55 protein-coding genes and 1 pseudogene (1 of these 56 cut by a window edge) are annotated in these 55,744 nt (G+C 70.2%); 29 read left to right on the top strand and 27 right to left on the bottom strand.

Annotated features, from left to right (window positions below):
* From ACGFYV_RS26015 to ACGFYV_RS25945, 15 genes and pseudogenes are all read right to left on the bottom strand, one after another.
* A protein-coding gene (locus ACGFYV_RS26015) for a hypothetical protein (RefSeq protein ID WP_393880871.1) crosses the window boundary here: on the bottom strand, window positions 1–186 show its 5' portion. It extends 18 nt beyond the left edge of the window; the window shows 186 of its 204 coding nt (coding positions 1–186); the start codon lies at window positions 184–186; its stop codon lies beyond the left edge, outside the window.
* A gap of 21 nt (window positions 187–207) precedes the next feature.
* Complete coding sequence (locus ACGFYV_RS26010; protein ID WP_393880870.1) at window positions 208–489, bottom strand: hypothetical protein; 282 nt, start codon at window positions 487–489, stop codon at window positions 208–210.
* A pseudogene (locus ACGFYV_RS26005) lies at window positions 486–926 on the bottom strand (hypothetical protein). The gene ACGFYV_RS26010 and the pseudogene ACGFYV_RS26005 overlap by 4 nt, the downstream one beginning before the upstream one ends.
* Window positions 923–1,600: a GGDEF domain-containing protein gene (locus ACGFYV_RS26000; RefSeq protein ID WP_393880869.1), complete on the bottom strand. Its 678-nt coding sequence runs from the start codon at window positions 1,598–1,600 to the stop codon at window positions 923–925. The pseudogene ACGFYV_RS26005 and the gene ACGFYV_RS26000 overlap by 4 nt, the downstream one beginning before the upstream one ends.
* 226 nt (window positions 1,601–1,826) lie before the next feature.
* Entirely contained in the window at window positions 1,827–2,291 is a 465-nt protein-coding gene (locus tag ACGFYV_RS25995; RefSeq protein WP_393880868.1) for an RRQRL motif-containing zinc-binding protein, read from the bottom strand.
* Between the two features lie 307 nt (window positions 2,292–2,598).
* Entirely contained in the window at window positions 2,599–4,923 is a 2,325-nt protein-coding gene (locus ACGFYV_RS25990) for a hypothetical protein (RefSeq protein WP_393880867.1), read from the bottom strand.
* Window positions 4,924–5,030: 107 nt separating this feature from the next.
* On the bottom strand, window positions 5,031–5,411 hold the full coding sequence (locus ACGFYV_RS25985) for a hypothetical protein (protein ID WP_393880866.1): 381 nt from the start codon (window positions 5,409–5,411) through the stop codon (window positions 5,031–5,033).
* A 21-nt stretch (window positions 5,412–5,432) separates the two neighbouring features.
* A complete protein-coding gene (locus tag ACGFYV_RS25980) occupies window positions 5,433–7,133 on the bottom strand; it encodes a hypothetical protein (RefSeq protein ID WP_393880865.1) in 1,701 nt (566 codons plus the stop codon).
* Window positions 7,134–7,386: 253 nt separating this feature from the next.
* Window positions 7,387–7,977 carry a hypothetical protein gene (locus ACGFYV_RS25975; protein ID WP_393880864.1) on the bottom strand — a complete coding sequence of 197 codons (591 nt, stop codon included), beginning with the start codon at window positions 7,975–7,977 and terminating at the stop codon, window positions 7,387–7,389.
* A gap of 46 nt (window positions 7,978–8,023) precedes the next feature.
* A complete protein-coding gene (locus tag ACGFYV_RS25970) occupies window positions 8,024–8,539 on the bottom strand; it encodes a hypothetical protein (RefSeq protein WP_393880863.1) in 516 nt (171 codons plus the stop codon).
* Window positions 8,540–8,857: 318 nt separating this feature from the next.
* Window positions 8,858–11,413 carry a hypothetical protein gene (locus ACGFYV_RS25965; RefSeq protein ID WP_393880862.1) on the bottom strand — a complete coding sequence of 852 codons (2,556 nt, stop codon included), beginning with the start codon at window positions 11,411–11,413 and terminating at the stop codon, window positions 8,858–8,860.
* Between the two features lie 150 nt (window positions 11,414–11,563).
* Window positions 11,564–12,133: a hypothetical protein gene (locus ACGFYV_RS25960; protein WP_393880861.1), complete on the bottom strand. Its 570-nt coding sequence runs from the start codon at window positions 12,131–12,133 to the stop codon at window positions 11,564–11,566.
* Window positions 12,134–12,245: 112 nt separating this feature from the next.
* Window positions 12,246–12,437 (bottom strand): DUF5999 family protein, encoded by a 192-nt coding sequence (locus ACGFYV_RS25955; protein WP_393880930.1) that lies wholly within the window; start codon window positions 12,435–12,437, stop codon window positions 12,246–12,248.
* Between the two features lie 192 nt (window positions 12,438–12,629).
* Entirely contained in the window at window positions 12,630–12,935 is a 306-nt protein-coding gene (locus ACGFYV_RS25950; protein ID WP_393880860.1) for a WhiB family transcriptional regulator, read from the bottom strand.
* Between the two features lie 494 nt (window positions 12,936–13,429).
* Window positions 13,430–14,038, bottom strand: coding sequence for a hypothetical protein (locus ACGFYV_RS25945; protein ID WP_393880859.1), 609 nt, complete (start codon window positions 14,036–14,038; stop codon window positions 13,430–13,432).
* A gap of 394 nt (window positions 14,039–14,432) precedes the next feature.
* Here ACGFYV_RS25945 and ACGFYV_RS25940 point away from each other — a divergent pair, with 394 nt between their 5' ends.
* The 3 genes from ACGFYV_RS25940 (at window position 14,433) to ACGFYV_RS25930 (ending at window position 17,007) form a co-directional block, all read left to right on the top strand.
* The gene (locus tag ACGFYV_RS25940; RefSeq protein WP_393880858.1) at window positions 14,433–15,224 is read left to right on the top strand and encodes a GntR family transcriptional regulator; all 792 of its coding nucleotides are present in this window, start codon (window positions 14,433–14,435) and stop codon (window positions 15,222–15,224) included.
* Window positions 15,225–15,403: 179 nt separating this feature from the next.
* Window positions 15,404–16,441, top strand: a complete 1,038-nt coding sequence (locus ACGFYV_RS25935) for an AAA family ATPase (protein ID WP_393880857.1) — start codon at window positions 15,404–15,406, stop codon at window positions 16,439–16,441.
* The gene (locus ACGFYV_RS25930) at window positions 16,438–17,007 is read left to right on the top strand and encodes an AAA family ATPase (RefSeq protein WP_393880856.1); all 570 of its coding nucleotides are present in this window, start codon (window positions 16,438–16,440) and stop codon (window positions 17,005–17,007) included. The genes ACGFYV_RS25935 and ACGFYV_RS25930 overlap by 4 nt, the downstream gene beginning before the upstream one ends.
* 7 nt (window positions 17,008–17,014) lie before the next feature.
* Here the strand turns inward: ACGFYV_RS25930 and ACGFYV_RS25925 are convergent, their stop codons facing one another.
* Both ACGFYV_RS25925 and ACGFYV_RS25920 read right to left on the bottom strand, forming a co-directional pair.
* On the bottom strand, window positions 17,015–17,851 hold the full coding sequence (locus ACGFYV_RS25925; protein WP_393880855.1) for a DUF1932 domain-containing protein: 837 nt from the start codon (window positions 17,849–17,851) through the stop codon (window positions 17,015–17,017).
* A 4-nt stretch (window positions 17,852–17,855) separates the two neighbouring features.
* Window positions 17,856–18,503, bottom strand: coding sequence for an HAD family hydrolase (locus ACGFYV_RS25920; protein ID WP_393880854.1), 648 nt, complete (start codon window positions 18,501–18,503; stop codon window positions 17,856–17,858).
* A 42-nt stretch (window positions 18,504–18,545) separates the two neighbouring features.
* On the opposite strand from ACGFYV_RS25920, the gene ACGFYV_RS25915 reads away from it, so the two are divergent.
* From ACGFYV_RS25915 to ACGFYV_RS25875, 9 genes are all read left to right on the top strand, one after another.
* On the top strand, window positions 18,546–18,917 hold the full coding sequence (locus tag ACGFYV_RS25915; protein WP_393880853.1) for a helix-turn-helix domain-containing protein: 372 nt from the start codon (window positions 18,546–18,548) through the stop codon (window positions 18,915–18,917).
* Window positions 18,918–19,781: 864 nt separating this feature from the next.
* Window positions 19,782–22,262, top strand: a complete 2,481-nt coding sequence (locus ACGFYV_RS25910; protein ID WP_393880852.1) for a hypothetical protein — start codon at window positions 19,782–19,784, stop codon at window positions 22,260–22,262.
* A gap of 211 nt (window positions 22,263–22,473) precedes the next feature.
* Window positions 22,474–22,809, top strand: coding sequence for a hypothetical protein (locus tag ACGFYV_RS25905; protein WP_393880851.1), 336 nt, complete (start codon window positions 22,474–22,476; stop codon window positions 22,807–22,809).
* Between the two features lie 54 nt (window positions 22,810–22,863).
* Window positions 22,864–23,436, top strand: a complete 573-nt coding sequence (locus ACGFYV_RS25900) for a hypothetical protein (protein WP_393880850.1) — start codon at window positions 22,864–22,866, stop codon at window positions 23,434–23,436.
* Complete coding sequence (locus ACGFYV_RS25895; protein WP_393880849.1) at window positions 23,433–24,014, top strand: DciA family protein; 582 nt, start codon at window positions 23,433–23,435, stop codon at window positions 24,012–24,014. The genes ACGFYV_RS25900 and ACGFYV_RS25895 overlap by 4 nt, the downstream gene beginning before the upstream one ends.
* A 174-nt stretch (window positions 24,015–24,188) precedes the next feature.
* Window positions 24,189–25,538: a replicative DNA helicase gene (gene dnaB, locus ACGFYV_RS25890; protein ID WP_393880848.1), complete on the top strand. Its 1,350-nt coding sequence runs from the start codon at window positions 24,189–24,191 to the stop codon at window positions 25,536–25,538.
* An 867-nt stretch (window positions 25,539–26,405) separates the two neighbouring features.
* Entirely contained in the window at window positions 26,406–26,711 is a 306-nt protein-coding gene (locus ACGFYV_RS25885) for a transposase (protein WP_393880847.1), read from the top strand.
* Window positions 26,708–27,601: an IS3 family transposase gene (locus ACGFYV_RS25880; protein ID WP_393880846.1), complete on the top strand. Its 894-nt coding sequence runs from the start codon at window positions 26,708–26,710 to the stop codon at window positions 27,599–27,601. Before ACGFYV_RS25885 ends, ACGFYV_RS25880 begins: the two co-directional genes overlap by 4 nt.
* A gap of 103 nt (window positions 27,602–27,704) precedes the next feature.
* Complete coding sequence (locus ACGFYV_RS25875) at window positions 27,705–27,923, top strand: hypothetical protein (protein ID WP_393880845.1); 219 nt, start codon at window positions 27,705–27,707, stop codon at window positions 27,921–27,923.
* A gap of 33 nt (window positions 27,924–27,956) precedes the next feature.
* Here the strand turns inward: ACGFYV_RS25875 and ACGFYV_RS25870 are convergent, their stop codons facing one another.
* Window positions 27,957–29,180, bottom strand: a complete 1,224-nt coding sequence (locus tag ACGFYV_RS25870) for a hypothetical protein (protein WP_393880844.1) — start codon at window positions 29,178–29,180, stop codon at window positions 27,957–27,959.
* Between the two features lie 98 nt (window positions 29,181–29,278).
* A complete protein-coding gene (locus tag ACGFYV_RS25865; RefSeq protein WP_393880843.1) occupies window positions 29,279–29,536 on the bottom strand; it encodes a hypothetical protein in 258 nt (85 codons plus the stop codon).
* 211 nt (window positions 29,537–29,747) lie between these two features.
* Between ACGFYV_RS25865 and ACGFYV_RS25860 the strand changes: the two genes are divergently transcribed.
* Window positions 29,748–30,077: a DciA family protein gene (locus ACGFYV_RS25860; RefSeq protein ID WP_393880842.1), complete on the top strand. Its 330-nt coding sequence runs from the start codon at window positions 29,748–29,750 to the stop codon at window positions 30,075–30,077.
* 11 nt (window positions 30,078–30,088) lie between these two features.
* Here ACGFYV_RS25860 and ACGFYV_RS25855 read toward each other — a convergent pair whose 3' ends face one another.
* Entirely contained in the window at window positions 30,089–31,141 is a 1,053-nt protein-coding gene (locus tag ACGFYV_RS25855; protein ID WP_393880841.1) for a hypothetical protein, read from the bottom strand.
* A gap of 247 nt (window positions 31,142–31,388) precedes the next feature.
* Here ACGFYV_RS25855 and ACGFYV_RS25850 point away from each other — a divergent pair, with 247 nt between their 5' ends.
* The gene (locus tag ACGFYV_RS25850) at window positions 31,389–31,526 is read left to right on the top strand and encodes a hypothetical protein (RefSeq protein ID WP_393880840.1); all 138 of its coding nucleotides are present in this window, start codon (window positions 31,389–31,391) and stop codon (window positions 31,524–31,526) included.
* An 83-nt stretch (window positions 31,527–31,609) separates the two neighbouring features.
* Here ACGFYV_RS25850 and ACGFYV_RS25845 read toward each other — a convergent pair whose 3' ends face one another.
* The 4 genes from ACGFYV_RS25845 to ACGFYV_RS25830 all read right to left on the bottom strand — a co-directional run bounded on the left by ACGFYV_RS25845 (window position 31,610) and on the right by ACGFYV_RS25830 (window position 36,617).
* Window positions 31,610–32,299, bottom strand: a complete 690-nt coding sequence (locus ACGFYV_RS25845) for a hypothetical protein (RefSeq protein WP_393880839.1) — start codon at window positions 32,297–32,299, stop codon at window positions 31,610–31,612.
* A gap of 796 nt (window positions 32,300–33,095) precedes the next feature.
* A complete protein-coding gene (locus ACGFYV_RS25840; RefSeq protein ID WP_393880838.1) occupies window positions 33,096–33,836 on the bottom strand; it encodes a hypothetical protein in 741 nt (246 codons plus the stop codon).
* Window positions 33,837–33,949: 113 nt separating this feature from the next.
* A complete protein-coding gene (locus ACGFYV_RS25835) occupies window positions 33,950–34,708 on the bottom strand; it encodes an Abi family protein (RefSeq protein WP_393880837.1) in 759 nt (252 codons plus the stop codon).
* A 163-nt stretch (window positions 34,709–34,871) separates the two neighbouring features.
* Window positions 34,872–36,617 carry a hypothetical protein gene (locus ACGFYV_RS25830; RefSeq protein ID WP_393880836.1) on the bottom strand — a complete coding sequence of 582 codons (1,746 nt, stop codon included), beginning with the start codon at window positions 36,615–36,617 and terminating at the stop codon, window positions 34,872–34,874.
* Window positions 36,618–36,884: 267 nt separating this feature from the next.
* Here ACGFYV_RS25830 and ACGFYV_RS25825 point away from each other — a divergent pair, with 267 nt between their 5' ends.
* The 3 genes from ACGFYV_RS25825 (at window position 36,885) to ACGFYV_RS25815 (ending at window position 40,241) form a co-directional block, all read left to right on the top strand.
* Window positions 36,885–38,018 (top strand): hypothetical protein, encoded by a 1,134-nt coding sequence (locus ACGFYV_RS25825; protein ID WP_393880835.1) that lies wholly within the window; start codon window positions 36,885–36,887, stop codon window positions 38,016–38,018.
* Between the two features lie 243 nt (window positions 38,019–38,261).
* The gene (locus tag ACGFYV_RS25820) at window positions 38,262–39,770 is read left to right on the top strand and encodes a hypothetical protein (RefSeq protein ID WP_393880834.1); all 1,509 of its coding nucleotides are present in this window, start codon (window positions 38,262–38,264) and stop codon (window positions 39,768–39,770) included.
* 9 nt (window positions 39,771–39,779) lie between these two features.
* Complete coding sequence (locus ACGFYV_RS25815) at window positions 39,780–40,241, top strand: DUF6166 domain-containing protein (RefSeq protein ID WP_393880833.1); 462 nt, start codon at window positions 39,780–39,782, stop codon at window positions 40,239–40,241.
* 232 nt (window positions 40,242–40,473) lie between these two features.
* Here the strand turns inward: ACGFYV_RS25815 and ACGFYV_RS25810 are convergent, their stop codons facing one another.
* Complete coding sequence (locus ACGFYV_RS25810) at window positions 40,474–42,003, bottom strand: hypothetical protein (protein WP_393880832.1); 1,530 nt, start codon at window positions 42,001–42,003, stop codon at window positions 40,474–40,476.
* A 459-nt stretch (window positions 42,004–42,462) separates the two neighbouring features.
* On the opposite strand from ACGFYV_RS25810, the gene ACGFYV_RS25805 reads away from it, so the two are divergent.
* Window positions 42,463–42,627, top strand: a complete 165-nt coding sequence (locus tag ACGFYV_RS25805) for a hypothetical protein (protein ID WP_393880831.1) — start codon at window positions 42,463–42,465, stop codon at window positions 42,625–42,627.
* Window positions 42,628–42,672: 45 nt separating this feature from the next.
* Here ACGFYV_RS25805 and ACGFYV_RS25800 read toward each other — a convergent pair whose 3' ends face one another.
* On the bottom strand, window positions 42,673–43,599 hold the full coding sequence (locus tag ACGFYV_RS25800) for a hypothetical protein (RefSeq protein ID WP_393880830.1): 927 nt from the start codon (window positions 43,597–43,599) through the stop codon (window positions 42,673–42,675).
* 494 nt (window positions 43,600–44,093) lie between these two features.
* Between ACGFYV_RS25800 and ACGFYV_RS25795 the strand changes: the two genes are divergently transcribed.
* The 11 genes from ACGFYV_RS25795 to ACGFYV_RS25745 all read left to right on the top strand — a co-directional run bounded on the left by ACGFYV_RS25795 (window position 44,094) and on the right by ACGFYV_RS25745 (window position 54,858).
* Window positions 44,094–44,351 carry a hypothetical protein gene (locus ACGFYV_RS25795; protein WP_393880829.1) on the top strand — a complete coding sequence of 86 codons (258 nt, stop codon included), beginning with the start codon at window positions 44,094–44,096 and terminating at the stop codon, window positions 44,349–44,351.
* An 8-nt stretch (window positions 44,352–44,359) separates the two neighbouring features.
* Window positions 44,360–44,728 carry a hypothetical protein gene (locus ACGFYV_RS25790; RefSeq protein ID WP_393880929.1) on the top strand — a complete coding sequence of 123 codons (369 nt, stop codon included), beginning with the start codon at window positions 44,360–44,362 and terminating at the stop codon, window positions 44,726–44,728.
* 78 nt (window positions 44,729–44,806) lie between these two features.
* Entirely contained in the window at window positions 44,807–45,052 is a 246-nt protein-coding gene (locus ACGFYV_RS25785; RefSeq protein ID WP_393880828.1) for a hypothetical protein, read from the top strand.
* A 1,341-nt stretch (window positions 45,053–46,393) separates the two neighbouring features.
* A complete protein-coding gene (locus ACGFYV_RS25780) occupies window positions 46,394–46,627 on the top strand; it encodes a chaplin (RefSeq protein ID WP_393880928.1) in 234 nt (77 codons plus the stop codon).
* Window positions 46,628–46,854: 227 nt separating this feature from the next.
* Window positions 46,855–48,480, top strand: a complete 1,626-nt coding sequence (locus ACGFYV_RS25775; RefSeq protein ID WP_393880827.1) for a sulfite oxidase — start codon at window positions 46,855–46,857, stop codon at window positions 48,478–48,480.
* Between the two features lie 103 nt (window positions 48,481–48,583).
* Window positions 48,584–49,246, top strand: coding sequence for a fasciclin domain-containing protein (locus tag ACGFYV_RS25770; protein ID WP_393880826.1), 663 nt, complete (start codon window positions 48,584–48,586; stop codon window positions 49,244–49,246).
* Between the two features lie 198 nt (window positions 49,247–49,444).
* Complete coding sequence (locus ACGFYV_RS25765; RefSeq protein WP_393880825.1) at window positions 49,445–50,701, top strand: NAD(P)/FAD-dependent oxidoreductase; 1,257 nt, start codon at window positions 49,445–49,447, stop codon at window positions 50,699–50,701.
* Window positions 50,695–51,459 (top strand): DUF1365 domain-containing protein, encoded by a 765-nt coding sequence (locus tag ACGFYV_RS25760; RefSeq protein WP_393880824.1) that lies wholly within the window; start codon window positions 50,695–50,697, stop codon window positions 51,457–51,459. The genes ACGFYV_RS25765 and ACGFYV_RS25760 overlap by 7 nt, the downstream gene beginning before the upstream one ends.
* Complete coding sequence (locus ACGFYV_RS25755) at window positions 51,456–52,739, top strand: class I SAM-dependent methyltransferase (protein ID WP_393880823.1); 1,284 nt, start codon at window positions 51,456–51,458, stop codon at window positions 52,737–52,739. Before ACGFYV_RS25760 ends, ACGFYV_RS25755 begins: the two co-directional genes overlap by 4 nt.
* Window positions 52,736–54,052 (top strand): class I SAM-dependent methyltransferase, encoded by a 1,317-nt coding sequence (locus ACGFYV_RS25750; protein ID WP_393880822.1) that lies wholly within the window; start codon window positions 52,736–52,738, stop codon window positions 54,050–54,052. The genes ACGFYV_RS25755 and ACGFYV_RS25750 overlap by 4 nt, the downstream gene beginning before the upstream one ends.
* Complete coding sequence (locus ACGFYV_RS25745; protein ID WP_393880821.1) at window positions 54,049–54,858, top strand: DUF1295 domain-containing protein; 810 nt, start codon at window positions 54,049–54,051, stop codon at window positions 54,856–54,858. Before ACGFYV_RS25750 ends, ACGFYV_RS25745 begins: the two co-directional genes overlap by 4 nt.
* A gap of 47 nt (window positions 54,859–54,905) precedes the next feature.
* Here the strand turns inward: ACGFYV_RS25745 and ACGFYV_RS25740 are convergent, their stop codons facing one another.
* Window positions 54,906–55,655: an anti-sigma factor domain-containing protein gene (locus ACGFYV_RS25740; protein WP_393880820.1), complete on the bottom strand. Its 750-nt coding sequence runs from the start codon at window positions 55,653–55,655 to the stop codon at window positions 54,906–54,908.
* Window positions 55,656–55,744 lie beyond the last annotated feature (89 nt).

The raw sequence follows: 55,744 nt of genomic DNA, 5'->3' as shown, positions 1-55,744 counted from the left end.
CAGGGTGTTGGGGGAGCGACGGGTACGGGTCGGGCGCTTCTGTGCGAGCACCAGGAGCTCGCGATTGCGCCGCTGTTGGGCGGGGGTGAGCGGCCGGGCCTTCGCGCCGTCGCGGTGCCACAGCGGCGAGGCCGGCGGCTCCGGGTAGGCGCGGGCGTGGCCGGCGTCGCGGTCGGTGCTGCTCATGGGGTCCTCCGGCGGGAGGGTTCAGGCGTGGGTGGCGCGTTTGGTGCTCTTGGGCTGGGTGTCGGAGGCGAACCTGCCGAGGCGGGCCTCAACGGGGTTCGCGGCGATCCAGTCCTCTGCGCACGCCTTGTGCACGGGCTCCCCGGCGTGGGAGCGCATCGGCGTGGGCTTGTCGCACAGCGCGCAGGGGCGGTCCTGCCAGCGGTCGAAGTGCTGGCTGTCGCGCCATTCGAGGAGCGCGCCGGGAGGCGGGACCAGGCTCGGCTCGAACGGCTGCTTCGTCTTGCCTCGGGTGCTGGTCACGGCCGGAAGCCGGGCAGTTGCTGGAACACGCGCTCCAGCAGGTCCGGCGTCGGCTTCCAGGGCACGACCTGCCCGCGCGCGGGGACGGGCAGGGGGAGCTCTTGGACGTCGGCGAGCACCAGGTGCCAGGCGCCCGGGTGCGCCCACGGCGAGCAGAGCGGCGCGCCCTCGGGGTCCTGGTGGCAGTCGGTGATCCGGGCGACACCGACCACGGCGCCGGTGACGAGCCAGCGGTCGCGGATCGTGCGGCCGATCAGCGGGATCCGCAGGGCGGGCTGGTCTGTGGTCTTGCTCGTGTGCAGCAGCACCCAGCCGGTCCGCCACCGGCCGGGCCTGTTCTCCACCGTCTTGGCCCCGGCGAGGATGCACGCCGCGTACGGCTACCGGATGCTGATGCCCCGGATCCAGTCGCCCTGGGGCAGGGTCGCGGTGCTCATGCGGCCCGCCCCCACACGCCGGTGCCCGGACGTCCGGCCCGGCGGCCGTTGATGGACGGCACGGTGGCGTGCTGCCGTGTCGCGAGGACGGCGCGGCCGGAGTGCTTGCCGTCGTAGAGAGCGGCGTCGGCGGCCCTCTGTAACACGCTCAGGTCGCGGGAGCCGACCGAGGCCGGGGCCGCGGCGCCGACCGAGGCGGCGACAGCAACGGTACGGCCGTCGTCCAGGACGACCGGGGTGTGCAGCATCCTCACCAGCTGCTCCAGGCGCTGCGCGCAGCGGCCGGCGGGCAGCGCCAGGACCACGGCGAACTCATCGCCTCCGAGGCGGCCGACGGCGGCGCGCGGGCCCGCCCACGCGGTGAGCCGGGCGCCGAACGCGGCGAGGACGGCGTCCCCGGCCGGGTGGCCCATCGTGTCGTTCACGGCCTTGAAGTGGTCGGCGTCGACCATGACCAGCACCGTGTCGTCGCCGTGGCGTGCGAGGACCCGGCGGGCGCGGGCGGTGTAGGCGTCGCGGCGCAGCAGCCCCGTCAGCGGGTCCTTCTTCGTGGCGGCGAGCTGCCTGTGCAGCGCGACGGCGTGCACCGCCCAGCCGGTCAGCGGCACAGCGGCGGTCGTCAGAAGGAGGGTGCGCGAGCCGATTCGGCCCCGGGTGTGCAGGACGGAGTCCATACTGAGGATCTCCCTCTCGTCTCGTACGGGATGGGTGGGCCCGGGACAGGCGGTTGGTTTCCACGCCTTGGCGTCTGTCCCGGGGCAGAGCTACAGCTCGAAGTCGCCGTGGTCGGCGACGCGGAGCCGGCTGTACGGGTTGAGCGGGCGGCCGGACTTTGCCAGTGCTGCGGCCGCCCGGTTGTGCGGGCCCCGTCCCGGCCTGTGCGGTCGGGACGGGGCTGGCTCACGCGGCCAGCCGGTGAACGGCCGAGGCTGGGAGGGTCATGAGGCTGCTGGGGTCGATGGGCGTGCCGTCGAAGCACTCCAGGCAGCAGCCGAGTTTCTTCGAGAGGCAGATGTAGAACCGCCTCCGGCACTGGCCACAGGTCTGCCGAGCTGCCATCGCCTGATCGAGGGCCCACTCCTGAGCGAGCGTCGGCGTCCTCTTGGGCTTGGCCAGGTCGATGCGGAGCAGGTAGCCGCGGGTGGGGTGACGGCAGGACCACTGCGGGCGGGTCGCGCACAGCCTGCACCGCAGGATCGCGACCGGGCCTTCGTTGCCGCCGGGGCTCAGCCCCATCTCCCGTAACTGCCGCCTGGTCACGAGCCCTTCGGGCACCGTGCTGCGGTCGTACTCGGGCAGCGCCGCGTCACTGCGCGGCACCCGGGCCACCTCGCAACGGCGGTGCTTCTTCCTCGGGCGCGGCATCACCTGTTCCAGGCACCGGGCAGCCGGTCGGGGCGGTGCGGGTAGCGGGGGCCGGGACGCTGCGGGCGGGGCCGGCCGATCCGGCGGCGCGGGCGGGGGATGAGCACGAGTGATCTCCTCCAGTCGTCGGGCGGACAGCGCTGCGCCCCGCCGGCGTCGTGCTGGTGTCGGCGGGGCGCAGCGGGTGGTGTGTTCGGCCAGGCGGCCTGTCCGGTCCTCGCCCGGCCCCGGGTGCGGGGTGGGGCGAGGACCGGGCAGGGCGTCAGGCCAGCGGGGGGTGCGGGCGCGCCGTTTCCAGTGGAAACGGTCAGGCGGCCTCGTCGCTGGCCTCCGGTCGGCCGCCCAGGGCCACCTTCGAGGCTTTGCCTTCCTTGATCCGGTGGATCTTTCCTGCCTTTTCCAGCTTGTTCAGCACGTTCGCGAAGGTCGACTCCGCCACCCCGCAGGCGGCCTGCAGCTGGCCCCGCTCCACGTAGTCGATGTCGTCGGGGGCGATCTCGTCGCCCTCGTCGACCATGTCCACGTACATGGGGTCGGACTCGTCACGGAGGGCGGCCAGGACCTTCTCCTCCGACGTCAGCTCCTTGGTCTTCGGGAGGTTGACGCCGGCGAACGAGGTCCCCGCCTCGCCGGTCCCGCCTTCGCCGTCCTTCTCCTCGAAGCCGGGGATGGGGGTCTGGGCCAGCTCCTCCATGTACGCCTCGTCGCCCCACCAGGGCACGTCGGCCGGCGCCATGATGTTCTCCGGCCGGATATGCGCGGTGGCGTCCTCCAGGGTGTCGATCCGCATCATGCCGGCGCGCCCGCCCGGCGCCGCGACGTAGCCCAGGCCGAAGGTGCGGCGCGGGTCCGACTCCTCCATGGTCGGGTCGTACACCAGCGAGTCGTCCTCTTCCACCCACACCGGCGGGATCAGGGAGGGGTCGATCCCCTCGAAGCCGGGGGGAAGGTCGCCCAGGTTCACCTGGTCGCTGTCGGTACGCAGAACGATCCAGGTACCGCCGGCCAGGAGGTTGGCGCGGATCGCCTGCTCTCCGCCCAGCTGGTCCAGGTTCACGGTCTGGTTGATCAGGATCCAGGGCATGCCCATGGAGCGGGTCAGGGAGGCGCCGTCCTTGACGATCTTCACGGCCTCCTTGCGGTTCGGTGCGCCTGGGGCCAGCATCTGGGCGGCCTCGTCCAGGATCGTGGCGCAGTACGGCCGCATCGCGGACGGCTCGAAGTTCTTCAGTTCCAGGCGGGCGGCCTCTTCGATCCGGTGCTGGAGGACCCACCAGGACAGCCGCATGGCGCCCAGGGCGCCTTGCTGCGTCAGGCCGCTGTAGGCGGCCATCTTCGGGATCGCGGGGTTGCTGGCGCCCTTCGGGTCGCCGTAGATCTGGGCCATCTTGTTGGCGTGGTACGCCAGGCTGATCATCTGGCCCGTGCCTCCCTTGCCGGAGCCGGTGGTACCGGCGATCACGAAGTGGAGGGCGCCCAGCTTCGGGTCGAACAGCTGGATCTTCGCGGGGAACCCGGAGACGATCTTCCCGATGTTGACCCAGCCGCCCGGGGTGGCCTTCAGGGAGTCCAGGCCCTGGAAGTCGTGGCCGGCCTCCAGCGGGTTGTGGTCCATGACACGGATGACCGCGCGCCGCGGGTCGCGCCGTCCCGGCTCGTAGGAGACGAGGTCGATGGAGCGGCGGAGCGCGCCGGCCAGTTCCCCGAGGTTGACGACGCGGGGGAGGGCGTCCAGGTCGTCGTCAGCCACGACGCGCGCCACCTGGCCGCCGGTGTTCTCGTCCTTGCCGACCTCCTCCAGGTGCGTCTTCGGCAGGACCCGCGCCCGAACTCGCTTCCAGGCGCCCTGGAGGGTGGAGGGGTCCAGCTCCGCGCGCTGGGTGTACCAGACGGTGATGTAGGCCTCACCGGAGTGCGCGCCGTACTTGATGTCGATGTCGTCGACCGAGCGGCCGAAGAGGCTGGAGACGGTCTCCTTCGACACGTTCACCGAGTCGCCCAGGGCCGCGGTGATCCGTCCATGCCAGCAGTCCGCGTAGATCACGACGTCGGAGAGGACCTGGTTGCGGTGGCGTCCCGTCTTCGGGTCGCTGATCACGCGCCCCCAGGCCGCGATCATCTTGTCGGCCAGGGACACCGGGCCCGGGTCGCCGGTATTGGCCGGGGCGGCCTGTGGCGGCGCCTGCTCCACCTCGATCCTCCGTCGGCCGAAGACGCGGCGAAGGCGCCAGCCGGTGAAGACGACTGCGGCCCACCAGCCCAGCGACAGGATCCCGGGAATGGTGGTCGGCTCGAGGGCGCCGGCCATCAGCGCGTCGGACGCCTCGGCTCCGCCCATCTGCCCCAGGGCCAGGCCCATTCCGGTGGTGATCGTGGAGATCCCCATGGTGTCGCGGTGCGCCCGCGCGATGTCGATCCCGGGGAGCTGGTTCGCCCAGCGGCCCAGGCGGTTCATGTAGTTGGCGCCGGCGAACGTCGCACCGGCCAGGAAGCCGGCCCCGGCGTAGGCCGCCGCATTCGGGTCCAGGTAGGGGGCCAGGATGCCTACCCCGACGGGGAGGACGATCTGGAGCGCCGCGGCGGCGCGCTCCACCGGCTCCGCGTTCGGCACGGTCTTAGTGGTGGTGGACATCGGGGGAAACTCCTGTCTGGATACGGGGTGATCCGCAAAGGCGCGGCCGACCCGCAGGGTGCGATCCCCGGGCCGGCCGCGCCGGTGGTGGGTGGTGCTGGATGGTGCTATTCCTGCTCGAACCAGTCGCGCGAGACCTTCTCCAGGTCCGTCACGCTGGAGCGGTCGAAGGCTTCCTGGAACCCGGCGTGGGTGGTGCGGGCCTGGTCGCCCGCCGCCTTCGCGGCCTTCGCGGTGTCGGCCGTCTTCGACGCGTAGGTGATCGCGCCGTCCGACACCCCGCGGATGATTTTCGCGAGCTCCTGGCACTCCGCCAGGGAGTCGCGGTCCACACTCTTGGCCCCCAGCGCGTCCGCGTCGGACGCGGTGTCGTCGGCCAGTTCCTTGATGGTGTCCGCGGCCTTCTTGACGCCCTCCGCGTTGCGGGCCAGGGCCTTCTCCCTGGCCTCGGTCTTCCGGACGAGGACCTTGTACGTCAGCTCCGCCATGATCGGCTCTCCCGTCTGGTCCTACGCGGCGGGCGCGTAGGAGCCCTTGTCGTTGTAGAAGCGGAGCTCGGCCGGCTTCGTCTCGTCGCTGTCCACCACGGCCTTGTACAGCGGTGCGTACCTGGTCCCGATGTTGGTCAGGACGACCTTGCACATCTCCGCCGCCCGCTTCGCGCGCTTGTGGAGTTCGGCGGCCTCCGCCGCCTGGGCCTTCGCGGCGTCGGCCAGCTTCGTCAGCTTCGCGGCCAGCTTCTCCCCGCCTTCGACGGCCTTCGCCTGTTCGGCCAGCTCCTGGCACTCCTTCGCCTCGTCCTCCGCCGCGGCCTCGAGCGACTTGCACGCGTCGGCCACCTTGATCAGGTGGTTCTCCTTGGCCTCCAGCTTGCGTTCGTACTGCTTGAAGTTGCGCAGCTCCTTCCGGTTGATCGACCCACGGGCACCCTCCGTTCCCAGGGTCAGCGTGTTCGCGTCGATCTCCTTGACCAGGAGGGGCTTCACGTCCGTGCTCACTCCGTCGTCTCCTTCATCCGGCGGGGCGATGACGAGCGTCTGGCCGCTGGGCCCGGTGACCGTCGTCCCCCGCTGCTTCGGGTCGTCCTTCTTCGGGTCCTGCTGCTTCGCCTTGTGGCCGGTGTGCGCCTTGTCCAGCCGCGCGTGCTCCTTGCCGTTCTCCTCTTTCTTGTCCTGGTATCCGTCCTTCGCGCCTTTCGAGTACGCCTTCACGTGGTCGATCACGTTCCGGACCGCGGAACCGTCGCCGTGGCCCATCTCCCGTGAACGCTGGAGCGGGGTCCGGCTATCGGTCCCGTTCGAGCCCTGGTCGCCGTCCTTGCCGTCCTTACCGTTCTTGCCGGCGTCGCCGCTCGAACCGGATCCGCCGCCGCTCCCGGAGGAGCCGCCCGAACCCTGGCCGCTGCCGCCGCCCTTCTTCAGGTCGGCCTTCGCGCCCTGGCCCTCGTCGGCCTTGTCCTTCGAGTTGCCGGAATTACCGCCGGACGAGCCGCCCGACGTCGACCCACCGCCGCTTCCGGAGGCGCCGGCCTTTCCGTCCTTGCCCGCCTTTCCGCCAGCCCCCGCGTTCCCCGAGGAGCCGTCCTTTCCCTTGCTCCCGGAGTCCTTCGCCCCCTTGGAACTGGTGTCCTTCGACGAACCTCCGCCACCGTTTCCACTGGTGCCGCTCCCACCTCCGGATCCGCCGCTCCTATTCGTGCCGGACGAGCCGTGCCCAGCGCCTCCGGTGGCGCCGCCGCTTCCTCCGCGCCCGGCACCCGTGGAGCCGTTCCCGGTGGAATTTCGGCCTGAATTTCCACCACCATTTCCGCCGGAATTCTGACCCCCTCCACCGGCCCCTCCGGAGCCGTTCCGGGTGGGAAGTCCAGGCGATTTCATGAGCGTGGTGGTCCGGGTCTCTTTCACCTGATGCGCGCCAGCCTTGGCCTTCTCCAGGTCCAGCCGCTTGTTCGCTGTCCCTCCACCCTTCGCCCAGCGGGTCGCGCCCGCCCGGATCAGCGTTTTGACCATGCCCTCCTTGTAGCGGGCACCGGCCGCGTCGGAGCCGTCCCCGGTCAGGTCCTCAGGGGCCTTGAACGACTCGCTGGTGACGCCCGGGGAGGAGCGGTCCACCACTCCGTCGGGGTCCGCCTTCGCGGCCGGGTCGTCACCGTCCGGCCTGGCCCCGGCACCGGTCGCAGTGACCGGTCGGGCCGGCTCTACCGCAGCCATCAGGGCGGCCATGATGCCGGTGTCTCCGGCTGGCGCCGGCGCGGTGCTGGCGGCCGGCGAAGCGGGCGGATCGGGTGGCCCTGCGGGGACCGGGGGCACCGTATCGGTCGCCATCATTTCCTCACTCTCCGTGGTCGTCGATGGTTCCTTACTCCTTACCTCCCAGCGGAGAGCAGCCGATCAGCTGGACCATGGGAGTCCGATTGCGGCGCTCTCCGCCAGGAGGGAAGGAGTAATTAATCACCGTGAGTGACTACGCGTCGGCCTTCTTGCCCTTGCGTGCGAACACCGCGATGGCCAGGCCACCGCCGGCGACGAGGCTCAGCAGGGCGGGGGAGTTGATCCCACCGCCCCCTGCACTAGCGGCATCCCGGGCGTCGCCGGCAGCCTCCATGCCGGACCCGTCGACGGCCTCGTACTGCTGCTTGCAGTCCGCCACGACGTCGCCCCTCGAGGGCGATCCGTATCCCTTGCCGATCAGGCCGGAAGAGTCCTTCACGCACTTGTCGACGGCCGCCTGGATCTTGTCGGCGGACGCGGCCGCAGCCTTCTTGTCGGAACTCGCCTGCTCGTTCCTGATCCTCATCTCCTCCAGCTCCAGCTTCTTCATCTGGACCTGGAGGGCTGCGGCCTCCTTCTCGTCCTTCGCGACGGCCGCCGAATGGACCTGGAACCAGATGGTTCCGCCACCAACGATCGCCACCCCGGCCACCGCGACGGCGACCCTCCCCCGGCGGGTCAGACCGGCCTTCTTCTGCTTTGCGACCGGGGTTCCGTACGGCCCTTCATCGGCGTACGGGGAAGCGTCCTCAGCGCTATTCCCGAAGGCCATTCCGGCCGCCATTCCGGCCTGAATTCCTTCGAATACCCTCTCTTCTTCCGGTGTCATTTCAGTCTCCGTTCTTACGCGCCAGGTCGGAGGCCGCAGAGATCATGGCCTCCACACCCCGGAAAGTGTTGTCGGACAGGTCGTTCCACTCCCAGAACCGCATGTTCACGCCCTGGCGTGCCAGTTGGGTCTGGAGGTAATTCACGGCTTTCCCCCGGTCGATCGTGGTCACATGCCCGGTGGATTCCAGAAAGGTCTGGGCACCCCTGATGCACATACGTCCGGTGGGGGAGAAATCGAAGGACTGGCACCAGCCGTAGCGGGTCAGGACTTCGATCACCTGGACCAGGTGGTACGAGGGCTTCAAGGGACGCGGCTCCTGCCAGAGCCCCAGATCAGCCATCGCGGACCGGACCCCCTTGGGGATCATGCGCTGGCCCCAGGTCGGGGGGTCGGGCGCCCAGATCTCCAGGGCCGGCGGGATCACCGCGGGGGGCGCCAGCGCGGGCGCCAGAGGGATCGTCGTACGGGTGAAGCGCCCAGACTTCGGGGCTGGCCCGGTCGTCGTGGGTGCCATGCTGTGCTCCTTTCTTGCGTGAGTGGACAAGCCGAAGACCCCCGCTGATCACGCATCAGCGGGGGTCTTCGTGTGCCTGCAGCGCGTCGCGGATCTCCGTCCACTCGGGGCGATGCCCGAGCTCAGTGCAGGGAGACGAATGCGGTCGTGGCACAGGGTGGGTGGCACTCGTTTCGTGCCGGGCCCGCTGTAACCCCGCTCGGGGGCACGGTGCGGGCGAGCGGCCTGTCGGCCGTGGCCGTCACCGGACCGCGCTCGGTGGGCGAGCGCGGTCCGGGGGCGACTATGGGCGGCAGGGCGATTGTGCGGGCGGTCCGGTCAGCGGACCGTGTGCTGCTTGAGAGCGACGGCGATCTGCCCGGCGCGGTCCGTGGCGATGGAGCCGCCCTCGGACCGGACCGCCTTGGCGATGTTGGTCCGGTTCAGCGGCTCGTTCGCGGTCCGGAGCCGGTCCAGCGCGGTCCGCTCCAGGTCCGTGAGCGTGATGACCGTGAGGTCCGGACCGCCGTCCGCGTTCCGGTCCGGACCGCTTGCGCTGTCCGGCGCCTCCTGGTCTGCCGGTCCGGTGCGGTCTGCGTCCTGCGGTCCGGGAGCGGCGTCGGTGGTCCGGACCGTCACCCTGTGCGTGCCCGCCGCGCTCTGGGTGGCGGGCACGGTCCGAGGTCCCCGGTCCGGACCGGGGCCGGTCGGCAGGTCAGTGCTCTGCGGTCCGGACGGACCGGCCTCCAGGGCGAGCACCGGTCCGCCGGTCCGGTCCGTGGCTCCTGCGGTCCGGACCGGGCCATGGACCGCCTTCCGGTCGGCCGGACCGGACCGGACCGCGTACCCGCCGTGCTGGACCGGGCGGACCGGAGTGAGGCTTTCCAGCGGTCCGTTCCGGTCCATGCGGGTCAGGGTGAGGACGGTGGGGATGGCAGCCGGTCCGTGGTCGTCGGTCCCGATGCGGGGGACGACGACCCGGTGCAGGGCCAGACCGGTCCGGACCGCCTTGCGGTCCGCGAGCTGTGCACCGGCCGCGGTCCAGGCCCGGTCCAGCGTGGTCAGGCGCGGATCGGTGATCGCCAGCGACCAGGCGGTGAAGCTGTGGACCGGGTAGCGGAACCAGCGGACCGCCCCGATGGAGGGCCGCGCCTTGGCGACCTTGCCGTCCTCACGGAGCTTGCGGCGGTGGATCAGTGAGGCGTACAGCTCCCACAGCACCATGCCGACGATGCTCATGGCGGCGAACGCCACCGCCTTCGGGGTGAAGTGCCAGTAGGTGATCTGCTCCGTCCAGATCTCCTTCTTCTCGTCCCAGACCCGGCTGCCGGCCACCGGCTGCCCGGAGGCGTGCCAGAAGTTCATGACCGCCGCCCCGAGGGCGAAGATCCAGGTGGAGACCCGGTAGAGGGTTCCGGCGTCGCCGCCCTGGCGGGCCTGGTGGTACATCCAGCCCACGAACGCCGTCGACAGCTCCCACGCGGCGGCGAACAGGATTGTGAACGGGACGACCCAGCCGAGGATGTCTTCGGCGAATCCGGCCTGGCCCGTCCACGCGACGGCCATCGGGGCGGTGATCGGGCCGATCACCATCAGGCGTTCCGCGTTGACCTTCACGAACTGCTTCGCGCGGTCGGTCACGGACGGCTTTCCGGAGCGGGAGGCGGCCCGCAGCTCACGGGTCTTGGCCTTGCGTGCCTCCTTCGTATCCCGGCGCTCCCCTTTCGCCTGGAGCTTGAGGCGCTTGCGCTCCAGGGCGCGCTCGGTGCGGTCAGTGGCACGCTTCATCCGGGCGGCGGCTTCGGCCACCATGTCGTCGGCGGCCTTCAACGTGACGTCCGTGTCCGCTTCCCGCAGCCGGGCCTGTGCCAGGGCCTGCTCGGCTTCCTTGAGCTGCGCGTCCCGCTTGGTGCGAGCCGCGGCCAGGATGCGGTCGGCCTCCTCACGGGCGGTGCGGGTCAGTCGCTCGGCGTCCTCGGCCGCCGTCGCCCGCAGCCGGCCGATGTCCTCCTTGGCGAGCGCGCGCGTACGAGCCGCATCCACGCGCGACGCCTCCCGCTCGCGGGCGGCGTCCTCACGCAGGTCGGTGGCCGCCTTCTCCGCTTCCGTGCGCAGCCGCGCGGCCTGGGCGTCCGCGCTCTCGCGCAGCCGGTCGGCCTCGCCGCGCGCCCTCTGAAGGACATGGTCGGCGTCGATGGTGGCCCGGGTATGGGTCTCCGCCGCAGTGCACTCCGCCGCGAGTAGCTCGGTGCGCGCACTCTCCGCGTCGGCGAGAACCTGCGCGGCCTCCGCCTGCACGGTGTCCGCCTTCGAGGCCGCCGTGGTCGTGACCTCCTGCGCCTGGTCGCGGGCGTCGGCGAGTAGCTGCTCGGCAGCCGCGCGGGCGTCGGCGAGGACCTGGTCGGCGTTGCCGGACGCCGTCGCCGTGACGGTGTCGGCCTCGCTGCGCGCGTCAGCGAGCAGCTGCTTGGCCTTCGCGTCGGCGTCGGCCAGGACCTGGTCGGCGTCGGTGGCCGCGCTGGTCGCGGCCTCCGTGCGGACCCGGTCGGCGTCCGTCGCGGCGACGGCCAGGAGGCGGGACTGCTCCGCGGTGGCGGCCTCGGTGATCGAGGCGGCCTCGAAGTACGCGCCGTCCAGCAGCTCGGTGCGGGCGCGCTCCGCGTCGGCGAGGATCCGCACGACGTCGTCGGCGGCCTGGTCCCGAAGGTCGGCGGCGCGGTCGGTGGCGTCGGCCAGGACCGGGTCGGCCTCCGGGAAAATCAGCGGCACCGTCTCCTCGGGCGCGGCGGCCTGGGCGGGAACGGAGGCCGGTGTCGCCGGTGCCTTGGCGCGCCCGTTGCGGGGCTTCGGGTTCGCCGCGGGGCGCCGGCGGCGGGTGGCGGGCTTGGTGGCCACGGAAAGTCCTCTCTCTTCCGGGCGCCTCCGAGAAGGGGCACCGTGGATCTGCGGCGGTGGGTAAGGTCGTGACCAGGCCCTCCGAGGCCCCGGCAGCTGAAATGCCGGGGCCTCGGAGGGCCGTCGTCTTGGTGTGGTCAGCGCCGGGGATCAGGCAGCCGCCGCGTCCTGGCTGGGCCCGTAGGTGCGGGCGAACCGGGCGCCCGCGGTCAGCAGGGCGGTGATGTCCGCGTGGTTGCGGTGCTGCCGCTCCGACCAGGGCGTGGCGCGGGCGGAGTCGGACCCGGTGTGGGCCTGGATCAGCCGGTCCAGGACGAAGCCCGCCACGTAGGCGGTGTCCGTGTCTCCGTGGGCGCCGTCCTCGCCGACGTGACGCAGCGCCGCGGACAGGGTCCGCTGCGGGTCGGTGCCGCTCTCGTCGCGGACGAAGCGGATCAGCGCCCGGAGCATCGCCTTGACCGTCATGGAGTCGTCGTCGGCGAGGTCCGCGCCGGCCGACCAGTCCTTGCTGTAGTCGTAGGCGCGGATCCAGCCGTCCTTGTCCAGCAGGGCGATGGTGGCCTCCAGGTGGCGGGCCACGGACTCGCCGGAGGACTTCTCGCCGGACGGGCCGATCCACAGCGGCTGGTAGGAGTCGGCGGCGAGTTCGGCCGCCTTGCTCAGCGTCACGTCGGAGAACACCGCAGCAGTGGAGGCGAGGGCGGTGATCGTCTCGGTCATGCGAGCCTCATTCCTGGGTTCGTTGGGTGGGTCCGGGCTGTCCGGCTCCCCGTCACCGCCCGACCCGGCCGCCACGGTGGTGGGCGGTCGGTGCGGGCGGATCAGGCAGCCGTCAGACCAGGGCGGCGACGGAGCGGTGCGGGGCGACGATCCGGCCGTCGGGGAGCAGCTCGCCGGTGTCCTCGAACAGCAGGACGGCGTTGCACAGCAGGCTCCAGCCCTGCTCCGGGTGGGCCGCCACGACGTGCGCGGCCTCTCGGTCCGGGCTGGCGGCCGACGGGCATTTCGGAGTGTGCGTGCACAGCGAGTCCGGCAGCCGTCGGGTGCCGGTGACGGTCGGGGTGGTGCGGTCCATGAGCTCTCCCGGAGAGGAAGGGATCCCGAGGCTTTCCCGGGCTGGAGACGTGCGAAAGGCTGGCCGCCCGTCGTGCGGGCGGGCAGGCAGTGGCAGTGCTGCGGGACGGGCCAGAACTTGGCCGCCGCTCCCGTCCAGCGGTCAGGCGGCGGCGCGCTTGCGGGCGGCGCAGCGCTTCATCCGGCGCCGCTCGTCCTCGTCGGTGCCGCCCCACACGCCGTGCTCCTGGCCGCTCTCCAGCGCCCACTGCAGGCAGCGCTCCATGACCGGGCAGCGGCGGCACGCGGCCTTCGCCTCCTCGATCTGCAGCAGTGCCGGACCGGTGTTGCCGATCGGGAAGAACAGCTCGGGGTCTTCGTCCTTGCACACCGAGTGGGCCCGCCAGTCGGTGTTGACCGGCAAGTCGGCGGAGGGCGCGTAGGTCGTGCGTACGATGGAGCGGTTCATCAGGGCCTCCCAGAAGGTCCGTACGGAACAGCCCCAGGGGCGCAATCCCTGGGGCTGTTCGCATGTCTGCGGCCAGACGGCCGGAGCGAGGGGTGAGTTCCCGGCGCCGTCGTCCCCGCCCGGAAGGGGGCGGGGACGACGGGCAATGCCGGGGGAATCAGCGGCGGTTGTTCTCCGACCGCTTGTTCTGCTCTGCGTTCTTGCGCGAGAGTTCAGCGCGTTCCGCGTCGGTCAGGCTCATGATCGCGTTCATCACTTGCCTCCCCGTGCCCGGCGCAGCGCCTCATCCATGTCCGGGTCCGAGTCAGTGTTGCCGAGCGGGCGTGCGATGCTGGTGGGCATCAGGTCCTCCAGTCAGGTCCTGGACAGCCCCGGAGGGTCTCAAGTCGCCGGGGCTGTCGTGCTGTTCAGGCTGTTCGTACGAGCAGCCACGGCCCCGGCCGCCCCCTGTTGAAGCGGGGCGGCCGGGGCCGTGGTCGTTCGTGCGGAGCGGATCAGCGCGCGCGGCGCTGGGGGTGGAGCGGCTTGAGCGGCACCGGCGGCGCGCCCAGCGGCGCGTCACCGTCGGGCAGCTCCGCGCGGCGGGTGTCCGTGTCACGGACCGCCGACTCGGTCGACGCCCACTTCATCTCCCGCAGCAGCCACAAGGGCCGGCCGTCGCCGGGCTCGTCATCCGTCGTCACCGCCTGCTTCTGCGCGGCGATCTGGCTGACGGCCGGGGCGGGCGCGATCTTCGGCTTGCGCAGCACGTTGGTCGGACGGCGGTGGCCGGTCTCCGCGTGGCCGTCCTCCAGGCGCTCCTGCCACTTCTTCACCGTGACGTTGACCGTGACTAGGCGGTTGCTGCCCTGGCAGCGGACGGCTGGAGCCTTGCCTGCCAAGCCGGTGTCGTGCGGCACAAGCTTGGGCTTCTTGGCCTGAATTCCAGTGATCGGCACCCACGTCGTGCAGTCGGGGCAGATCAGCGAGGCGCAGGCGGGGCGCAGGTCGTACTGGTGGGGCTTGAGGGTGGAGATGACGAGCGCGGGGCGGGCGTTGACGGTGCGGGAACGGGTCCGGCTCCGGCGGGGGCGGGCGGTGCGCTCAAGGGTCGAAGCAGACATATGAACTCCTCACGGACGGAGCGGCGGGGGCGCGGGTCGCGATGCTCTCTCCGCCCCCGGGCCGCACGGCACAAGGCCGGCATCCCGCAGGACAGACAGCGCACAGCGCTGCGACGTGCACGCAGTCGTCGCGGCCGTCAGGCTCCGGGGGAGTTCGATGGTGCTCTCAACCCCGGCCGCCCCGAGGGGCGGACGACTACTGCGGTGGTACTGGGGGCGTAACCCCTGCTCAACGGAGCGTTAGGGCTATCGCTATCGCCTAGTAGAGACCATGCCGGGCTACCGAGTCAATAGCGATAGCTCTATTCATGTCGATCGGTTGTGCTCGCACATCGCCGCCTGATAGAGCTAGCTCTAGAATCAGATCCGCGCAGCACTCTGAAAGGTGGCTTCGATGCCCGTCTCGTATCGCGACATCGCCGCTGACCTGCGACAGCAGATCGGCGAGGGGCGATACATGCCGGGCGACAAGCTGCCGATGCTCACCGACCTCCAGGCCCAGTACAGCGCTGGCTATCAGACCGTGCGAAGCGCCATCTCGCTCCTGGAGCAAGAGGGTCTGGTCGTCGCGGTGCGCCGCAGAGGGACCATCGTGCGAGAGCGTCCTGAGAAGCGACGCATCACCCGGTCCCGCCAGGTCTTCCGCGATGCGATCGGCTACTACTTCGACCCGACTGCCCAACCGTGGGTGGCCTTGGAGCCTCCCACCCTGCGTTGGGGCATCGTGCCGGTCGATCTCGCTGCCCTCATGGGCCTCCCGACCGGATCCGAAGTCCTCGTTCGCGACCGCGTGATGGGCGACCCCGAGAGCAGGAAGCCAAAGCAGTTGGCCACCAGTTACCTGCCGGCCGAACTCGCTCGAGGAACTCGACTCGCAGAGGCCGACACGGGGCCCGGCGGCATCTATGACCGCCTGGAGGAGATGGGCCACCGCCCCCTCCGCTGGAGCGAAGGCGTCTCCGCTCGCATGCCCTCGCCCGAAGAAGCGGAGGCGTTGAACCTCCCAGCCGACGTTGGTGTTCCGCTCCTGCGCGTCGTACGAGTCACGACCAGCTCCAACGGCGAGGTTGTCGAGCTGAACGACACCAGGATGAGCGCCGAAGAATTCGAGATCGGCTACTCCATCCGACGCCACGCGAGTGCTCGGCTCGCTGATGACGACGGAGATGGTGACGACGACCACTGACAGCACCTCACGTGCCATGGCGTCCCTCCCGTCGGCTGTTCTCGTGAGGGCCATCACACTCGGGCCGGGCAGGGCGAACCATCACAGGGACTTGTCCAAGCTCGTACGCACCGCCATTCGCGCGTTTTCAACATCCGCGTATACATGCGATTTGCAGCCCGAGCCCTAGGCTCGCGGCCATGACGATGACGGAGGGGCAGAGAGTGGGGAAGCAACGCGCTGGATGGAGGCCGGACCGGCTACGGGAGCAGCGCGAGGCCCACGGCCTGACCTTGGAAAAGGCCGGCGAGCGCCTCCGGGAAGTCGCTGAGCGGGCCAAGCTCAAGGGCATTCCGGCTGCGAATCCTCAAACCCTGTGGCAGCACGAGCAGGGGGAGGTCTATCCCGGCCCGCACTACCGGCGCGCCTACTGCCTGCTGTACCGCGCGACCGAGCCGGACCTCGGCTTCCGTGCCGCGCTGCCGGGGGAGGAGACTTCTTTCAAGCTCACGCCGATGGACGACCGCCTCAACGGCTCGCACGTCTTGGCGGTTGAGCGAGCCATTCACCGCATCGCGCCGGGCTCGGACGAAGCCGACCACTTCGACTTGCAGCAGCGGATCATCGACGCGTGGAAGCGTCGGCACACGGGCGGCGACCCCCACCGTCCCGTCCTCATCCTGGTCGGCGGCTTCGCCGGCAGTGGGAAGACCGAGCTCGCCCGCTTCTTCGTTCAACTGACCGGCTGGCCGCTGCTCGACAAGGATCCTCTGACCCGCCCGCTCGTGGAGCGGCTCCTGGTCGCGCTGGGTGGCGATGCGAACGACCGGCACACCAAGCTCTACCGCGAAAAGGTCCGCCCCGTGGAGTACGACTGCCTGATGCAGTCGGCCATGGCCAACATCAAGTGCGGCATCTCCACGGTGCTGACCGCCCCGTTCATCTCCGAGATGACTGACTCTGACTGGATGCAGCGCCTGGCCAACCGAGCCGGATCGATGGGTGTCGACGTCTTCCCGGTGTGGGTGCGCTGCGACGAAGAGTCGATGCGCGAGTACATCGGATTCCGCTCAGCGGCCCGGGACGCGTGGAAGCTCCAGCGGTGGGACGAGTACATGGCCACGATCAACCTCGGCCTGCGCCCGGCGGTGCCGCACCTGGTCGTCGACAACCGTTTGGGCACCGCAGTGACGCTCGCGGACCAGGCCCGGCAGGCGATGGGAGCGATGTACGCGTGACGAAGAAGCAAGGCGTGATTCTCTACGGCCCGCCGGCCTCGGGCAAGGACACCGTCACCACCGCGCTCAGCGAACTCGACTCCAGGTACGCGCAATTCGCGCGGCTCAAGGTCGGAACGGGGAAGGCCACCGGCTACCGGATGGGCACGGCGGAACAGCTGCGCGAGCTGGAGGCCGCGGGCGACGTCGTCTACTCGAACAGCCGCTACGGCAACACGTACGTCATCGACGCGCCCGGCCTGGACGCGGCGTTCGAGGCCGGGGTGCCCGTTGTGCACCTCGGGCAGGCCGCCGGCGTCCAAGCGCTGGTCGACGGCTACCCGGCCAGCTGGTCCGTCGTGCTGCTGTGGTGCCCGCGCGAGGTGACCGAGCAGCGGTCGGCCAGACGCGGCGACAGCGACACCACGGCGCGCCTGGCAGCGTGGGACGCGACCCGCGAGGACCTGGACGCGCACCCGGGCAGGGTCTGGGACCTGACCGTGGACACCACGACATCGGGGCCGCAGGACTCAGCGCGGCTCATCGACCAGCTGCTGGCGCAGCGGGCGGGAGCGGCGACGGCATGAGCGTCGGCTACGGCTGGGCGAGTCGATCCAGGGCGTCGGTGAGTGTGAGCTTGCTGTCATCCTTGACGCCGTGCCACCGGGCCAGCGTGGACGCGGCCGCGCGCAGCATCTCCGCGGGGAGGCCGGCGGCCGCGAGCGTGTCGGCGGCTTCCTCCAGTTCGGGGCCCCAGCGCCAGGCGCGGGCGGCGGTCTTGGCCACGTACTGCGGCTCGGACAGGTACGAATCGGTGCGCCGGGAGGCGACCTCGATGAGCTCCTGGTCGACGCCGTGCTCGCGCGCCATCCCGACCGCGAGCGCCACTAGCACCCGCGAGGTCTTCTGGAAGCTGGCGTACGACAACTTCAACGCGGACGCCTTCCCAACCTCCGTGCCCAGCATCGCGGTCTGGACGGCGGTGTCCGCGAACAGCGCCTCGATGCGGGCCGTCGCGTCAGCAGGCCCGGACAAGTACAGGGTCGGCGTCTTGCCGCCGACCGGCGGGGAGCCGACAACGCCGCCGTCCACGACGATGGCGTCCGAGAGTAGCGCGGAGATCCGCTGCGTGCGCTCGGGGTTGATGGCGTTCGCCTCTACGTACACCCCGGCGAAGGGGTGCCCGGCGACGGCGCGGGCCAGGCCCTCGGCTGCGGCTGGCGGGCAGAGGCTGATGACTATGTCGCTGCGGTCCAGCAGTTCGGCAAGCGTCGCCACGGGTGTCAGCCCGAACCGAGCGGCGCGCTCCACGGACGCGGTGCTGCGCCCGTTCTCGCACCACAGGACCGCGGCCGCGTTCGTCGTGGCGCAGGCGGCGACGGCGGCGCCCATGCTGCCGGGGTGGAGGATGCCGACGGTCGGCTGGTCCACGGTGCTACTCCGTCTCGTTGAGCAGGATGGTGATGGCGTCGGTGACGTTGTCGACGACGTGGTGCGCGGCGGGGAGGCCGTCGGGCCAGGGGCGGCCGCGCAGCCAGATGGTGCGCAGGCCGGCCTGGTGGCCGCCGCCGATGTCTCCGGCCGGGTTGTCGCCGACCATCCAGCCGCCGCCCGCGAGGTTGACGCCGCACCGCGCGGCCCCGAGTTCGAAGAGGCGCCTGTCCGGCTTGCGGATCTCCAGGTCGCCCGATGCGGCGACACCGTCGACCAGGGCGGCGAGGCCGGTCCCGGCGAGCTTGGCGCGCTGGATGTCGCTGGCCCCGTTGGTGATGACGCCGATCGTCCATGCAGCCGCACGCAGGCGGGCCAAGCCCTTGAGGACCTCGGGGCGGCAGGTGACGGCGGCCGCCATGAGGTCGACGTACTCCTGCCACAGGTCCGCGGCCGGCACCTCCAGACCGAAGGCTTCCCGCAGCCGAGCAAAGTCGCTGGCGGTCGCACGGTCGGCCAGCGCGGCGCGCAGCCACTGTTCGGCATCTGCGGAGAGCGAGCGGGAACGGCACAGGCTGACCAGCGCATCGCTGAGCGCCGACTGTCGGTCGGCCAGCGTGCCATCCAGGTCGAAGAGCACGAGGCGGGCCATGGGAACGGACCCTACCGGGGCCCCGACGACACGCAGCTCACAGTGACGGTCTCTCCTCGAAGCAGATCGCATCGTGTATCTTTCAGGGAACCATCGATCTTGAAAGGCTGCGCCGTGACCGACCCGGACCGCTTGAAGCGGGTCGACGCCCTCGTGGACGACGTCCTGCCGCCGCCAGCTGTGCGCACGAAGCTGCGCCTCGCAGCTGGCCTCACACAGCAGGAGGTCGCGGAGGCCGTGGGCGTGAAGCGTCTTGCTGTGGCTCGTTGGGAGCTGGGGCAGACCCACCCCCGACGTCCGCATCGCGCTGTCTACTTGCACCTGCTCAACCGGCTTGCAGAGCGGTACCCCGAGGCCGCGACGCCGGATGAGGGCATGCCGACGCCAGCCTCGGACTCAAGGGGGTCGGGGTGACGTAGCCGCCACCGGCCGCGCGCCAAGAGGTGGACTCGCAATCCACCGTGGCCACGCGGCCCGTCTCGCCGAACGGATTAGCAATCCGTGTCAGCCGCCCAGTCTCCGGTTCGCACCCGGCTCTGGGCTCCAGCTCCTCGAGCTGGGTCATCTCACAACCGGTCCGTAAGGACCAGCACCACCGCAGCCGCCCCTCTCGCAAAGGGACTTCTGCACCCAGTCCCAGCGGCTTTCGCAGGCCGTCGGGACCACGGCCGCCACGAAGGCGGTCGCCGCAACAACCACACGAAGAAGGTCGCCGCTCGCACATCCAGCCCGAGGGCTGTCCGCACTACCCGTTCGACAAGAGACCAGGAGGCCCTTCTCGTCCGGCGCCCGCTCCTCACGGAGGGGGCTGCCACCCACATCCACTCGCCGGTCCTTCCCGTTTCGCGCGGGGCGGTCCGACTCGCATATGGAAGTTGGTGTCCCCGTCATAGTGCACGACCTGGCATCCCCTTGTCAGCTCGACCGTGCCCGATTCGCACCGGTTCGAGCCCCCCGCGCTTCCTGCGTGACGGGATTCGCACGCCCCGTTTGCCCTGTTCAAGGCATTAGTCGCGAAGATTCTTCGAGGTGGAGTGTCACACCGGCCCCGGTCCGGCGTACGTTTCGTGCCCGTGGTTGCACGACCCTCGCCGCGGTCCGGGCGCTGCTCGCGGATCCTGCGGTGAGCGCTTTTCCCGCTTCCGGTGTCACGATCCGGACCCTCCCGGTCCTTGGGCTGGATATGCGGAACGTTCCCGACCCCAGCCCTGTCCGCCGTGTGTGCCTGTCCACGGCGCCCGAGAGCGTGCACGCCGACTGCGCTGGAGTGGTAGCCCGATGACGACGGCGCAGCTGGCCGCGATGCTGCCGGAGTTCGGCGGCAGCTCCGTGGCAGGCACTCTGGCGCTTCCCGGGCAGCGGGGCGCACTACGGTCGGTGCCGCTCTCGGGTGGGCGGGGCGACGGTGGCCTTGAGGACCCGCTGCGCCTCGGACGGACGATGCGGCTTCGACTGCGCGACGCTGTCCAGGCGCTGCTGGCAGACCCATCGATCGCCAGGCTGAAGGACGCGCCGAAACTGGCTGCCGTGGTGCTGTACGCGAAGTCGCGGGCGCCGAAGGGCGAGAAGAAGGACAACCAGACCTCGATCTGGGGTGCGGAGCTGGGCCGCTGGCTGGGCATGAAGGAGTCCACGGTCCACCACAAGGTGCTGCCCGTGCTGCGCGGTACGGACGCGCTGCACACGCAGGTGGTGACGGACGCCAAGGGACACCCGACCGGGCTGGACTGCCTGGTCATGCCGCTGTGGAACGCCCGCAAGAGCGAGGGGGCGGGGCACCCGCTGGCGCTGACGAAGGCGGAGCTGGCGACGCTGCTGCGTCTCATCGAGGCGCTGTTCGGGCCCGGCTGGACGCCGGAGGGCAAGGAGCCGACGCCGCCGGGGCTGCTGGCCGGCCGTACGGGCAAGGGGGCGGCGACCGACCGGCTCGGGCTGCTGCTGATGGTGTTGAACACCCGGGCCTCGGGCTGGCTGCAACTGTGCAGCGGCTCGGTGAAGAAGCGTGAGGGGCGTGGTGCGGCGACGCTGGCCCGGCTGCTGGGCTGCTCGCCTTCGGGAGCGCGAAAGGTTCTGGCGCGGCTGACGGAGGCCGGTGTCGTGGCGCGGCAGCGCAAGGCGACGTCGACGCGGATGAACGGCCGGGGCAAGGTCATGCTGCTGCCGGTCGCCCGCGCGTACGGCCGCATCCTGGCCCCTGTGGAGGCTGTTTCGGGGTCCGGCGCGGTGTTTTCGGCGCGTCCTGATGGTGCGTGCGGAGATCATGCTCCGGCCGGTACCGCTGGGGCCCTTGGTACGTCTGGGATCGGCGGTGCTGAGCAGGCAGGCGAGGCCGAGGATCGGGAGCGTCCCGATGGTGCAGAGCTCCACGCAGACCACGCTTCTGTGGTTACTCCCGTAGTTCCTTCGCAGCTCTCTTGTGGTTTTTCCGGCGCAGGCCGTGGGGCTGAAGGCCGTCGGCCGGAGCGCGCGTGCCCGGGCGAGGACCAGGCCGCCGACGGCGAGAGCGCCGTTGCCAAGACCGGGTCACCGGCGGCTGAGGACGGCCCGCTTCGCGGGGAAAAGCCGAAGAAGTCTCCGGCTGTTGAGGTGCAGGGACAGGTTGAGGTCGTCGATGGTGGCCGGGTCCCTCTGACGGTCGTGGGGGGTGGCGGCAGAACGCGGCAGAGGCAGGCAGTTGGTGCCTTCGGTGATCTTCGTCTGCCGGTCGTGCTGGCGCCGGTTGCGCACGTGTGGGAGCGGCTGAGCGGCGGGCAGCAGGCCGTGGTGCGGCGGGCTGTGCGGGGAGCGCTTCGGGTGCTGGGCGGGATCGCCGATGAGGCGTGTGCGCCGCAGTTGCTGGCCGATCGGCTCGCTGACCGCCTGGAGGAGGCCGGCGGGGAGGCGCTGGTGCGTGACCCGATGGGCTGGCTGCTCGGGCGGGGCCTGGTTCAGCGGCCGGCCTGTACGGACCGTCGCTGTGACGACGGTATTCGTCTGGACACCAGGGCCGAGTGCCTGTCGTGTGCCATGGTGGTCGCTGATCGGCGGGCCCGACGTGCCCGGCTCCGAGCCGCGGTCGACGCCCGGTTCGAGGGCGTGGGTGTTGCTGGCCGGCGGGCGGTGTACGAGGCACGGCTGCGTGAGGACACCGCCCTCGAGGCCGCCCGGACCGAGGCCCGGCACGCCCGCGCCGCGATTGAGGTCGAGCACCGGCAGGCCGCTGCCGCACGCCGCCGTCAGGAGGAGGAGGCCGCGGACCTGGCCCGCCGGTCGGCTCCCTGCACGGAGTGCGGGATGCCTGAAGCGGCGGGCCTGTGCCCGCCGTGCACGCACCGGCAGCGCACCGAAAACCTGGTGCGCGAGGCCGTGGACCTGGCCGTCGCGGTCCGTGCGGACCTGAACAGCCCTGACAACGTCGCCGCCCTCACCCGGCGGTGCGAGGCCGACAGTCGGGCCCTACTCGCCGACATCTGCCGGCGCACCGCCACCGAGCATGGCCTCGAGGCCTTCACCGCGCGGGAGATGGCCGAACGCATCCGTGACGAGCGCCGGGCCAGCGCCTACCAGCGGCTGCTTGGCAGCGAGGAGGCCAGTGCCGAGGCCGATGCCGTCTACGACATGGTGCTGCGCCGCCGCCCGGGCGCGCACGACGCGGCCCGGAAGGCGGCTGAGGATGCCCGCCACCGCACCGCCGAGTACCTTCTTCCGGCTCGGCTCGGCCAGCTACGGGCCCACCGGGCCCGGGCGGAAGCAGGCCGGCTGGCGCGATGTGGTGGCTGATCTCTGCTGGCGGCCCGATCCTGGCGCTAACCTGTGACGTGGCTTGCAGATGTGCTGCCAGGGCTGGTGGCCGACCTTCATCGCATCGGAGGCTGGACGAGTGAGCGTTCCCGCTCAGCACGGTCCCGAAGATGATCTGATTCCCGCGTGGGGGCGCAGGCTCACCGTGCCGTGCCCGGCGTGCAGTCTGCAGACACACCGGCACCGGACGATGGACTACGACGGAGTGAACATCTACCGGCCTCAGGCCGGCCGTGATCCCGTCCTTGCCGTCGAAGGTGAGGAGCCGGACAGGGAAGTCGCGTGGATCGCGCTGGTGCCGGGGGACTACCCGGCTCAGTACTTCGCAGACACCGAGGTCTACCATCTCGCCGGCGGGATTGCCTGGCCGGGCCAGCACCACCGGGACTACGGCACGGCCAAGGTCGCCCACGACGCATGCTGCCCGGGCCTGCACTCCGGCCAGCCCATCACCAGCCAAGGAGCAGGCGACCTGTGGCGAGCCATGTGCCTGCGACTGGCCCGGACAACACGGCCGAGGAACTGACTCCCCCGGACACCAGCAGACACGAACCCGCGCCGGCAGCAGACGGAGACACCTGTGAACCACGCCCAACTCAGCGCCCTGGGCCGGTCCCTGCGCGTCGCCGGCGAACACGGACAACGACTCGACGACAGCCAGGCGGCACTCCCCCCGGAGGAGATCCGCCAGGACCTCGAGCGTGCCCTGAACCTGCTGAACGAGACGATCAGCACGCCCAAGCCGGTCACCCGCTGCACCGAGCACCCCGGCGGCCCGGTGGATCCGGACGCCGCCGACCTGTGTCTGCTGTGCGAGACCCGCCGCCGGGCAGGATCGCGGACACCACCCCGACAACGACAGACGACGCCCTCCAGCGATGATGGACCACCCGCACGCGTGCAGTCCCGGTACCGGCTGCGCGCTGACCAGCCCGAGCCGAAGAACCGCTGGATCCCGGAGATGTGGAACGGGCAGGGCTGGCAGGTGTGCGGTACTCCGCGGCACAACATGGCGGAGGCCGAACAGCACCTGGCGCAGCTGCGCCAAGGCCTGAACCCGGCGCAGGCCTACCGGCTGGTGTACGCGTTCACCGACCACAACGTCACGCGCATCTGGGGCACCCCCGTCCTGCGTCAGCGGGACGCCCTGTGACCCCCGGAGGCGAAGCCGACGGCGGGCAGGACCCCGATCTGGCCAAGATCATGCTGCGTCGGGTCAAGGAAGACGCCCGCTCCCGCTCCACCAGGCGCCCCGCCACGGAGGTCCGCAAGAAGCCGCGGGGGCGAACACCGCCGGTGCAACTCGGACGCGCGCTGTGGGAGATGTTCGCCCAGCGCGGGCTCCGGAGCGTGCCGGAACTGAAGCTGCTCGCCTGTTGGCCCGCCGTGGCCGGACCCGTTGCCCAGCATCTGCACCTGGCACGCTTCGACCCCAACACCGGAACCCTCACCTTGCAGGCAGTCTCCAGCGCATGGATCACCCAGGCCAGGATCATCAGTGACGTTCTCGTGCAGCGGCTCAATCTCGAGATCGGCCCGGACATGGTGCGGCAGCTCCGCGTGGAAAAGGTCAAGGACGTTCCCTCGTCCGCCTGGGCACCCACACCTGCCCCGGACGGTCCCCGGCCTCTGTTGTGGTGGCGGGAGCCGCCACCGGCCGATCCCGGCATTGCGGCCGCCTTCGAGCGCCAGGCGCAGTGCCTACTGCATCAATCCCCTCGCGAGCCCTGACACCAGCCCGGATTCCCCGCCTGCCAGGACACGCGGTACGGCCATGCGTCTACCCGTCCACGCGAGGGCACAGGACGGTTTCACCCCCGCCTGATCGGCCCCGCGGATACGCTGCTCTGCGGCCATGCGCGTTCGGCTGCATGGCGGACAGCCGAGAAACAGGGGGCTTGCCAGGTGACCATCGAGGACTCCGCCGCCGGACCGCACGATCCACATGACCTGGCGGCAGAAAAGGGCGTTCTGAAGGCGATGCTGCGGTCGAAAGACGCAATCGCCGACATCGTCGAAGTCCTCGACGGGCACGACTTCTACCGTCCCGCCCACAACCTGATCTACACCACCCTCCTCAATCTGTACGGGGACGGTCACTCCACCGACCCGATTTCGGTGATCGCGGATCTCACCAAACAGAACCAGCTGGACGAGGCCGGCGGCTCCGCCTACATTGCTGCCCTCGTCGACGGCCCGTCACCATCCCGGAAATGGATGACTGAGGCCGAACGCGTACAGAACGCCGCCATGCTGCGCCGCACCAAGGTAGCCGCCGTCCACATCGAGAACCTGACCTTGGACGCAGACCTGGACGCCGCGGACCGCATCGCGGATGCCGCGCAGGCCGAAATCTTCGCCGCGACCACGCGCCGCCCCTTGTTGCCGCCAGCAGCGCCGCTGGGCGACGTCATGGAAGGCACCCTCGACTGGATCGAAGCAGTCGGTGGCCGCGACGCGGCCACCCTGCCCGGCGTGCCCACGGGCTTCACTGACCTGGACTCCCTGACCGGCGGACTCCACCCCGGCCAGCTCATCGTCGTGGCTGCCCGGCCGGCCATGGGCAAGTCCACCCTCGCGCTCGACTTCCTGCGTTCGGCGAGCATCAAGCACGCCCTACCCTCAGCCCTGTTCACGCTCGAAGCCGACCGCAACGAAGTCGGCATGCGGATTCTGTCAGCCGAAGCCCGCGTCGCCCTCCACCACATGCGCTCCGGCACGTGCACCGACGAAGACTGGACCCGGATGGCCCGCCGGATGCCCGACGTCAGCGCCGCACCCATCTACGTCCAGGACGGCTCCTACGCCAACCTCCACGACCTACGCGCCCACTGCCGCTACCTGCACAGCCGAATGGGCGTCCAACTCATCGTCATCGACGCCGTCCACATGCTCACCTTCGGCACCCGGCAGCTAAGCTCACGCTACGAAGAGATCTCCGAAATCGCCCGCTGCCTAAAACTGCTGGCAAAAGAACTCCGCCTGCCGATCGTCGCCGTCTCCACCCTCAATCGCGGCCCCGAACAACGCACCGACAAAAGACCGATGATCAGCGACCTGCGCGACTCCGGGGCACTCGAGGACAACGCCGACGCCGTCATCCTCATCCACCGCGATGACGCCTACGAAAAAGACTCACCCCGCGCCGGCGAGGCCGACCTCATCGTGGCCAAGCACCGCCACGGCCCCACCGCGACCATCACAATCGCCTTCCAGGGCCACTACTCCCGCTTCGTGGACATGGCACAGACCTGATCCCCAACTGTAGGTTCTCAAATTCCGTGTCATTTTCTCCGGTCCAGTCTCACGCCGCTGTCATGTCGCAGGTCAGCGGCTTGCATCGAACGGGTGTCCTGAGGAAATGACATGGCATCTGAGACAGCCGGCGGATGATGCAGCGTGAGACAGCGGAAGAACGCCCAGGTCACAGCGTCGGCAGATGACACCGAGATTGAGAACCTACACCGCTTGTAGGTTCTCAAATCCCGTGTCATTTTCTCAGCCGCCGTGTCATCTCGATGGCATTTATGACATCTCCGTGAGACAGCGCAGGTCAGAGACTCGCCGCTTCGGGCGGATCCGCCCGAAGCGGCGAGGAAATGACACGGAGCTGAGAATCCAGCGGATGACATGGCGTGAGACGCCCGAGGAACGCCCAGGTCAGAGGCCCGACAGATGACACGGGCCGCGAGAATCTACACTCAGATTCCGTGGCCGAAGCTCATGAACGATAGCCAAGCGGTGGCCACTTGTCAGACTCCGCAGGTCGGACCCCTGTCCATCGGTGCCCCCGAGGATTTGGACACGACCGTGAGACTGGAGGCTGGCCAAGCTGTGGGACAACGCGACAACGAGCAAGTCACGGCGACGTCGTTGGCCGCGGGCGGCGAGACCCTACACCGCGCAATCTCCTTCCCCAGTCGAAGCCGGACCGAGATCGGATCCGGAATAGCGGTGAACTCTCGGTGATCTCGTCGAGCTCTCTGTCTGCTTTCCGGTCAGCCCTATACGACGTTCGGTGGCCTAGCGGGCCCAGGATGTGTGTGGTGGGCGCCTTGAACCTTCCCCTTGATCGTGGACACCTGGAGACTGGGACATGAGGTCCAGAGGAAGTAGTGCCAGGTGGGAAGTAAGAGCAACCGCAGCAGGCGGTACACGGAGGAGTTCAAACGGGACGCGGTCGCGCTCGTACGCTCCTCCGGGAAGACCGTCACCGAGGTGGCCCGTCAGATCGGGGTCAGTCCCGAGGGACTGCGGAACTGGGTCAAGCAGGACACGATCGACCGTGGGCAGGGGGCGCCGGGAGAGCTGACGACGGCCGAGCGCGAAGAGCTGCGCCGACTGCGCAGGCTGGCCGCCGAGCAGGCGGAGACGATCGAGGTACTGCGAAAAGCGGCGGTCTTCTTCGCGAAGGAGAGCGATCGATGAGCGACGTGTACGCGTTCATCGAGGCGGAGAAGACCACCCACCGTGTTGCTCTGTTGTGTCGGCTGCTGAAGGTGGCCCGGTCCTCCTTCTACGCCTGGTTGGCCGGCGAGCAGGCCCGCGCCGCCCGCCGGGCCGCCGACGACGCCCTGGCCCACGAGATCACGGTGGTGCACATCGCCTCCCGGCACACCTACGGAGTGCCGCGCATCCACGCCGAGCTACGCAGGCTGGACCGGCGGGTCAACCGCAAGCGCGTGGAGCGGATCATGCGTGAGCGCGACATCACCGGCGGGCACCGCCTTCTTCGCCGGTCGCTGACCCGTCCGGCGAAGAAGGCGGTGCCCGCCGCGGACCTGATCGGCCGCGACTTCACGGCCGACGCCCCGGGCCGGAAACTGGTCGGTGACATCACCTTCATCGCCACCGACGAGGGCTGGCTGTATCTCGCGACCTGGCTGGACCTGGCCACCCGCGAGATCGTCGGCTACTCGATGGCCGACCACCACCGCGCGTCCCTGGTGGTCGACGCACTGACGATGGCTGCCGGACGCGGCCGGCTCCAGCCTGGCTGCATCGTCCACTCGGACCGTGGATCGGAGTACACCTCTGATGAACTCCGCCGCGAGATACGCCGGTTGGGACTGCGGCAGAGCATGGGCCGAACCGGCTCGTGCTACGACAATGCCGCCGCCGGGAGCTTCTTCGCACTGCTGAAAGCCGAGATCGGCACCCGCCACTGGCCCGACCGAACCACTGCCCGCGCGGAGATCTTCGCCTTCATCGAGACGTTCTACAACCGCAGACGACTGCGGAAGCATCCAGTCCGGGGCTACCTCACCCCGCTGGAGATCCGACAGCGACACGAGCAAGAACACGCCCTCGCAGCGTAAGCAACGAGTGTCCAGCATCACGGGGAAAGTTCACCTGCCTGGTCCCGGTACGAACCGGGAATGGCATGCATAGGTGACCCTCGCAGGAGGGAATGCACCGTCCATGACAGATGAGCAGGATGAAGGCTGGGACCGACGCGCCGACTACGGATATGGGCTGGAGTATGAGCCTTTCCCCGACACCCCCGTCAGCAGCCCGTCGGAAGCGGAGGCCATGGACGACCGCATAGGCGACTCTATGGAGGAGTATTACGAGTCGGCATACCGAGATGGACTCATCACGCGCGAAGAGTTCCAGGCCAAGGCATGGCGCACCAGGTGACGCAGTACGGGGCAGTCTGCGGTAGCCGATAGATCACGCCTCATGCCTCCTGCGGCACGAGTAGTGCTCTGGCAGCCCTTCGGGTCCTGGAAGGCTTGCGGGTTGACCGCAACCGAAGCGGCAGAGCGGGATCGTTCGACCCGACGCGTCGACCGGAACTCTGACTGCTTCGGTTTCTTGAGGGCGAGACTCAAGGACGATCGCGCGGCTGCCACGTCTCTGCTTCGGGTCAGCCCGCACCTCCGAAGCAGGACGGTCCTCGGTGCACCTGTCGCGCCGGTCTCCCTGCCGTACGGAAGGCTGACGCTCCTTGTCTTCCAAGGCGGGCCCGTTCGCCTCGAGGTACTGCTGCCACTGGTGTGCTGGGAGCCAACCGTGGTGGCCGCCCCGCTGGAACGGGATTCGCTCACCCGCCGCAGCTTCCACGATGAACTGGGTGAGGGTCAGGCCGCCTTCTCCAGTGAAAGTGCTCGACTGATGGGCGGGCACGAGGACGCGGTGCCAGCCCCCGCAGTAGCCGGTATCGGTAGGGTTTTCCGGATCGTAAGGTTTCTCCGGGCACCGGGTGAGGGCGCCGTTCTGGCTGCACTGGCCCTCCTCCAGAACGAAGTTGCCGTCCCGGACCGCGATGGGGTTCTTCTGCACGCGAATGACGGAGGCCGGCAGGTTGGGCGTGCGGACGTAAGGGACGGTGCCGATGCCTGCGTGGTCAGGGTCGGCAAAGTCCCAGACCGATTGAATACCGCCACGGCGCCGGAACCCCTCCCGGGCACGCATTCCGCGGGCTGTCTGTGAGCTCAACTGAGGCTCGTAGCCAAGGACGATGCCATTGGCGCCGTTGATGCGTACATCGAGGCGCGCGTGCCCGTCGGCGGTCGGTGACTCGATGTCGGCGTGGAAGCCGTGATCTTCGGAGTCCTTCGCGACGCGTTCCTTGCGGGCGAGGTGCTCGTCCGACTCGTGGCTGATGGGCTTCTCACCAGGTTTCCGGTAGTGGGAGGCAAGCCATACGCCGTCACGCTGGACGAGGTACATGGAGACGCGCCGGCCACGGAGATCTCGACAATCGGGGCAGATGAGCCCGCGCTTTTCGACCGGGACGCGTTTTCGCATCCGCAGGAGTACGTTCAGGAGATCTTGGCCTTGCGAGACGCCGAGGTCGGAGCGGTCCAAGTCGAGGTTCTGACCTGCGGGTTCGTAGAAGACGGGATTACGGAAGAGGTCTTCGTCCCTGTCGATCTGAAGGCCGTCGTCCATTGGTACTCCCCGCAGCCGCCACGAGTAGGACCTACAACGCTACGGTGAGGGTCTGACAACCGGGGCTGAACTGCGGAAACAGGGCGTACTTTCAACACCTAATGCGGTGGCGACGGATGCGCGCGAAGAATCGCGCCTGCGATCGTTGTACTGCCGGCCAGGTCCTGACGACGCTGATGTTGACGCTGCCGCCGGAAACCCATCAGCGCGATCTCCGCAGATGCCGACGCCCCGTTCTCGTAGCGGCCCTCGCCCGCGTAGCCGTCGAGGTAGACCACGCGCTTGTCATACGACTGAGTGCCTGTCATACCGCCGAACTGCGGCAGGTATCGCTTGAGGAGATCATGCTTGAACACGCTGGGCAGAGCCCTGTCCGACTAGTAACTCACGCCCGTACCCGAGGGTCGTTCGCCGCGACCATGCAGCGCCTCGCGGGCCTTGGTCACCTGAACCTCGTCGACCTGCCCGGGTCCCGCTGCGGTCTGCGATGGAGGCGGCGCGCGTCAACGGCGCCGGCCGGAAGGGAAGCCGCAGCCGATCCGACGGTGCGCCGGGTACATCGCCGCCGTGTCGTACGACGCCGACTCCGGTCAGCTCACGGTGTGCTCGGCGTCGTCGGCCTGGGCGACGAAGGCCCGGCTGGAGCAGACCCGCATCAGCGCGGCCGCCAACCAGTCGGCGGGCCGGACGGTCGTCCGCTCCCTGCGGATCCTGGCGCCCGGCACTGTGGCGGTACCCGAGCCGGCCGACGCCGGTCCGGAGCCCGCGGCCGCGCCGCCGGGCCACCGCGCACGAGGGAGACCGCCTCGGACGGCTACCGTCGCGCGCTCGCCGCGCACCAGGAGGCGCCGTCGTCGCGGGTGGTCCGGGCATGCGCAGCGTCCTCTCGTTCAGTGACCGACGTTCCGTTACCGCAGCTGCTCCGCCTGGCGGTGCCGGTCGTGGTGTTGAACTGCTTGCTCAGGAAAGGCGCGAGTCATCCAGCCCAATGGGGCGCCGACCTGGTGCAGTATTGCGAACTGCCGGTCGTAGTCGTGCCCTTCGGGACTAGCATGGACGCGCAAGTAGATGGGGTCGTCGTTGCCGGTGTTGCTGTCGAAGTAGAAGTCGCAGGTGTGGTCCCACTGGAAGGGGCTGCCCGGCTCGGCGCAGCGGCAGAACCGGTGGGCCACACGAACCGGCAGGCCCCAGCGCGGGTGGCATAGCCGGTGCAGGAGCTGGTCGTGCCAGCGGGCCCGGGGATGGGCGGTGCGGGCATCGATCTTCCAGCTCTCGCCGTCGTCCCAGCACTGGACCCTGTAGAAGGCGGTGGCGGTGTGGAAGAGCGCGATTCGCCGCAGCAGTCCGCTGCCCACCGCGGCCCGCCGGGCCCGTGAGGCTTCGAGGCTGGGGTAGGCGTTGACGTGCCTGGATTCCACGCCGTCGAGCTGTGAGTCCGTCCACAGTGGCCGCAGACCGTTGTCGTCGCACCAGCGCCGGTGTCGGCGCTCGATGTCCGCCCAGTCCTCCGTCAGCCCTTTGGGCAGCGCGAGTACGAGCGTGGCTGTCTGCCCAGGGTCCTTCACCGTGTGCAGGTGCAGTTGTCGACCGCTGGCCTCGATGCCGCTCATCCGAAGGCCGGGGATCCCGTGCGGGTCATCATCGCTTCCTGGTGCGGGAGCCGCTGGGAGTAGCTGGCTCAGGCAGTGCTCGGGGAAGGAGTACCGCTTGTGGCCCAAGTACGCGTCGAGGTGCAGGGTGAGGGACGTTGCGGTGCTGCTGAGGGAGGCGATGCCGAAGGGGTGGGCGCACAGGTCCGGAGAGGTTCCCAGTTGCTCGAGGGCCAGACTCTCCAGCCGAGCCTGCGCGGGCGAGGCCGCGGGCGCCGGGTGGCTCGTGCGAAGACCGGTGCGGCGGGACTGGCCACTGCACTCGGCCCAGTAGCGAAGTTTGCGGGACTCCCACGAGGAGCGGTCGTTCACGGCAGTGCCTTCCTGGCGCGCCTCTGCCCGATCCCGGCACGTCAACAAACACTGACCAGTTGCTGGGTGTGATCACGGTGGTGCAGGCCGGTGCAATGCCACGCTCCTTGCGTTCCGGTACGCCGGATCGGGCGGCGGTCGGAACGTGGCCCGCCTCGGGCCATTTCCGACCAGCATCCAGCACAACCACGGCCAGGGACGGACGACACCGTCACCGGTTCACTCGGACGGACCCTGTACATCAAGCTTGGAGGGGACAAATGAGCGGGAGCACGCGTTCGGTCAGCTGCCCGGTGAGCTGGGCATCGGTGAGGGCCGCCTCGGTGAGCCAGTCCGCTGCGGTCAGCTGGTCGGCCAGGTGCTGCAGTTCGCCGGAATCGACTGAAACCCAGGCAGCGAGAGAGGTCAGGGCGATGCCCTGGGCGCCGGTACCGAGGCGTCCCGAGGCGTCGGCCTGGGTGGCCAGCGTCAGGGCGAGCGCCGGGTGCCGGCGGTGGCCTTGGCCTTGCGGAGCTTCTTGTCCGAGATGACCTTCTGGGCCCAGCCGGAGAGCTTGGCCCGCATCTTCTTGCCGAACGTGAACGGGCCCGCCTTGTCCTCGTGGGGCACCAGGGAGGGAACGGTGATCGAGGTGGGGTTCTCCGGCCGGGAGGCGAGCAGATCGGCGGCGGTGCCGGGCAGGGTGAGCCAGCCGCAGCCGGTCAGCTTCTCGACCAGGTCCTCCGGGTCGGTCAGGCCCAGCGTGGTGAGGTCCTGGCCGACGAGGTTGCCGGTGCCGGTGTGCGCGGTGCGCAGAGTCAGCATCAGCACCAGCAGCCGTGCCTCCGGGCCGGGCAGCGGGGTGTGGTCGGCCACGTGCGTGAGGACAGAGCGCGCGTGGTCCCCCTGCGTCGGTACGGAAAGCGGGCGCGACACGGCCGGCCCGTCGCTGTCCGCGATACCACCGGTGCGCTGCTGGTGCTGGAAGCGGGCGGCAGTGGCTGCCTGCTCGGCGCGCCGGGCCTCCAGCCGCAGGCTCTCGATGCCGCTGACGTCGGCCCAGGTGGTGAAGGCCCGTGCCTTGCGTTCGTGGAGGTCGGCGAGGAGGGCCAGGTCGGGCTCCGTGCGCTGTTGGTAGGCGCGGAAGAGGTCACCGAGTTCGATGAGCTCGTCCCGCAAGGCGACGGGCCGCAGATGGTGAGGGATGACGCGCTGGGCAATCTTCGACTGTGGTGGGCGGCGGCGTGCAGGTGCGGAGCGGGGAGCTGGCAGCCCCGACGCGGCTGCGGCCTGGCGGTCGGAGAACTGCGTCGTGCTCGGCGCTGCGGGAGACCGATGTTCGGAAGGCTGAGGCCCGGGCTCCTGGGAGGTGGCCACGGTCTTCGCTCCATGCGTGGCGGCCGCGCACCGCGAGCAGCACTCCAAAGCCTGCCACCAGCGTCCTTCCCGGTCGGTCACCACGGCCAGGACGACCGGCCCACCGCATCGCCAGGGTTCGGCACGCGTAGGCCGGCCGGTGTCTGGCAGGTGCGTGTGGCAGCCGTCTGCTCTGCACGCGCAGTAGGCCCCGGGCCTGGGGGCGGGGGCGGCGCGCAGGTGGGCCTTGAGATGAGCGATGGCGGCCGCCCGGCCGGCGGCCGCGGACGGCAGGCGCTGCTCCGCGCAGGCGGGGCGGCTGCACGAGATGCGTACGGCCGCGCTGCCCCGGCTGGCGGCGTTCAGACGGACCGTCCAACGGCGCCCCGGCACCCGCTCGTCCAGCTCGCTCACCGCGGCCTGCGTCATCCCGGTCTGCCTCCCGTGCCGTGTCTGCGATGCCTGGCGCCGCTTCCGCTGTGCCGGGCGTGCGGGGCGGCGAGGCCACCGTATGCGGCGCAAGGGGCGAAGGCTGGTGAACGCGCCCCGTCTACCGGCATGCAACACCGTCGCATGCGTTGCCCAGCCGGCATCTCCCCCCGGGGCTGCGCGTGTTCGTTCAGTGCGGGGTGTGACAGTTCGGGTCGGTGCAGCTGCCGGCCAGCGCCAGCGTGCGGTCCTGCGGGGGCGCGTCCAGCCACTCCGCACGCATGGCCTGGAGCCGGTCGATGTCCGAGGCGAGTTCTGGCACCCTCTCCCGCAGCACGTCGGCCCATTGCTGGGTGAGCGCCCGCCCGTTGACGTACAGCTCCCCGTCCCGGCCTCCGACGGCGAACAACACGCTGCCCCTCTGAGCGGGGATCACCATCGCGCCCACCGGCTCGGCGACCTTGCCCTGGCGCACCAGCACCGCGGTGGCGGCCTGAGCTTCGGCCAGGGCTTCCTCGTCCACCGACGGCATCGGGTCGGGGTCGGCGGGCGGCACCAAGGGCGTCACGCCGTCCTGGGGCGCACCGTCCAGACCGCGGCCAGCAAGCTGGTTGTTCTCGTAGAAGGTGACCATCCCCGCCAGCAGCGGCATGTCCTCCCGCAGCCGTTCGGCCACCGACGGCGTGAGCCGTTCGCCGTTGGCCAGCACCTGCCCGCTCCTGCCGACGGCGACGGAGAGCACCTTGCCGTCCGGGGTGAAGTGGTACTTCACATCCGTGCCGCTGGCCATCAACCCGGTGTCGACCGCCCGGTCCCACAGCCGCATGACCCGCTCGACTTCCGCCTGCGGGAACGGCGGCGCCGCCTGTGGCTGGATGCCAGGCTGGCGGCGCGCGTCACGCGCCGCGCGCTTCTTCTTGATCCGCCCCATCGGCGGTCTCCCTTGCTCGTCGGCCGGCCCCCGCCGGTCAACGAGCACCCCGTCGCTGCGGACACGACCGCGCCACTCGTCCGGCTCCGCTCGTGCGCTGAGCCGGACGCGGGTCACGGCCGGGTGTGCAGCAGGTCAGGTACACGGCTGGTCTGACCCAGCCAGGCAGCGACGTCCTGGTCGATGTACTCGGCGAGGCGCAGGACCTCGGTGTAGGCCTCGCGCAGGGTGAGCCGGCGGGTTCGGCCGCGGCGGTCACTCTGGCCGGGGAGGGGGACTCCGTCGATCAGTGGCTCATGATGGGCGGCCCGGTTGCGCAGGGAACGGACGTGGCTGGCGGTGGTGAACACCGTGGTCCGCTTGCCGCCGCTGTTCGGGAACGCCTTGTGCAGGGCCTTGCGCCACAGGGTGGAGTCGTAGTCGACGTTCTTGCGGTACGGCCCGTCGCCGCGGGTGCCGCCCTTGTCGAGCAGGTTCACCCAGCAGCCGAAGGTCGACTCCGCCACGATCTTCCCGGCCGGGACCGCCTGGAGCGTCTTCTGCGCCGGCTTCCCGGTCGCCGGGTCGGTGGGCATGGTGATGTTGCGCCACGTCGTCTTGAAGCCGCTCATGGTCCGGTCGTCGAACAGGTCGGTGCGCGCGTACCAGGTGGCACCGTAGGCGGCGGCGAGCTGCTCCGCCATGGCGTTGCGCAGGATGACCTCGGCAAGGGCGATCACCTCACCGAACGCGGCCGACAGGCGCACGTTCCACAGGTACAGCTCCATCGCTGCCGCCGGCGTAGCCGTGGCGGCGAGGAACTGAGCCAGGCGGGGCCGGGAAATCAGCGGCTCCAGGAGCTTGAGCTGCTCCGCCGTCGGTTGTATCTGCACCCCCTGATGTATCATGGTCGACAGATTCCCCGGTTCAGCCTCTGGCTTACGTCACGCGACCGGGGTCAGACTTTTGAAGGCCCTCACCAGCTGGTGAGGGCCTTCAGCTTGCGTCCACCACCGACTCCGAGGCCGCCCGTTTCAGTGACCTCCGGCCCGACTGTCAGGATGTCTGCGCCGCTGCGGGCGTCGGGTCCAGGGAGTCGAGGAGCTGGCCGAAGGTGATCTTCTCGTCGTCGTAGTCGAAGGTCATGGCGGCGGCGAGCGCCTCCCACCGTTGCGTGCTGCGCCCGCAGCGGTCCAGCAGGATCTTCAGGGCGACTTCGGGCTCGTGGCGGGCGAGGACCTCGTCGGCGGGGATCTGGCGCAGGTGCTCCAGGGTGCGGTAGCGGGACTTCACGACGGCACGGTAGACCTCGGAGCGGGAGAGGATCTCCCCGGTGGCGGGGGAGTCGAGCCAGGACTGCAGGACGGCCGCGGGGTCGGGGTGCTTGCCGAGTTCCTCGTCGTCCACCAGCCGCACCACACCGTCGTCCTCGTCTTCGGGCACCGGGACGGCGGCCGCCGCGGCCAGGAACCAGTCGGGGCCGCTGGCCTTCTCTACGATCCAGGCCAGTTCGGCGGGGTGCAGCCCGCCCAGGACGTCCGCGACGGCGGTGCGCGGGGTGCGCGGGTTGGCGGCGAGGACGGTCAGGGCCTGGACCCGGCGGTGCTCGGAGTGGCGTTCCAGGAGCCGGGCCGGGCGGTCGTGGTCCGGGTCAACGTTGTCGAGGACGCGGATCAGGGTCCGGCTCGGCTTGGGGGAGACGACGGCCGGCTGATCGAGCCGGGCGAGCTGGGCGCAGGCCCCGGCGAGGTGGTCGGGGTTGGCGCTGAGGAGGGCCAGGTCCTCGGCGAGGCGCAGGACACGGCCGTCGAACTCGTAGTCGTTCTCCTGCTTGTCGGACCAGGTGAGCAGCTGGCCGCGGGTGACGAGAGCGTCGGCGGCCGCGTGCAGCTGGTCGGCGGCGACGTTGGCGAGGCGCGGGTTGCCGCGGACGCGGTGGGCGATGTGGTGCAGGGTCCGGCGGGCGGTCACCTGCGGGTTGGGCAGGTCAGCCAGTTCGGGCAGGCACAAGGCCGGAAGGCAGGCGAGCAGCAATTCCTCGCTGAGAGCGGGAGCCGGGTCGGCGGGGAGTTCCTCGCCGTCGGGGTCGGCGGCGCGGAGGCGGGCGTCCTCGAGGGCCTGCGTCTCGGCCTGGTCCAGCAGCAGGTGCTGGACAGCCGCCCCGAGTACGGGGTGCGCGGTGAGCTGGGGCCACCGCTGGGGGCAGCGGGCCAGCATCGCCCAGCCGTCGCGGCCGCTCAGCTCCAGCGACCAGTCCTTCGAGTGCGCGGACACGGCCTCCCAGCCCTCTTCGGGCTCCGGGTGGAGCAGGTACGCGGCGAGCGGGGTGAGGCAGGCTTCCAGGACGGCGTCGAACAGCTTCTGCGGCACGGGCGGGACCGGAGCGGCGGCCTTGGTGCGGGTGTAGCGGTCGGGGTCCCAGTCCCGGACGACCTGCTCCACCTCATGCTGGGGGAGGCGGGGCAGGAGCGCGATGGCCGCCTCGACCTGATCGGGGTGCCGTGCCAGTGCGGAGACCAGCCCGGACCAGGCCCGGCGGTGGCGCAGGATGGCGGGCACGTCTGCGGCGGTCACGGGGCCGTCGGCCGCCAGGGCGGCCAGCGTCTTCTCGTCGGCGTGCACCAGGAGCCGGCCGCGCAGCCGCTTGGCACGGGGCCGGGCCAGCAACGCGGGCAGCGCGTCCTTGAGGGCTTCCTCCCGCCACCGGTCGGCCTGGACGTCGAAGCCGTCCGGCGTCGTCGCTGGAGTGCACAGGGCCTCGATCACCGTCTTGAGGGCTTCCTGGGGGAGGTCATCGCTCATCGCGAGCTCCCGCCACAGCGGGTACGTACGGGCGTTGACCATCCCCGGCTCCCCTCCCACACCTGACCCGGCGTCACTGCCTGGTCGCCATCCGTAGAAACGACCGTACGGCGCACCCGACCTGAGCGGGGCGCGATCCATGAAGTCGTCCCGCTGTGCGCACGGGACCCGGCCGCCGCGCGGTGTCGTCCGCCGACGGATAACGTGACGAACCATCTGCCACAGCGTTTACCGGTCGATACACCAGCGATCTCGACACAGGCGGGCATGATGGGGAAGAGAGCTCAGCAGAAGCGGGCTGCCAAGCACGCGAAGCAGGCCAAGCAGCGCAAGGCCGCGGCGTCACGGTCAGCCGCCACGTTCGCGGCCGTGGCCGCGAACCTGCCGCAGCTGACGTCGATGGACGACATCCTCTTCGGGCCCATGGCCACACCGTGGGGCGACTTCACCGAGACCCACGCGACGGTCGACGACGCCATCGCGGCGGCGGAAAAGGCCGGCGGGGTTCTGTCGTGCTTCTCTTTCGACGACTCCGGCGAGTACGAGCGCAGCCTGCGTCAGGATGCGGACGGCTGGCTCTATGAGGTGGCGCTCTACCTGCGGGGGAACCTACGGGAGTTGGTGATGACGAGCTGGCTGGACGCCGACGACCAGGACCAGGCCGCGGAGAGGCTGCGCTGTGCCCTGGCAGCGTACGTGCCCGACGGCCTGCGCCACCCCGGGATCGAGGCCGTGCAGCGGCCGTCGACCACTAGCGTGCCGCGCATCGGCTGGGCGCAGAGCGTGCCGGTGGCCGGGCTGAGGACCTGGGAGGACGTGCGCCTGGCGGAGAAAGAGATGGCGCTGTTCGCTCTGGCGCCGCTCGCCGACACACCCGGCAAGACCTGTGAGCCCTTGCCCGAGGAGACCTTCGCCCTGTTCCGCGCGCATGGCTTGTCCGCCCGTGCCTGCGCCGGCTGCGGAGCGCCGGTGACCGATCGGCATCCGCACTGGCAGGGCGTCCTGGTCAGCGTGGAGAACGAGTTCGGGCCGGTGTGCGACCGCTCCCGCCTGGGCGAGGAGTCCCTGCAGCGGGTCGGCCACGTCCTCGATGCCGCTCAGGCCCGCCCGGCCTGGAAGCTCACCGGCAAGGAGCAGAAGGTCCAGTGCCAGAACTGCGACGTGCACGTCACCGAGCAGCACCCCGACTGGCCCGGGGTGTGGACCGAGGCTGGCGGATACTGCCGCCCGACCTGCGCCGTGCCCGGCTCCGGGGCCGATGACGCCACCGAGTACGACCTGGTCGACTGCGTCTACCCGCACATCCCGGTCGGCGTTGACAGCCCGGCCGCCGCCGCCATCACCGCTGCCAAGAAGACCGGCTACTTCTTCCAGCCACGCCTGCCGAGCTGGGCGCAGTAGCCTGGGTGAGGACGTCGGCGGCCGTGGGCTGCCGGAAGACGTGAGGCCAGGCGGCCCGGGGCATTACCGGGAGTCTGGCCTCGCGCACGTCGCCCTCCCTGCCCTGCCGTGCAACAGCGCCTTCTCGGCCAATGCGTGTTTGGAACCGGGCACAGCAACAGGCTTTCCATGCGGCGACCTGCTGGTTTGTCCGATGCTCTGGCCTGGGGCCGCACCGGCCCCGGGACGGTGAGGAGCAGCGGTATGGGCGTGAGCCACACCTATCTGACCAGGGCGGAAGCACAGCACCTGCTGGGCGTGACGACGTTCGGGATGTGGCGGCTGACGCGGAAATACGACAAGTTCCCCAAGCCGGACGAGAGGCCGTACAGCCCGTTCAACCGGAACCGCCAGGAGCCCGAGGAGGCGTGGGATGCCACCGAGGTCTACTCCTGGGCGGCCCAGACGGCGGAGTTCGTCCACCGCGGCGCGGTCCTGCTGCGCCCCGCGCCCGAGAACCCGGCTCCGGCCCGCTGGCTCGGATACCGGGACACCCTGCGAGGGCCGGCCCTGGACTGGCACACCGACATCGGCGTGATCCGCCTCGTGCATTGCGACGACTCCAAGGCCGCGACCGACGTCGCTTCCGCCATCGCCAGCAGCGGCAACAAGGACGGCGTCACCACCGTGTGCGCGCTGTACGGGGACATGGGCTTCGGCGGGCCGGCGCTGGTGGCCGCCGATACCGCGCACCCGGGCATCGAATACGAAACCGGATGGGACGACGTCGCCGCCTACACCGGCCAGGCGATGCCCTGGTGGCCTGACCTGCTGCGCCTTTCGCATCTGATCCGGGAATGGAAGCCCGGCGCCCAGGCGGCGGTGGTCGAAGTCCCGGCGAACGACAACGAGAGGATCCTGCGCCGGGCCGCGGCCAACGAAGTCTTCGACCTCACCTCGCGGGTGGCCGCGACGGACATGGCCAACAGCATCCGCAACAACCGGATCGACAACACGAACCACGAGATCGAGATCTTCTGCAAGGAGGGGTACGGCGACACACCGAACCAGGTCGTCCCCGGCGCGGTGCCCGACACCAGCCACCACCCCCTACCCTGCGACCAAGACCGCGAGGCCCTCCAGACCGGCTGGCTGGGACTCGCCCTGCACACCCACCCCGACGCCGTCGCCGCGCTCGAGGTCGCCGTCGGCCGCGAGCCGGACCTGCTGCCCTTCGGGGCCGTCACCGAGATCCCCGTCCAGCAGGGCACCATCAGCGACCGGTGGACCCACCGGCTGACGATGTGCGACCCGACCGCCGCCCACGCCGTCCTCGCCCAGGACACCAAGCCGGAGGCGTTCTTCATCGACCCGCTCACCGACATGCCCGTCCTGCGCACGCCCGACGACGGCGGCAAGCAGGTGTGGCGGTTCTACGCACCGCTGTCCCTCCCGGCCGGCGGCGCGGAACTCGCCTCGGTCGTCCTGCACCACACCCTGTGGGTGCTCACCAGCGACGGCCATGTCCACCCCGCGCCGTGCACGCCGGCCGAGCACCTGTGGTGGGGAGACGGGTGGGGCGACCGTCCCAGCGAAGCCGCAGCCGTCGTCCACCAGCTCCTGGACGACCTCGGCGCCACCGTCGACCTGCACAAGCACTGGGACGCCCCCAAGGGCCTGACCGCCCTGTTCAACGAGGAGCACAAGAAGGGCGCCGAACTCACCCGTGCCGCCCTGCTCCACGCCCGCATGACCCCGCCCCGTACCCGTTGAGAGGACACCATGACGGAGCAGGACCGCATCTACCACAGTGTGCAGCCGGTCGGGGATGACGACTGGCGGTGCCGGATCCTGGTGGAGAAGAGGAAGCTGGGGCCCACCGAGCGGCAGGTCGACGACCTCGTCCTGTACGAGCTCACTCCGAAGGACGCTGAGGCCCTGGGCGGGTTCAACTGGGGATACAGCGGGTCCGGACCCGGCAGGGCCGCCAACGCGATCCTCGCCGACGCCTTGGGCCTGGGCGATCCCTGGGTCTGCGGGTTCGAAGGAGGGCCGATCGACCCGGTCCTCCAGGCGCTGGGCGTCGACTTCGCCGCCGATGTGCTGGTCCAGTGCTGCTCGGAGTGGCGGCTCAGCCGCGCCGGCGTCCTGCGCTGGTGCCGCGGCTGGTACGCACAGCAGGGTGTCACCGATCTCCCCGCCGCCCTGGTCGACCTTCCCGACTTGACCAGCAGCCGCCTATGACGACTGGCTGCACCTATGAGCCTCACACGGCATTCCCGCAGGTGGAAGCGCTGTGCCGCGCCCCTGTGAGCTGGGAGCGGAGGTAGGTACACTAGGCGGCGAAGACCCTGGAATCGTCCCTGGTAGCCCTCCAACGAGGGCAGGCCATACCCCCAGGGTTCAGACCTTGCGACGAAGGCCGCCCGGACGACCCGGGCGGCCTTCGTGCTGCATCTCTGGGCCGGTGGTGCCGCTATGGGGTGCGGTAGCGGTCGTGGAGGATCTTGACGGTATCGGTCCAGGCGCTGTCGGCCTGCGGGGGCAGGTGGTGGCCGACGTGGTCGGCCAGATGCCGGTAGACCGGGTGCATGGTTCCGGCTTCCGTGGTGATCAGGGCCGTGAGCAGGGCCGGACGCTGGGGTTTGGCACTGCGGGGGCGCGCGGTGGGCCTGACCCGGCGCAGCACCTGCACCTGATCGGATTCCGTCAGCTCGCCCAGGCCCTTGACCTGGGCGCACAGGTCGGTGAGGGGGACGGTCTTGCCCAGCCGGGCTGCGTGCTCCAGAACGTCGCGTACGGCGTCGGCGAGTCTGGCTCCGTTGAAGCGCTCCGGGCGGGAGACCGGGATGCGCGGCGAGCGGCCACGCGGGCGCTGAGGGGCGCGCGGCGCAGGTGCGGGCTCCGGATCGTTCTGCCACTCCTCCACCTGGGAGCGTTGTTCGTCGGTGAGCCAGGCCGAAGCCTGCTCCGCGGCCTGTGCGAGCTGGTTGCGCTGGCGGAGCGTGACCCCCATGCCGTGCGTCTTGTGCTGTGCGAGAACACTCAGCAGCCGCTCGACCTTCTGCAGGGCCTTGCGCTCCTGGAAGGTCGGTTCCCGCGGCGTCGGCACGCCGACGCCGCGTTCCAGTCTCAGCAGCGCGTCGGTAGCTGCCCTGATCAGGTGGTTCTCTTCGGCGGTGGCTCCGCCGTGCGTCGCCTCCTCCGCCCGGTTCAGCCAGCGGCGGATCTCCGTGCGGCTACGCCCGTCACTGACCGCCTGCTCGAGGGCCGCCATGACGGCGTCACGGTCCTGCGACGGGATGCCGTGCGTCTCGTCGCTGACGACCCGCGCGGCCAGCCGGCTCTGTGGCGGCGGGGCCTTGGGCGCCCATACGCCGATGGGCCGCCGCGTGCTGCGCAGCCGGCGAATTTCTTCGACCGCGGGGGTGGTGAGCCCCGAGTCGGTGAGCTCCACCTCGTCCAGGTCGAACCAGTCGGTGGTCCCGCCGTGGCGTTCGGTGCCGACCTGGATTCGGCGGCGGGTGCCGTCGGGGACGAGCTGGATGCGGTTGACGTAGCCCTGCCGCAGCAGCACGTCCGGGTCCGGCGTCATCTCCGGGCCGAGCATCAGCCGGGCGGGGTCCTCTTCACCCGATGTGGAAGAGCCGGGTGACTCGGAGAGCAGCACGCGAAGGGTGTCGTGTCCGGCGGGAGTGAAGAGCACGTCCCGGCCGATCGAGCCGTCCGCGTCGCGCGGGATGGTGGCGGTGGCAGTGATGTCCTGGCCCGCCAGCCAGTCCAGCAGTCCGTGCTTGATGTACAGGTGGTCCGCGCTGGAAACGCCGGACGCTTTGCGGGCGCAGGTGGAGGTGTGCTCGGGATCCGGCCCGTGAGCGAAGTGGCAGGCGCGGTCGGTGTACAGCTTGGTGAAGAGCTGGTGGCCGCAGCCGCCCAGCCACGTTCCGCACCAGTAGGTCTGGCCGGCGTGGTGGGCCCGGAAGTCGTCGAGCTCTATCGCTTCCATCGGAAGGACCACAGGGAGCTCGGAATCGGCATGGCCGATCACGGCAGTCTGCACTCGGCGTTTGTCCAGGGCCATGCAACCTCCAGCCGTACTGGAGACGGGATCCGCCTCCGGTCGGCACCCGGCCACACTGCCGGGCGCCCAACTGATCAACAGTACCCCTTGGTACTGACAACGCCGGAGCCGCTGAGGCATGGCCGCTGCACGCCCTGTCCACGGACGCGCGCGCCATTCGGCCAGGACCGATGGCTTTGGGCCCCAGGCGTCAACCGCAGGTGCTGCTAGGCCACCCGTTGCGGTGATCTCCGGCCCGATGACCCGTCGCGGGGTGTACCGGCGCCAAGACTCACGATCGTGGCCGACCCGAACGCCCCTGATCTTGCTGCCGAGGACTCCCCAGACGGGGCGGGCCGGACGACTGCCGGCACCGGCAGAGTCCGGTTTTCGCTCGTACGGTGGGTGCTCGCCCCACGTACGACGTGGCAGGCACGGCGCCTGGCCGCCGACTTCGGCGAGGGGATGGACGCGGAGACCGCCTGGGTGATGGCCCGCCTCGCCCGTCATCCCGACGAGCACGGATACGCGATGGCCCACTTGGACGACGAACGCCGCACTGCGAACTGAGGACGTTGCGGCTGTCGTGAGCTCCGGCAGGCCGTCCCGACTGGGTCAGACGAAGGCCTCTCGGTTCAGTTCCGCGATCCTCTCGCGGCGCCGGTCATCGAGGGTCCGGCCCCATTTGGCATTGGAGTAGTACACGGATCGTCCGGTGGTGGGCTCGCGGAAGTCGATGGTGCATCCGACGTCTGCGTGGGTGTGATCGCACAGGCAGGTGCATCGTTTGTGCTCGACTCCCCAGCCGAGTCCGGTGGGGCCGTTGCCCAAGAGCCGGATGAGGTCGGGGCACCGCGGGCCGTCGGTGGTCTCCAGCCGTACGTCGCCGCCTACAGCGTGCCAGGCATCGGTGCCGTTGACCGGGCCTGGCCCGGCGGTTGTCCGGATGCGGCGTAGCAGAGGCGAGTAGATCGAGGGCGGTTCGCAGGGCGAGGCGGCAGCTGCGGCGTAGGCGGCGCGTTCCTCAGGTGTCCAGTTCGACTTGGGTTGCAGCAAGGCGTAGTCGGGGGCAAGGCGGTCGACGACGCGATCCCACCAGCGGGGATTGAAGCCGGTGAGCAGGATGCTGGCCGGCATGCCGGGGCGGTACAGGCAGATGCCGCCCCTCTCTCTGCGGTAGCGGAGGCCGGGCACGCCGATGATCCGGTCCTGGGGGCTCGAGAACTCGTCATAGTCGTTCAACCGGGGGAGGAGGAACTCGGCCCAGTAGTAGATCACGTATGGCTCGTTGGCGAGCCGGAGGGCGAGCTGGTCCTCATCTGGCCGGACTTGGACGATGCCCAGGGGGTGCTCGCAGACACCACCGATCTTGCAGCAGGAGAGGAAGACCGCGGTCTCCAGCAATGCCTGTTCCGGGCGGCGAGCTGCGGGAACGGAGAGCGGTTGCCCGTCGTCCTCAAGGAGTGCGCACAGGGCCTGGTGGGATTCACCAGTGCAGCGGCGGCGGTCTTCGGTGAGAGCCAAGGCGGCCTGAGGAGACATGGCTGCATTTCCGCGCCGGACCGGCCCCCGGCGGTGAGCGCTTTGTTGAGGCGGAGCTGACGGTGTCGTGCGCGGGTGATGCTTCTGGCCGGTCCTCGGCGGCGGAGTTGCGGGGGCGTCTCCCATCGCGCGGCCGGGCGTTCACGCTGCCCGCGTTGATGACATCCGGCGCGCGGCTGAGTATCAAGGAGGCGCACCGGTTGGCGCTTCGACCGGGTAAAGCAGTCAACGCCGTAACCGTCTGTCCGGTCCCGCCCCGGGGACGCGGACAGGCGTCGGCCCTCCCGCGGGGAGGCCGGGAGGGACGGCGCGGCCGCCCAAGGCAACCTGGGCGAGTTGGAGCGGCGGCCCGGATCAGGGAGATCACCGCTGGTGGCAGCATGATTGGTTCCAGCCACACAACAGGCTCATGACTGAATTGAACGCACGACGTACGGGTACGGGTACGGGTACGGGTACGGGTACGTACACTGCTGTGTGGAGGGAGCCCGATGATGCCTGACGCCAATATCCGCATTCCCGAGGAAGCCCGCGACCGGCTCGCCGCCATAGCGGCCGCGGAGGGCATGTCGCTGCGCGCCTACCTGGCCCGCCTCGCCGAAACCCTCCTCACCCCGGACGAGCGTGCCGCGCGGGCCGAGCAGGCCCGAGCCGCGCTGAAGCAGTGGAACGGCTACGCGCCCACCCCCGCTGAGGAACAGGACCTCGACAGCGAGCTGGACCACCGCCTCGCTCAGGCGGCCGCCCGGTGAGTAACGCCATGCACATCGTCCTGGACGACACCGCGATGGCCGCAGCCGGCCAGGGCAACGTTCTCGCCTCCCGCCTCATCCACCGCGCCCACGCCCAGGCCGGCTGGTACCTGTACGCCCCCACGTGCGCGCTCGTCGAAGCCGACCGGGCCCGGCCGGGCACGGCAGAACACCTTGCCGCGCTGCCGGGCATCACCGTGCTCGACCTGGACCTCCCGGCCACCTTGTCCGTGGCCCGACACGACACCTGGGCGGCGGCACACTGCCAGTACGCGGCCCAGCCGACACCGGACCGCCCAGACGGGGCGATCATCGCCACCACCGCCCCCGACCGGTGGATCGGCGAGCCGGTCCGCATCCTCGACCTGACACCCTGACACTCACGCCGAATCAACTGCGGGGCGCCAAGTGGGCTCGGCGGGGTCGGACGGCCGAGCGCTCTACGCTTGCCGCCCATGACCAGCAAAAATCCCCGACGCGGGGGCAGCAAGGGGCAGCAGCACCGGGCGACTCCGGACGAGACAGGCGGGATTTTCGCGGCGGTCATCGAAGGCCAGGCGGCGCTGCGGTGTGAGGTCCGTGATGGGTTTTCCAAGGTCAGCGACCGCTTCGATGCCCTGGAAGAGAAGATGGACCGGAACCAGGCGCAGACCGTCGAGCTGCTGACAGTGCTGGTGGGCAAGAACCCGAACCCAAGCTGATCATCCTGGTTGTGATCGTTTCTGCCGTAGCGAGTGCCAGGCGAAGGCCCGGATCCGCAGGGATCCGGGCCTTCGCTGTCTCGAGAGTGGGAGAGCGCTGAAGGCGGCGGCGGTCACCGGGACGGGCCGTTCCGGTGACCGCCGGTCGCGCAGGGGCTGGGCACACCCGGCGCTGGATTCATCAGGCGACTGGGAGCCGTCCGCTGAATCCGATCATTCTAGTGAGGCGGTTCAGCCCTCCGTACGCCGAAGGCAGCGCCTACACGGCGGTGCCCGCTGGTGCTCTGTTCGCAGTGCGCCGGCAGCGGATCGATGTCGCGCGGGCCCCGGCCAGGTCGGCGAGGGTGAAGTCGGCCTTGAGCCTGGCAGGGGCCCGACAAGGCAGCCGGCTCGGAGACCAGAGCGGGGCACCGAGCGCATCTACCCATGCGAACGTTTCCAGTGCCGGACTGATCGGGCAAGTGGCATCCGGTGACGGCCAGATGAGTCGGGCGCGACGGCCCCAGCGTGGTCGTTCCAAATTTTTGGAACGCCGTCCGGGGCCGTCCGCGCCTCATGATGTGTGAGGACTGTAGGGCGGCACCGCCCCGGTGATCTGCTGTAGCTCGCCGAGTGCGCGGTAGGTGTCGTTCAGGGGGTCATCTTGGTTCCAGCCGCGGTGGCGGTAGCGCACGTGGGCCAGAACGAGCTCGTCGAGGGGCATGGCGGAGGCCGCTGCGCGGAGTATGGGGCGCATCCTCAGTGCCGTCAGGTGCCAGGGCTGGGACGTCTGGTAGCCCTCTGCTCGTCCTCCGTGCAGGGTAGTGATTGCCGCACGCGGCTGCTGCGGGCAGTGCCGCAGCCACAACGCCGACGTTGCCGACTTGCCGCCCTGTTCTCGCACAACCGACACGATGCCTTCCTTCCGGGGAACGACTGTCGCAGTGACATCTCACGCAGAGAATCCGCAGCTGTCGGCTCAAAGGCTTGGTGGGCGCCGGTATCTGTCGGGACTGGGCCGTGGGGGCAACCCGATGCCGCGGCCGGATGAGAGCCGAGCACGGGGGGTGGCCGTCCCTGCGCTGGGCCCGGGCCGTGCAGGCCCCGCGGGTGTCCTCGGCAGGCGCGTGACTGCGGACACGGGGCGGGATCAGGGGCTTGCAGGCGGTGAACCTCGGGTTTGACGGCTGGCTATGGCTGCTGTGTAGCGCGATCGGGTGATCCGGGGCTTTTTGAGCAGTCTGCGCGCGGGGTGGTAGCGGATTACGGGTGCATGGCCGCGGCATGCGGCTGGCCGGCGGCGACTGCCGCCGCAGCGAGGAGGAAAGGCACGTGAACATGATGTTTCTGCGGTCTCGGGTGATGCGGGGTGCGGGTCTGGTGGCGGCTGCGGGCGCGGTGGTGCTCGGTGGCGCGGCGGCTGCTTCGGCAGACAGCGGCGCGCAGGGGGCTGCGATCGGCTCGCCCGGTGTTCTGTCGGGCAACGTGATCCAGGTCCCGGTCGACATCCCGGTCAACGCCTGCGGCAACACCGCCGACGTGATCGGCTTGCTGAACCCGGCCTTTGGCAACGCCTGCGTCAACACCGGCATGTGACGCACTGGCGCCACCGCGGCAGAGCTGTCGAAGGGTGCTCGGGCTCCTGCCCGGGCACCCTTTGAAAGGCTGTTGTTCCTGTTCCCCGGTGCGGCAGGGACGGCGATGTCCGTCGGTGTTCAACTGCGTAATCCGTTGCGGAATGTACGGCGGATTGGTCCGAGATCTTTTTTCACCTGATCAGGTCTGGGACCAATCCGCCCGGCGGGCAGAACCGGATTCCCTGCGTGAGGGACGAAGAGAAGGATCAGCGAGTACGGCCGCCTTGGTCGCGTCTGGCGCTGGGTGCGCTGAGCGGGGCGCTGGCCGGCTTCGCAGCGCTGGCGGTGGCCGAACTGGTGGCTGCGGCGGTGCGTCCGCAGTCCAGTCCGGTCGTCGCGGTGGGCGGCGCGTCCATCGACGCGACGCCCGCTGCGGTCAAGGACTGGGCGATCCGTCACTTCGGCACCAACGACAAGCTCGTACTGCAGCTCGGGATCCTGGCCGTGCTGGCCGTGCTGGCCCTGGTACTGGGTGCGCTAACGGTGCGGTTTCGGCGGGTCGGAGCCGCCGGGGTCCTTCTCTTCGGAGTCATCGGGGCGGCGGCCGCCATCAGCCGGCCCGACTCCACCAGCTTCACCGACGCGCTGCCCTCAGTGGTGGGGGCCGTTGCAGGGGCTGTGTTTCTGTACGTTCTGGTGGGCCGCCTCACCGCGCCTGCCCGGTCGACGGCGGGAGAGTCCGGCTCTGTGAGCGAGGAAGCGGCAGCTCCTGCCTCCGCAGGCTGGGACCGGCGGGGATTCGTCCTTGCGGCCGCCTCTGCCGCAGCGGCCTCGGCCGTGGTGGGTACGGTCGGCCGGTCGCTGAATGCCTCTCGCGGCAAGGACGCCGTCGCCTCACGTAACAAGGTTGTGCTGCCGAATCCCGGGTCGCCTGCGCACCCGGTACCGAAGAGGGCCGGGCTGCGGATCGACGGGATCAGCCCGTTCGTCACTCCGAACGATGACTTCTATCGGGTGGATACCGCGTTGGTAGTGCCCAAGGTGGACGCCACTGCCTGGCGGCTGCGGATTCACGGCAAGGGAGTGCGCCGCCCGGCCATCTACTCCTTCGACGACCTGCTGCACCGTGAGCTGATCGAGCGGGACATCACCCTCACGTGCGTGTCGAACGAGGTTGGCGGATCGTATGTTGGCAATGCCCGCTGGACCGGCGTGCGGCTGGCCGATCTGCTTGCCGAGTGCGGGGTGAAGCCTCCGTCCCGGGGCGGCCGGGCGGATCAGCTGGTGTCCCGCTCGGTGGATGGAATGACGATCGGCAGCCCGGTCGAGGACGTCATGGATGGCCGCGATGCGATGCTGGCGCTCGGCATGAATGGCGAGCCGCTGCCTTTCGAGCATGGCTTCCCGGTCCGGATGGTCGTCCCCGGTCTGTACGGGTTCGTGTCGGCCTGCAAGTGGATCGAGGACATCGAACTCACCACCTTCGATTCCTACGACCCCTACTGGGTCAAGCGCGGCTGGGCCCGCAAAGCACCGATCAAGACCGAGTCGCGGATCGACACTCCCAAGCCGTTCGCCCGGCCCAAGGCCGGCACGGTGATGGTCGCCGGCGTCGCCTGGGCTCAGCATCGAGGCATCGACAAGGTCGAGGTCCGTATCGATGACGGGCCTTGGCAGGAGGCCCACTTGGCGGCCGAGGACACCCGGGACACCTGGCGCCAGTGGTCGCTTCCCTGGCGGGCCACCAAGGGCGGCCACACCCTCACCGTCCGCGCCACCGACCGCGCGGGAACTGTGCAGACGGACCGACGCACCCGCACCATCCCGGACGGCGCCAGCGGATGGCATTCGGTGGTCGTCACCGTCGAGTGACCACCCGACCGCACTCCATGGCCCCCGTGCCACCCCCTCAGACCGCTCTTCCCATAACCCCAAAACGCAGCTCAGCGCTGCACCGTTCAAGTAGGAGAACATGATGAACACCCGTATCCGTCGTACCACCGGTCTTCTCGCCGCGGCCGCCGTGCTGCCCCTGGCTCTGACCGCCTGCTCGGGCGGCAGCAGTGACTCGGGCAAGTCCGACTCCTCCAACAAGGCGTCGGCTCCGGCCACCAAGGGCAGCGACGACATGGGCGGCTCGACGTCGTCCGCGAGCAGCACGGACCAGCCCTTCGGCCCCGCCTGTTCGGCGGTGCCGAACAACGGTGCCGGCTCCTTCGACGGCATGGCCAAGGACCCGGTGGCCACCGCCGCCTCCAACAACCCGGCCCTGTCCACGCTGGTCTCGGCGGTGAAGAAGGCCGGGCTGGTCGACACCCTCAACAACGCCCAGAACATCACCGTGTTCGCGCCGACGAACGACGCCTTCAAGAAGATCCCGAAGGCGACCCTGGACAAGGTCCTGAACGACAAGGCGATGCTGACGAAGATCCTCACCTACCACGTCGTCGGCCAGAAGCTCACGCCGAAGGATCTGGAGAACGGCTCCTTCGACACGCTGGAGAAGTCGAAGGTGATGACCTCCGGCTCGGGCGAGTCCTACAAGGTCAACGACTCCGCGAACGTGGTCTGCGGCAACGTCAAGACCGCCAACGCCAACGTCTACATCATCGACAACGTCCTGATGCCCAAGATGTGACACCCCGCAGCGCCCGCCGGCCCTCGTCGCGGGGTCCTGCGGCCGCTGTCTCGTGGGCCGGTCCGCGTCTGCTCAGTCGCGGACCGGCCCACCGCCGCGTTGATCACACATTAGGGGAGGGAGAGAACAGTCATGCAGAAGCCGCCCAGTGCGATACAGGCGGGGGAAGAACCGGATCGGGGCAAAGGTCGTGAGGCGATGCCCCGTACGGCAGTCATCGGCAGCGGAGTGGCAGGACTGACCGCCGCACACATCCTGGCCCGCGCCCATCACGTCACCCTCTACGAGGCCGACGACCGGCTGGGCGGCCACGCGCACACCCACAGCCTGACCGCGCCCGACGGGCGCACGCACCGCGTCGACTCCGGCTTCATCGTCCACAACCGCCGCACCTATCCGAACCTGCTGCGTCTCTTCCGTGAACTCGGCGTCGCCACGCAGGAGTCGGAGATGAGCATGTCCGTCCGGTGTGAGGGGTGCGGCCTGGAGTACGCCGGCGCCCGTGGCTTTCGCGGACTGCTCGCCCAGCCGCGCAACACCCTGCGCGTGCCGTACCTGCGCATGCTGGCCGAGGTGCCGCGCTTCCACCGGGCCGCCCGCCGCCTCCTCGCCACGGGCGCCGACGACACGCTGGCGCTTGGCGCTTTCCTGGACCGGGCCGGGTTCTCGCCCTACTTCCGGGCGCATTTCATGACGCCGGTGGTGTCGGCGGTGTGGTCCTGTGATGCGGAGACGGCCCTCAAATATCCGGCGGCCTACCTGTTCCGGTTTCTCGCCCACCACGGCATGCTCTCGGTGAGCGGGGCACCGGTGTGGCGGACCGTGACCGGCGGGGCAGGGACGTACGTCGAACGGATCGCGGCCCGCCTGCACGAGGTACGCGCCGGCACTCCCGTACGGTCCGTGCTCCGGCACGCGGACGGCGCGGACGTGACCGCGGCCGACGGGACCACCGCCTCCTACGACCACGTCGTTGTCGCCGCACACCCCGATCAGGCGCTGCGCCTGCTCGCCGACGCGACCCCGGCCGAGAAGGGGGTCCTCGGCGCCTTCCACTACTCTCGCAACGTCACCCTGCTGCACACCGACGCCTCCCTGCTCCCGCGGGCTAGCGGGGCCCGCGCGTCCTGGAACTACCTGATGCCCGCCTGCCGGGCAGGCGCGGACCGGGTACGGGTGAGCTACGGCATGAACCGGCTGCAACGACTCGACACCGAGCAGACGTACGTCGTCACCCTCGGCGGCCAGGACCGCGTCGACCCCGCCCAGGTGCTCGCCCGCATGACCTACGAACACCCCGTCTACACGCCTGAGTCCGTTGCCGCGCAGCGGCGGCTGCCGGAACTGACCACGGCCGTCACCGCGTTTGCGGGTGCCTATCACGGCTGGGGGTTCCACGAGGACGGCTGCCGCTCGGGCGTCGAGGCCGCCGCCGCCCTGGGGGTGCGGTGGTGACCGCCCTGTCCGCCCTGCGGCCGGCCCGGCCGGAGCCGCCGGCTCTCTACCCGTGCACGATCACCCATGTGCGCCGGGCACCCCAGCGGTACGCGCTGCGGCACCGCACCTACATGTGGCTGGTCGACCTCGACGACCTGCCCATGCTGCCGCGTCCGCTCCGGCCGCTCGCCTGCTTTAGCGCCCGCGACCACTTCACCGGGCGTGCCGCGTCGATCCGGGCCGCGCTCGACGGCTTCCTGGACGAGCATGGTATCGACCTGCACGCCGGCCGGGTGCTGATGCTCGCGCAGGCCCGGATTCTCGGGTATGTCTTCAACCCACTGACTTTGTACTGGTGTTACGGCGCCGACGGCAGCCTGCGCTGTGTAGTGGCCGAAGTCCACAACACCTACGGCGAGCGCCACGCCTACCTGCTGCACACCGACGCAGCCGGCACCGCCACGGTTGCCAAGGACTTCTACGTGTCGCCGTTCAACCCGGTGGACGGCCGCTACGAAATGCGGCTTCCGCCGCCCGGTCAGCGCCTGCGTCTGTCCGTCCGCCTGCAGAGGCCCGGCAGCCCGCCCTTCACCGCATCGATCCACGGCGAGCGCCGCGACGTGACCGCGACCGCATTGCTGCGTCTGGCCCTGCGCCATCCCTGGTCGACCCTGATGGTGCCGGCCGCCATCCGCTTCCACGGTATCCGCCTGTTTCTGCGGGGCCTGCCGGTGCAGCCGCGCCCGGGCCGCCGCGCCCCGGAGAGTACGTCATGACCCAAGTCGATCCCCGCCCCGCCGCCCGTCACCACGCCGGCGCCCGAACCCTGCCCGTCGACGCCGAGCGCTGGCCCGATGTGGCCGCCGTCCCCAGGGCGTCCTGGCCGGTGCGGGCCGTCACCGAGGCCGTACTGGAACGTGCCCTTCGGCGACGGCCCCTGCGCGTCCGGTTCGCCGACGGCGCCCCCCTCGGCCTAGGCGGACCACTGATAGAGGTGCGCGACCCGAAGGCGTTCCACGCCCGTATCGGCACCCGCGGGCTCATCGGGTTCGGTGAGTCGTACATGGCCGGCGAGTGGGACGCCCCCGATCTGGTCGGCGCGCTCACCGTGCTAGCCGCCCACGCGGCCGACCTGATTCCGCCCCGGCTGCAGCGGCTGCGCGGTGCGTGGGCGCAGCGACAGCCCGACGCGCAGCGCAACACGCCTGACGGGTCGCGCAGCAACATCAGCCGCCACTACGACCTGTCCAACGACCTGTTCGCGCTGTTCCTCGACGAGACCCTCACCTACTCCTCGGCCGTCTTTCGCAGTTTCCCCGCCGACTGGTCGCTGCTGGCCGCCGCCCAGCACCGCAAGATCGACCGCCTGCTAGACCTGGCCGGTGTCGGCGCAGGCACCCGGCTGCTGGAGATCGGCACGGGCTGGGGCGAGCTCGCTCTGCGGGCCGCCGCCCGCGGCGCCTACGTCACCTCGCTCACCCTGTCTCGAGAGCAGCGTGAACTGGCCCTGAAACGCGTAGGCGACGCTGGGCACGCCGACCGTATGACGATCGAACTGTGCGACTACCGCGAAGCCCGCGGCACCTACGACGCGGTGGTCAGCGTGGAGATGATCGAGGCCGTCGGCGTCGAGTTCTGGCCCATGTACTTCCACACCCTCGACGAGCGCCTGGCCCCGGGCGGCCGGGTGGCGCTGCAGGCCATCACCATGCCGCACGAGCGGATGCTGGCCGCCCGGGACACTTATACGTGGATCCAGAAGTACATCTTCCCCGGGGGCCTGATCCCCTCCACGACGGCCATCGAGCAAGCCGTCCGCGACCACACGGGTCTGGCGGTGGCCGCCCGGGACGGTTTCGGCGCGCACTACGCCGAAACGCTGCGGCTGTGGCGGGAGCGGTTCACCGACCAAGCCGACCAGGTCGCTGCCCTCGGCTTTGACGAGACCTTCCGCCGTCTGTGGACCTTCTACCTGGCCTACTCCGAGGCCGGATTCCGCTCCGGATACCTCGACGTCCAGCAGTACCTGTTCACCAAGGAGAACCCGGCGCGATGACGACTACCCGCACCCCCGCCCGTACCGGCGCTGCGCAACGGCTCGCCGTCCTTGCCGAGGACGCACTCGGCGGCCCGCTGCCGGTGTGTCTGCGCACCTGGGACGGCAGCGAGACCGGCCCCGCCAGCGCCCCCGTCGTCGTCCTGCACTCCCGGCGCGCACTGCGCCGCCTGCTCTGGCAGCCCGGCGAACTCGGCCTCGCCCAAGCGTACGTCACCGGCGAGATCGACGTGGAGGGCGATCTGGCCCAGGGACTGCGCGCCATGTGGACCGCCGTTCGGGAGCGGGGCCTGCACGCCCCGAGGCTTTCCCCGGCCGACTGGACCCGCGTGATCGCCGAGGCGGTGCGGCTCGGCGCCGTCGGCCCGCGCCCGCCCGCGCCCGCCACCCAGACACGGCTGCGCGGCGGCCTGCACAGCAAGGCCCGCGACCGGGCCGCGATCAGCCACCACTACGACCTGTCCAACGACTTCTACCGTCTGCTGCTCGACGAGACGATGGCCTACTCCTGCGGCTACTGGACCAGCGAGGAGCCCGAGGCCGCCCCGGCCGACGCGCAGCGCGCCAAGCTGGAGCTGATCTGCCGCAAGCTCGGCCTGGTCCCCGGTGCCCGCCTCCTCGACATCGGCTGCGGCTGGGGCTCACTGACCTTGTATGCCGCGCAGGAGCACAAGGCGCAGGTCACCGCTGTCACCCTGGCCGGGGAGCAGGCCGCGTACGTGCAAGAGCAGGTGCGCGAGCGGGGGCTGGGGGACCGGGTGGAGGTGGTGTGCCAGGACTACCGGGACATCACGGGCTCCGCCTACGACGCCGTGGCCACCATCGAGATGGGCGAGCACGTCGGAGACGAGGAATACCCCGCTTTCGCCGCCGCCCTGCACCGGCTGGTCCGCCCACGCGGGCGGGTGCTGGTGCAGCAGATGTCCCGCGGTGCGACCGCACCGGGCGGGGGTGCGTTCATCGAGGCGTACATCGCCCCGGATATGCACATGCGGCCGATGGGCGAGACCGTCGGGCTGCTGGAGGCGGCCGGGCTGGAGGTCCGGTCGGTGGAGTCGCTGCGCGAGCACTATGTGCGCACCATCAACGCCTGGCACCGCACGCTGGAGGAACGCTGGAGCGACTTCGTGGGCCTGGTCGGCGAGGAGACGGCCCGGGTGTGGCGGCTGTACCTGGTCGGTGGGGCCCTGGCCTTCGAGGAGCGGCGCATGGGGGTGGACCAGTTCCTCGCCGTACGCCCGACGGCCACCGGTGACAGCGGCCTGACAGGAGCCGAGGCAGCCGAATGGTCTCGGCACATGGAAGACCGGTGAACGCGTTCGACTGGGGTCCGTTCGCTGCCAACCTCGGATGGGCGGCCGCAACGGCCCTGGCGATCATGCTCGGCACATTCGCCATCGCTTTCAACCTAGACATGCACCGCATCGTTGACGTTGCCTGGGGGCTGGCTTTTGCCGCCGTGGCCGTGGTGACCTTCAGACTCTCCTGGGGCCAGGGCGATCCGGCCCGGCGCGTGCTGGTGACGGTCCTGACCGTCGTGTGGGGGTTGCGACTCGCGGTCCACATCGCGCGCCGGGGCAGCGGCCACGGCGAGGATCCGCGGTACGAGGCGATGCTGGCCCGCGCGCGGGGAAACCTGGACCTGTACGCCCTGCGGATGATCTACCTGCTGCAAGGGGCCCTGGTGTGGCTGGTGTCCCTGCCGGTGCAGGCCGCCCAGTACGCGCCCCGGCCGCTGTCCGCCCTGGCCTGGGCCGGCACGGCCGTCTGGGCCGTCGGACTGTTCTTCGAGGCCGTCGGCGACGCCCAGCTGGCTCGTTTCAAGGCGGACCCGGCCAACCGGGGCCGCATCATGGACCAGGGACTGTGGCGGCTCACCCGGCACCCCAACTACTTCGGGGATTTCTGCGTCTGGTGGGGGCTGTTCCTCGTCGCCTGCGACGGCGGATGGCAGGCAGCAGCCGTGTCCGTCGTCTCGCCCCTTGTGATGAGCGTGGTGCTGATCAACGGAAGCGGGAAACGGCTGCTGGAGAGGCACATGGCCGGCCGTGCCGGGTGGGACTCGTACGTGGCACGCACCAGCGCCTTCTTCCCCCGGCCACCGCACCGGCACCTATGAACGACTGGGGGAGTCCGCCCACGGGCGGACTCCCCCAGTCACCTGCACTACGTCGGTACGCCGAGCAGGGCGACCGGTGTCGAGGTCGGCTGCTTCGATCCACCGGCCGGCTCCACCGTGATACCGACGCCGGAGGCACCGCCGACCGCACCCTGCATCAGCACGGCCTGGTTGCTGCGGTCGGGGTCCATCAGGCCGGCGGAGCGCATCTTCCCGCCGTCGGCGAACCACAACTGGTACACCTTGCCGCGCGGCGGTGCCGCCATCTTGGACGCCACGAACACGGCCCGGTCCCGGCTGGCGGAGACCACCAGGCTCCCCGCGCCGCCCGCCACCTTCGCCGAACGCGACTTGGCATCGGGTGCGGCCAGCACACCGGCCAGGTCCTCGACGTGCCGCTGAGCCTGTGCGGCCTGGTTCTGCGCGTCCTGGGCACGTTCGTACTGCCATACCGCCGTTCCGCCGAAGGCGGCCGCGGCGGCCACACTGGCGGCCAGCGCCCACTGGGCCAGGCCCCGGCCGCGCCACACGCCACGGCGCACCCGCTCCAGGGGCACGGCACCGGGAGGCACCTGCCGCACGGTGGTGATGCGCTGCAGGACCTGCTCCCGCATGACGGGGCGCGCGCGCACCGTGGAGGCCAGGGCCAGACGTCCGGTGGTCGCCGTGAACTCCGCGACCTCCTGTTCACAGGCGTCGCACGCGGCCAGGTGACGCTCGAAGGCGGCACGCTCCTCATCGTGCAGCGCGTGCAGCGCATAGGCACCTGTCAGACCGTGCAGATCGGTCGTGGTCACTGGTGGACCCTTTCTGTTGCGGGCACCAGTGAGGTGCTCGTGGTTAGATGCCGGTGAGAGCCGGGGTGACGGCCCGTGGTGGTCGCCCT

The organism is Streptomyces sp. NPDC048297, assembly GCF_043201585.1.
Lineage (GTDB): Bacteria > Actinomycetota > Actinomycetes > Streptomycetales > Streptomycetaceae > Streptomyces.
The sequence above is the reverse complement of the archived record's forward strand: the minus strand, read 5'-3'. Positions and strand labels throughout refer to the sequence as shown.

Bases quoted from the DNA above. Each gene is read 5' to 3' on its own strand.
- ACGFYV_RS25880 (WP_393880846.1), top strand. From the start codon at position 26,708: ATGAGCGACGTGTACGCGTTCATCGAGGCGGAGAAGACCACCCACCGT.
- ACGFYV_RS25830 (WP_393880836.1), bottom strand. From the start codon at position 36,617: ATGAGCGATGACCTCCCCCAGGAAGCCCTCAAGACGGTGATCGAGGCC.
- ACGFYV_RS25995 (WP_393880868.1), bottom strand. From the start codon at position 2,291: ATGCCGCGCCCGAGGAAGAAGCACCGCCGTTGCGAGGTGGCCCGGGTG.
- ACGFYV_RS25780 (WP_393880928.1), top strand. From the start codon at position 46,394: ATGCGGGGTGCGGGTCTGGTGGCGGCTGCGGGCGCGGTGGTGCTCGGT.
- ACGFYV_RS25870 (WP_393880844.1), bottom strand. From the start codon at position 29,180: ATGGACGACGGCCTTCAGATCGACAGGGACGAAGACCTCTTCCGTAAT.
- ACGFYV_RS25800 (WP_393880830.1), bottom strand. From the start codon at position 43,599: ATGTCTCCTCAGGCCGCCTTGGCTCTCACCGAAGACCGCCGCCGCTGC.
- ACGFYV_RS25765 (WP_393880825.1), top strand. From the start codon at position 49,445: ATGCCCCGTACGGCAGTCATCGGCAGCGGAGTGGCAGGACTGACCGCC.
- ACGFYV_RS25945 (WP_393880859.1), bottom strand. From the start codon at position 14,038: ATGTCTGCTTCGACCCTTGAGCGCACCGCCCGCCCCCGCCGGAGCCGG.
- ACGFYV_RS25980 (WP_393880865.1), bottom strand. From the start codon at position 7,133: ATGGCTGCGGTAGAGCCGGCCCGACCGGTCACTGCGACCGGTGCCGGG.
- ACGFYV_RS25750 (WP_393880822.1), top strand. From the start codon at position 52,736: ATGACGACTACCCGCACCCCCGCCCGTACCGGCGCTGCGCAACGGCTC.
- ACGFYV_RS25875 (WP_393880845.1), top strand. From the start codon at position 27,705: ATGACAGATGAGCAGGATGAAGGCTGGGACCGACGCGCCGACTACGGA.
- ACGFYV_RS25985 (WP_393880866.1), bottom strand. From the start codon at position 5,411: ATGGCGGAGCTGACGTACAAGGTCCTCGTCCGGAAGACCGAGGCCAGG.
- ACGFYV_RS25935 (WP_393880857.1), top strand. From the start codon at position 15,404: ATGACGATGACGGAGGGGCAGAGAGTGGGGAAGCAACGCGCTGGATGG.
- ACGFYV_RS25810 (WP_393880832.1), bottom strand. From the start codon at position 42,003: ATGGAAGCGATAGAGCTCGACGACTTCCGGGCCCACCACGCCGGCCAG.
- ACGFYV_RS25790 (WP_393880929.1), top strand. From the start codon at position 44,360: ATGCACATCGTCCTGGACGACACCGCGATGGCCGCAGCCGGCCAGGGC.
- ACGFYV_RS26000 (WP_393880869.1), bottom strand. From the start codon at position 1,600: ATGGACTCCGTCCTGCACACCCGGGGCCGAATCGGCTCGCGCACCCTC.
- ACGFYV_RS25820 (WP_393880834.1), top strand. From the start codon at position 38,262: ATGGGCGTGAGCCACACCTATCTGACCAGGGCGGAAGCACAGCACCTG.
- ACGFYV_RS25975 (WP_393880864.1), bottom strand. From the start codon at position 7,977: ATGGCGGCCGGAATGGCCTTCGGGAATAGCGCTGAGGACGCTTCCCCG.
- ACGFYV_RS25770 (WP_393880826.1), top strand. From the start codon at position 48,584: ATGAACACCCGTATCCGTCGTACCACCGGTCTTCTCGCCGCGGCCGCC.
- ACGFYV_RS25755 (WP_393880823.1), top strand. From the start codon at position 51,456: ATGACCCAAGTCGATCCCCGCCCCGCCGCCCGTCACCACGCCGGCGCC.
- ACGFYV_RS25795 (WP_393880829.1), top strand. From the start codon at position 44,094: ATGCCTGACGCCAATATCCGCATTCCCGAGGAAGCCCGCGACCGGCTC.
- ACGFYV_RS25970 (WP_393880863.1), bottom strand. From the start codon at position 8,539: ATGGCACCCACGACGACCGGGCCAGCCCCGAAGTCTGGGCGCTTCACC.
- ACGFYV_RS25840 (WP_393880838.1), bottom strand. From the start codon at position 33,836: ATGGGGCGGATCAAGAAGAAGCGCGCGGCGCGTGACGCGCGCCGCCAG.
- ACGFYV_RS25940 (WP_393880858.1), top strand. From the start codon at position 14,433: ATGCCCGTCTCGTATCGCGACATCGCCGCTGACCTGCGACAGCAGATC.
- ACGFYV_RS25825 (WP_393880835.1), top strand. From the start codon at position 36,885: ATGATGGGGAAGAGAGCTCAGCAGAAGCGGGCTGCCAAGCACGCGAAG.
- ACGFYV_RS25815 (WP_393880833.1), top strand. From the start codon at position 39,780: ATGACGGAGCAGGACCGCATCTACCACAGTGTGCAGCCGGTCGGGGAT.
- ACGFYV_RS25950 (WP_393880860.1), bottom strand. From the start codon at position 12,935: ATGAACCGCTCCATCGTACGCACGACCTACGCGCCCTCCGCCGACTTG.
- ACGFYV_RS25785 (WP_393880828.1), top strand. From the start codon at position 44,807: ATGACCAGCAAAAATCCCCGACGCGGGGGCAGCAAGGGGCAGCAGCAC.
- ACGFYV_RS25905 (WP_393880851.1), top strand. From the start codon at position 22,474: ATGGACTACGACGGAGTGAACATCTACCGGCCTCAGGCCGGCCGTGAT.
- ACGFYV_RS25910 (WP_393880852.1), top strand. From the start codon at position 19,782: ATGACGACGGCGCAGCTGGCCGCGATGCTGCCGGAGTTCGGCGGCAGC.
- ACGFYV_RS25990 (WP_393880867.1), bottom strand. From the start codon at position 4,923: ATGTCCACCACCACTAAGACCGTGCCGAACGCGGAGCCGGTGGAGCGC.
- ACGFYV_RS25960 (WP_393880861.1), bottom strand. From the start codon at position 12,133: ATGACCGAGACGATCACCGCCCTCGCCTCCACTGCTGCGGTGTTCTCC.
- ACGFYV_RS25920 (WP_393880854.1), bottom strand. From the start codon at position 18,503: ATGGCCCGCCTCGTGCTCTTCGACCTGGATGGCACGCTGGCCGACCGA.